This is a genomic window from Nocardia farcinica (assembly GCF_001182745.1).
Lineage (GTDB): Bacteria > Actinomycetota > Actinomycetes > Mycobacteriales > Mycobacteriaceae > Nocardia > Nocardia farcinica.
The window spans coordinates 1-54658 of record NZ_LN868938.1; the positions used below are offsets into that span (position 1 = coordinate 1).

At 70.4% G+C, this 54658-nt stretch carries 61 protein-coding genes and 1 pseudogene; 45 read left to right on the forward strand and 17 right to left on the reverse strand.

The features are described from left to right. Positions 1-126: 126 nt before the first annotated feature. Positions 127-279, forward strand: a pseudogene (locus AMO33_RS32400) (DUF4326 domain-containing protein); the annotation flags it as partial. 868 nt (positions 280-1147) lie between these two features. Here the strand turns inward: AMO33_RS32400 and AMO33_RS32910 are convergent. Next, on the reverse strand, positions 1148-1390 hold the full coding sequence (locus AMO33_RS32910; RefSeq protein WP_363187820.1) for a helix-turn-helix domain-containing protein: 243 nt from the start codon (positions 1388-1390) through the stop codon (positions 1148-1150). A gap of 290 nt (positions 1391-1680) precedes the next feature. Here AMO33_RS32910 and AMO33_RS00010 point away from each other — a divergent pair, with 290 nt between their 5' ends. The 6 genes from AMO33_RS00010 to AMO33_RS00035 all read left to right on the forward strand — a co-directional run bounded on the left by AMO33_RS00010 (position 1681) and on the right by AMO33_RS00035 (position 5999). Continuing rightward, on the forward strand, positions 1681-1932 hold the full coding sequence (locus AMO33_RS00010) for a hypothetical protein (protein WP_261307335.1): 252 nt from the start codon (positions 1681-1683) through the stop codon (positions 1930-1932). 57 nt (positions 1933-1989) lie between these two features. After that, on the forward strand, positions 1990-2505 hold the full coding sequence (locus AMO33_RS00015) for a DUF6879 family protein (protein WP_060589677.1): 516 nt from the start codon (positions 1990-1992) through the stop codon (positions 2503-2505). After that, positions 2502-3347, forward strand: coding sequence for a helix-turn-helix domain-containing protein (locus tag AMO33_RS00020; protein ID WP_060589678.1), 846 nt, complete (start codon positions 2502-2504; stop codon positions 3345-3347). The genes AMO33_RS00015 and AMO33_RS00020 overlap by 4 nt, the downstream gene beginning before the upstream one ends. 133 nt (positions 3348-3480) lie before the next feature. Further along, complete coding sequence (locus tag AMO33_RS00025) at positions 3481-3675, forward strand: helix-turn-helix transcriptional regulator (protein ID WP_060589681.1); 195 nt, start codon at positions 3481-3483, stop codon at positions 3673-3675. 25 nt (positions 3676-3700) lie between these two features. Beyond that, positions 3701-5017: a tyrosine-type recombinase/integrase gene (locus AMO33_RS00030; protein WP_082668533.1), complete on the forward strand. Its 1317-nt coding sequence runs from the start codon at positions 3701-3703 to the stop codon at positions 5015-5017. A 22-nt stretch (positions 5018-5039) separates the two neighbouring features. Next, entirely contained in the window at positions 5040-5999 is a 960-nt protein-coding gene (locus AMO33_RS00035; RefSeq protein ID WP_060589683.1) for a bifunctional riboflavin kinase/FAD synthetase, read from the forward strand. Between the two features lie 7 nt (positions 6000-6006). On the opposite strand, the gene AMO33_RS00040 is transcribed toward AMO33_RS00035, so the two are convergent. Beyond that, positions 6007-6240 carry a nuclear transport factor 2 family protein gene (locus tag AMO33_RS00040; protein ID WP_011210422.1) on the reverse strand — a complete coding sequence of 78 codons (234 nt, stop codon included), beginning with the start codon at positions 6238-6240 and terminating at the stop codon, positions 6007-6009. A 164-nt stretch (positions 6241-6404) separates the two neighbouring features. Here AMO33_RS00040 and rpsO point away from each other — a divergent pair, with 164 nt between their 5' ends. The 4 genes from rpsO to AMO33_RS00060 all read left to right on the forward strand — a co-directional run bounded on the left by rpsO (position 6405) and on the right by AMO33_RS00060 (position 11428). Further along, the gene (rpsO, locus tag AMO33_RS00045; protein WP_011210421.1) at positions 6405-6674 is read left to right on the forward strand and encodes a 30S ribosomal protein S15; all 270 of its coding nucleotides are present in this window, start codon (positions 6405-6407) and stop codon (positions 6672-6674) included. 464 nt (positions 6675-7138) lie between these two features. Continuing rightward, a complete protein-coding gene (locus AMO33_RS00050; protein WP_011210420.1) occupies positions 7139-9433 on the forward strand; it encodes a polyribonucleotide nucleotidyltransferase in 2295 nt (764 codons plus the stop codon). Positions 9434-9471: 38 nt separating this feature from the next. Continuing rightward, complete coding sequence (locus tag AMO33_RS00055; protein ID WP_220276237.1) at positions 9472-10815, forward strand: M16 family metallopeptidase; 1344 nt, start codon at positions 9472-9474, stop codon at positions 10813-10815. Between the two features lie 199 nt (positions 10816-11014). Beyond that, positions 11015-11428 (forward strand): hypothetical protein, encoded by a 414-nt coding sequence (locus AMO33_RS00060; RefSeq protein ID WP_139337558.1) that lies wholly within the window; start codon positions 11015-11017, stop codon positions 11426-11428. Here the strand turns inward: AMO33_RS00060 and AMO33_RS00065 are convergent. Further along, a complete protein-coding gene (locus tag AMO33_RS00065) occupies positions 11413-11760 on the reverse strand; it encodes an ArsR/SmtB family transcription factor (protein WP_011210417.1) in 348 nt (115 codons plus the stop codon). The genes AMO33_RS00060 and AMO33_RS00065 overlap by 16 nt on opposite strands. Before the next feature lie 89 nt (positions 11761-11849). On the opposite strand from AMO33_RS00065, the gene AMO33_RS00070 reads away from it, so the two are divergent. From AMO33_RS00070 to AMO33_RS00110, 9 genes are all read left to right on the forward strand, one after another. After that, positions 11850-13073, forward strand: a complete 1224-nt coding sequence (locus tag AMO33_RS00070) for an MFS transporter (protein WP_011210416.1) — start codon at positions 11850-11852, stop codon at positions 13071-13073. Between the two features lie 82 nt (positions 13074-13155). Next, positions 13156-14262 (forward strand): alcohol dehydrogenase catalytic domain-containing protein, encoded by a 1107-nt coding sequence (locus AMO33_RS00075; RefSeq protein WP_011210415.1) that lies wholly within the window; start codon positions 13156-13158, stop codon positions 14260-14262. 72 nt (positions 14263-14334) lie between these two features. Then, positions 14335-15081 (forward strand): 4-hydroxy-tetrahydrodipicolinate reductase, encoded by a 747-nt coding sequence (gene dapB / locus AMO33_RS00080; RefSeq protein WP_060589687.1) that lies wholly within the window; start codon positions 14335-14337, stop codon positions 15079-15081. Next, entirely contained in the window at positions 15078-15575 is a 498-nt protein-coding gene (locus AMO33_RS00085; RefSeq protein ID WP_060589689.1) for a hypothetical protein, read from the forward strand. Before dapB ends, AMO33_RS00085 begins: the two co-directional genes overlap by 4 nt. A 4-nt stretch (positions 15576-15579) precedes the next feature. Beyond that, positions 15580-16035, forward strand: a complete 456-nt coding sequence (locus tag AMO33_RS00090) for a flavodoxin family protein (RefSeq protein WP_060589691.1) — start codon at positions 15580-15582, stop codon at positions 16033-16035. 104 nt (positions 16036-16139) lie between these two features. Continuing rightward, the gene (locus AMO33_RS00095; protein WP_229434762.1) at positions 16140-16820 is read left to right on the forward strand and encodes a response regulator transcription factor; all 681 of its coding nucleotides are present in this window, start codon (positions 16140-16142) and stop codon (positions 16818-16820) included. Further along, positions 16817-18055 (forward strand): ATP-binding protein, encoded by a 1239-nt coding sequence (locus AMO33_RS00100; RefSeq protein ID WP_060589693.1) that lies wholly within the window; start codon positions 16817-16819, stop codon positions 18053-18055. The genes AMO33_RS00095 and AMO33_RS00100 overlap by 4 nt, the downstream gene beginning before the upstream one ends. Beyond that, complete coding sequence (locus tag AMO33_RS00105) at positions 18052-19062, forward strand: hypothetical protein (protein ID WP_060589695.1); 1011 nt, start codon at positions 18052-18054, stop codon at positions 19060-19062. The genes AMO33_RS00100 and AMO33_RS00105 overlap by 4 nt, the downstream gene beginning before the upstream one ends. A 123-nt stretch (positions 19063-19185) precedes the next feature. Beyond that, a complete protein-coding gene (locus tag AMO33_RS00110) occupies positions 19186-20445 on the forward strand; it encodes a winged helix-turn-helix domain-containing protein (RefSeq protein ID WP_060589696.1) in 1260 nt (419 codons plus the stop codon). Here AMO33_RS00110 and AMO33_RS00115 read toward each other — a convergent pair. After that, positions 20391-20864, reverse strand: a complete 474-nt coding sequence (locus tag AMO33_RS00115; protein WP_011210403.1) for a toxin-antitoxin system HicB family antitoxin — start codon at positions 20862-20864, stop codon at positions 20391-20393. The genes AMO33_RS00110 and AMO33_RS00115 overlap by 55 nt on opposite strands. A 148-nt stretch (positions 20865-21012) precedes the next feature. On the opposite strand from AMO33_RS00115, the gene dapA reads away from it, so the two are divergent. Both dapA and AMO33_RS00125 read left to right on the forward strand, forming a co-directional pair. Next, positions 21013-21921 (forward strand): 4-hydroxy-tetrahydrodipicolinate synthase, encoded by a 909-nt coding sequence (gene dapA, locus AMO33_RS00120; protein WP_011210402.1) that lies wholly within the window; start codon positions 21013-21015, stop codon positions 21919-21921. Next, positions 21918-23999 carry a ribonuclease J gene (locus AMO33_RS00125; RefSeq protein ID WP_011210401.1) on the forward strand — a complete coding sequence of 694 codons (2082 nt, stop codon included), beginning with the start codon at positions 21918-21920 and terminating at the stop codon, positions 23997-23999. The genes dapA and AMO33_RS00125 overlap by 4 nt, the downstream gene beginning before the upstream one ends. Positions 24000-24080: 81 nt before the next feature. On the opposite strand, the gene AMO33_RS00130 is transcribed toward AMO33_RS00125, so the two are convergent. Then, a complete protein-coding gene (locus tag AMO33_RS00130; protein WP_011210400.1) occupies positions 24081-24638 on the reverse strand; it encodes a hypothetical protein in 558 nt (185 codons plus the stop codon). Between the two features lie 71 nt (positions 24639-24709). After that, the gene (locus AMO33_RS00135; RefSeq protein WP_041560269.1) at positions 24710-25078 is read right to left on the reverse strand and encodes a DUF4189 domain-containing protein; all 369 of its coding nucleotides are present in this window, start codon (positions 25076-25078) and stop codon (positions 24710-24712) included. A 144-nt stretch (positions 25079-25222) separates the two neighbouring features. Here AMO33_RS00135 and AMO33_RS00140 point away from each other — a divergent pair, with 144 nt between their 5' ends. Continuing rightward, the gene (locus tag AMO33_RS00140) at positions 25223-25846 is read left to right on the forward strand and encodes a TIGR03085 family metal-binding protein (protein ID WP_011210398.1); all 624 of its coding nucleotides are present in this window, start codon (positions 25223-25225) and stop codon (positions 25844-25846) included. 117 nt (positions 25847-25963) lie between these two features. Then, positions 25964-28555, forward strand: coding sequence for a DNA translocase FtsK (locus tag AMO33_RS00145; protein WP_060589698.1), 2592 nt, complete (start codon positions 25964-25966; stop codon positions 28553-28555). 4 nt (positions 28556-28559) lie between these two features. Here AMO33_RS00145 and AMO33_RS00150 read toward each other — a convergent pair whose 3' ends face one another. Continuing rightward, positions 28560-29234, reverse strand: a complete 675-nt coding sequence (locus tag AMO33_RS00150; RefSeq protein WP_060593209.1) for a GAP family protein — start codon at positions 29232-29234, stop codon at positions 28560-28562. Between the two features lie 82 nt (positions 29235-29316). Further along, positions 29317-30612, reverse strand: a complete 1296-nt coding sequence (locus AMO33_RS00155; RefSeq protein WP_082668534.1) for a DUF1254 domain-containing protein — start codon at positions 30610-30612, stop codon at positions 29317-29319. Between the two features lie 45 nt (positions 30613-30657). Between AMO33_RS00155 and AMO33_RS00160 the strand changes: the two genes are divergently transcribed. Then, complete coding sequence (locus tag AMO33_RS00160; RefSeq protein ID WP_240327351.1) at positions 30658-31080, forward strand: YidH family protein; 423 nt, start codon at positions 30658-30660, stop codon at positions 31078-31080. 107 nt (positions 31081-31187) lie between these two features. Continuing rightward, positions 31188-31457: a hypothetical protein gene (locus AMO33_RS00165; RefSeq protein ID WP_240327353.1), complete on the forward strand. Its 270-nt coding sequence runs from the start codon at positions 31188-31190 to the stop codon at positions 31455-31457. Positions 31458-31463: 6 nt separating this feature from the next. Here the strand turns inward: AMO33_RS00165 and AMO33_RS00170 are convergent, their stop codons facing one another. Further along, the gene (locus AMO33_RS00170; RefSeq protein ID WP_060589703.1) at positions 31464-32504 is read right to left on the reverse strand and encodes an ABC transporter substrate-binding protein; all 1041 of its coding nucleotides are present in this window, start codon (positions 32502-32504) and stop codon (positions 31464-31466) included. 174 nt (positions 32505-32678) lie between these two features. On the opposite strand from AMO33_RS00170, the gene AMO33_RS00175 reads away from it, so the two are divergent. From AMO33_RS00175 to AMO33_RS00185, 3 genes are all read left to right on the forward strand, one after another. Continuing rightward, the gene (locus AMO33_RS00175; RefSeq protein WP_082668535.1) at positions 32679-34097 is read left to right on the forward strand and encodes a DUF1254 domain-containing protein; all 1419 of its coding nucleotides are present in this window, start codon (positions 32679-32681) and stop codon (positions 34095-34097) included. Between the two features lie 39 nt (positions 34098-34136). After that, complete coding sequence (locus AMO33_RS00180) at positions 34137-35099, forward strand: aminoglycoside phosphotransferase family protein (protein ID WP_060589706.1); 963 nt, start codon at positions 34137-34139, stop codon at positions 35097-35099. 81 nt (positions 35100-35180) lie between these two features. Further along, entirely contained in the window at positions 35181-36185 is a 1005-nt protein-coding gene (locus tag AMO33_RS00185) for a TerC family protein (RefSeq protein ID WP_011210394.1), read from the forward strand. Positions 36186-36206: 21 nt separating this feature from the next. On the opposite strand, the gene AMO33_RS00190 is transcribed toward AMO33_RS00185, so the two are convergent. Next, positions 36207-36491, reverse strand: coding sequence for a YciI family protein (locus AMO33_RS00190; RefSeq protein WP_011210393.1), 285 nt, complete (start codon positions 36489-36491; stop codon positions 36207-36209). Between the two features lie 61 nt (positions 36492-36552). Beyond that, positions 36553-37119, reverse strand: coding sequence for an amino-acid N-acetyltransferase (locus tag AMO33_RS00195; RefSeq protein WP_011210392.1), 567 nt, complete (start codon positions 37117-37119; stop codon positions 36553-36555). Between the two features lie 170 nt (positions 37120-37289). On the opposite strand from AMO33_RS00195, the gene pgsA reads away from it, so the two are divergent. The 6 genes from pgsA to AMO33_RS32020 all read left to right on the forward strand — a co-directional run bounded on the left by pgsA (position 37290) and on the right by AMO33_RS32020 (position 41301). Beyond that, positions 37290-37928 (forward strand): CDP-diacylglycerol--glycerol-3-phosphate 3-phosphatidyltransferase, encoded by a 639-nt coding sequence (gene pgsA / locus AMO33_RS00200; protein ID WP_041560267.1) that lies wholly within the window; start codon positions 37290-37292, stop codon positions 37926-37928. Between the two features lie 29 nt (positions 37929-37957). After that, complete coding sequence (locus AMO33_RS00205; RefSeq protein ID WP_041561198.1) at positions 37958-38449, forward strand: CinA family protein; 492 nt, start codon at positions 37958-37960, stop codon at positions 38447-38449. A 136-nt stretch (positions 38450-38585) separates the two neighbouring features. Beyond that, positions 38586-39023, forward strand: coding sequence for a helix-turn-helix domain-containing protein (locus AMO33_RS00210; protein WP_060589707.1), 438 nt, complete (start codon positions 38586-38588; stop codon positions 39021-39023). Between the two features lie 198 nt (positions 39024-39221). After that, positions 39222-40049 carry a PspA/IM30 family protein gene (locus AMO33_RS00215; RefSeq protein ID WP_011210388.1) on the forward strand — a complete coding sequence of 276 codons (828 nt, stop codon included), beginning with the start codon at positions 39222-39224 and terminating at the stop codon, positions 40047-40049. A 57-nt stretch (positions 40050-40106) separates the two neighbouring features. Next, entirely contained in the window at positions 40107-40964 is an 858-nt protein-coding gene (gene pspM, locus AMO33_RS00220) for a phage shock envelope stress response protein PspM (RefSeq protein WP_220276232.1), read from the forward strand. A 163-nt stretch (positions 40965-41127) separates the two neighbouring features. Further along, the gene (locus AMO33_RS32020; protein WP_011210386.1) at positions 41128-41301 is read left to right on the forward strand and encodes a hypothetical protein; all 174 of its coding nucleotides are present in this window, start codon (positions 41128-41130) and stop codon (positions 41299-41301) included. Positions 41302-41408: 107 nt separating this feature from the next. On the opposite strand, the gene AMO33_RS00225 is transcribed toward AMO33_RS32020, so the two are convergent. Then, the gene (locus AMO33_RS00225) at positions 41409-41996 is read right to left on the reverse strand and encodes a peptidylprolyl isomerase (protein WP_240327354.1); all 588 of its coding nucleotides are present in this window, start codon (positions 41994-41996) and stop codon (positions 41409-41411) included. Positions 41997-42083: 87 nt separating this feature from the next. Here AMO33_RS00225 and AMO33_RS00230 point away from each other — a divergent pair, with 87 nt between their 5' ends. Genes AMO33_RS00230 through AMO33_RS00245 form a run of 4 tightly spaced genes read left to right on the forward strand, consistent with a single transcriptional unit; the run spans position 42084 to position 45372 of the window. Further along, positions 42084-42791 (forward strand): PIG-L deacetylase family protein, encoded by a 708-nt coding sequence (locus tag AMO33_RS00230; protein ID WP_011210384.1) that lies wholly within the window; start codon positions 42084-42086, stop codon positions 42789-42791. Positions 42792-42828: 37 nt separating this feature from the next. Then, positions 42829-43992 (forward strand): glycosyltransferase, encoded by a 1164-nt coding sequence (locus AMO33_RS00235; RefSeq protein ID WP_060589711.1) that lies wholly within the window; start codon positions 42829-42831, stop codon positions 43990-43992. Between the two features lie 46 nt (positions 43993-44038). Beyond that, positions 44039-44233, forward strand: coding sequence for a DUF3046 domain-containing protein (locus AMO33_RS00240; protein ID WP_011210382.1), 195 nt, complete (start codon positions 44039-44041; stop codon positions 44231-44233). Next, positions 44230-45372 carry a phosphotransferase gene (locus AMO33_RS00245; RefSeq protein ID WP_082668536.1) on the forward strand — a complete coding sequence of 381 codons (1143 nt, stop codon included), beginning with the start codon at positions 44230-44232 and terminating at the stop codon, positions 45370-45372. Before AMO33_RS00240 ends, AMO33_RS00245 begins: the two co-directional genes overlap by 4 nt. A gap of 35 nt (positions 45373-45407) precedes the next feature. Here the strand turns inward: AMO33_RS00245 and AMO33_RS00250 are convergent, their stop codons facing one another. Next, positions 45408-45932: a CGNR zinc finger domain-containing protein gene (locus AMO33_RS00250; protein ID WP_041560266.1), complete on the reverse strand. Its 525-nt coding sequence runs from the start codon at positions 45930-45932 to the stop codon at positions 45408-45410. 155 nt (positions 45933-46087) lie between these two features. Here AMO33_RS00250 and AMO33_RS00255 point away from each other — a divergent pair, with 155 nt between their 5' ends. The 6 genes from AMO33_RS00255 to AMO33_RS00280 all read left to right on the forward strand — a co-directional run bounded on the left by AMO33_RS00255 (position 46088) and on the right by AMO33_RS00280 (position 51244). Beyond that, the gene (locus tag AMO33_RS00255) at positions 46088-46549 is read left to right on the forward strand and encodes a VOC family protein (protein ID WP_060593211.1); all 462 of its coding nucleotides are present in this window, start codon (positions 46088-46090) and stop codon (positions 46547-46549) included. 11 nt (positions 46550-46560) lie between these two features. Then, entirely contained in the window at positions 46561-47442 is an 882-nt protein-coding gene (locus AMO33_RS00260) for a pyridoxamine 5'-phosphate oxidase family protein (protein WP_060589713.1), read from the forward strand. Positions 47443-47461: 19 nt separating this feature from the next. Beyond that, on the forward strand, positions 47462-47914 hold the full coding sequence (locus AMO33_RS00265; RefSeq protein WP_060589715.1) for a nuclear transport factor 2 family protein: 453 nt from the start codon (positions 47462-47464) through the stop codon (positions 47912-47914). A 173-nt stretch (positions 47915-48087) separates the two neighbouring features. Further along, the gene (recA, locus tag AMO33_RS00270; protein WP_011210376.1) at positions 48088-49131 is read left to right on the forward strand and encodes a recombinase RecA; all 1044 of its coding nucleotides are present in this window, start codon (positions 48088-48090) and stop codon (positions 49129-49131) included. Between the two features lie 508 nt (positions 49132-49639). Continuing rightward, positions 49640-50227 (forward strand): recombination regulator RecX, encoded by a 588-nt coding sequence (gene recX / locus AMO33_RS00275; RefSeq protein ID WP_082668699.1) that lies wholly within the window; start codon positions 49640-49642, stop codon positions 50225-50227. 165 nt (positions 50228-50392) lie between these two features. Further along, positions 50393-51244 carry a 3-hydroxyacyl-CoA dehydrogenase gene (locus AMO33_RS00280; protein WP_060589717.1) on the forward strand — a complete coding sequence of 284 codons (852 nt, stop codon included), beginning with the start codon at positions 50393-50395 and terminating at the stop codon, positions 51242-51244. 19 nt (positions 51245-51263) lie between these two features. On the opposite strand, the gene AMO33_RS00285 is transcribed toward AMO33_RS00280, so the two are convergent. The 4 genes from AMO33_RS00285 to AMO33_RS00300 all read right to left on the reverse strand — a co-directional run bounded on the left by AMO33_RS00285 (position 51264) and on the right by AMO33_RS00300 (position 54549). Next, positions 51264-52163 (reverse strand): amino acid ABC transporter permease, encoded by a 900-nt coding sequence (locus tag AMO33_RS00285; protein ID WP_060589719.1) that lies wholly within the window; start codon positions 52161-52163, stop codon positions 51264-51266. Continuing rightward, entirely contained in the window at positions 52160-52831 is a 672-nt protein-coding gene (locus AMO33_RS00290; RefSeq protein WP_011210371.1) for an amino acid ABC transporter permease, read from the reverse strand. The genes AMO33_RS00285 and AMO33_RS00290 overlap by 4 nt, the downstream gene beginning before the upstream one ends. Before the next feature lie 90 nt (positions 52832-52921). Beyond that, positions 52922-53755, reverse strand: a complete 834-nt coding sequence (locus AMO33_RS00295) for a glutamate ABC transporter substrate-binding protein (protein WP_011210370.1) — start codon at positions 53753-53755, stop codon at positions 52922-52924. A gap of 65 nt (positions 53756-53820) precedes the next feature. After that, positions 53821-54549, reverse strand: coding sequence for an amino acid ABC transporter ATP-binding protein (locus tag AMO33_RS00300; RefSeq protein ID WP_041560263.1), 729 nt, complete (start codon positions 54547-54549; stop codon positions 53821-53823). Positions 54550-54658 lie beyond the last annotated feature (109 nt).

Consider the following 54658-nt stretch of genomic DNA (forward strand, 5'->3'; position numbering starts at 1 on the left):
CTGACTGGGAGTACGAAGGCCGCCTGCACAAGACAACGGGGCAGCGAACCTTCTTCTGCACCGGCACGGACGACGCCGAGATGCCTCGACCTGGAGAACCTCGGCCGCGGCGAACCGCTCGCCCATGTCCGCGCCGAGTTGGGTGGGCGTGACCTGGCCTGCTGGTGCCCGCTAGAGGACGAGCACGGCAACCGAATCCCCTGCCACGCGGACGTGCTGCTGGAGATCGCCACGCCGGGTCGCTCGTTCTGTAAGCGGATGTCGATATTGGTTGACTGATAGCTGGCGCGCGGTAGCATCTCGAACATGCGTTCGAGACCAGAGACGGGGCATGTAGAAGGGTGGGAACCGGCCGTCACCAACGACCTCTGGGGCCACCGCGAACGCCCAAACTCGTATGGGTACGCCTCGACGCCATCATGGTCCGCAACCCGGCCTACCCATCCGCAACAACACCGCCGGCATCGACATGTCCGGCGAAGTCCCCGGACTCCTCCACGGCTGGATCCCCACCGCCAAAGGCGACTGGATGGGTCTGGTCAACTTCGACGTCCACTACGCGACGGCCGCCCGCTGCGACTTCGGCAACAACTCGTCCCCTCGTACGCGCTCCGTGGCGTGCGAGCCAGAATCAAAGTGAAGCGCCGACCCTGATAGCCGCAGGGTCGGGCGCTTCACCTTGTTTTGACCGTCAGTCCTGACCGTCGTCCGCGGCGTTCGCGGGCTCGTTCCAGTTGTCGTTCGCCGAACCGTCAGGGCCGGGACAAGCACCTCTACCACTCGTTCACCCCTTCCGATCGCGTCGACCGCCAACCACCTGCAACGGATGCCGAAGCCGCTCATAAATCCGATCCGGCAGCGAACCGTCCGGCTCTCTTCATCGATCCACCCGTACTCGTCGACCACACCCACGAACATCCGCGAGCTGAATCGAGACCCCCGGCTCCTCGCTCACGACCGGACCCGCCCGAATCCGGCACCAACAGCCCCTCCTCCACGAGGAGGCGATGCGCGGCCGTCTTTGCCCGGCACTCACCCACCACGCAATCCAGGTGCACCTGCATCGCATGATGAGCAGCAGCAACACTCGTCGCCGCCCACAAGCCGTTACCGCAAGCGATCCTGTCCAAAAGCGCGGCGTCCCAACTCATGACGCAACTCCCGTCTGTATCGGCGGCACATCCAACACGGCACGGCCACGTCGGGTCTCAGCCCAGCCCCGGCCGCGGCGAGTGACCTGCCACGCCCGCGGCACCTCCGCCGGTGCGGCAGCCGTCAACCCTCGGCAGGTCAACGCCTGCACCGACCTCCGCACCGTCGATACGCTCAACCGCGTCTTCTCGGCAATCTCCCGCACACTCAATGGACCGACCGAGTGCAGGACCGCCATGACGCGCGCCTCGTTGATGTGCACGCCCACCACCTGGATTCACGTGTAGAGAACAAAGAAAGAGGGACGCCCGAGGCTGTGGAACAGCGAAAGCCGGCCCTCCACAGTGGATGCCTGACCTGCTGACCTCGGGCGCCCCACCTGCGAGGTTAGGGAGCGCGTGCACCAGCACACCAGGATCTTGCAAAAACTTGCACCACTTCGAGACAATCTAGCAAGAACTTGCGACAACCCTGGTGATGGAATAACACGGTCCGCAAACCCACCCCCACCCCTCCAGGAGAACAAACATGCTCCTCACCTTCCTCGGCAAAGGCGGCTCCTCCGACCGCGACTGCCCCACCCTCTACGCCACCGACCGCGGCACCTACCTCGTCCAAGGCTGGATCACCGACACTGCCGGTGTCGTCGAAATCCCCCACCTCCTCCCCGGGTTCGCCGAACACGACACCTACATTGGTGCGACCATGACCGACACCGGGCGCGGTACTTTCACGCTGTCCGGCCGACCGATCACCGACGCTGAGACACTGGACAGCTGACGTTGGCGGCGGACGAGACCGCGATCGAGGTGCCGAAGCTAGAGAGGACGTTCTACGGTGCTGCTGTTGACCGGAGACGAAGCCGATGACCCTTTCCGGGAATGCCGACACACGGCTTTCCATCTAGAAGTCCGCGACAGCTACACCACCCCCACCGAATCCGAAGCCTTCCGACGCTTCCTCGACGGCGACCCCGACCCAGACGACTACAGCGACCGCCCCTGGACCCGATTCATGCGCGAAACCACCAGCCGCGGCGTCCATGTCAGCCGGGTCCGGGTCGTCACCGTCCCCCACACCGACTACCACCGCTGGCTACTCTCCATCACCGGCAGCAACGTCGACGCCGGCGAAGACATCCGCTATCTCCCGCGCCACCTCGCAGGCGACATCCCACCCGACGACTGGTGGCTGTTCGACGACACCCGGGTCGGCTTCAATCTCGTCACCTCAGACGGCCGCCCCGCGGGGCTCGCGATCACCAGCGACCCGCACATCGCCGCCTACTGCCGCGGCATCCGCGACCGCCTGTGGTCTACCGCCACCCCGTACCGCGACTATCTGGGCCATTGACCACCAATCCGCACGAGGCTCGCGAGGCGCTGGGACGGCGCCTCCGTGAAATGCGGCGCCGCGCAGGACTGTCCGGCCGCGGCATGGCCGCTCTCGCCGGATGGCATGAATCCAAGGTCTCCAAGATCGAGTACGGGAAGCTGCGCCCCTCCGACGACGACATCCGCGCCTACTGCCTGCACGCTGGCGCACTCGACCAAATCGAAGACCTTCTCGCCACCCTCCACAACCTCGACGGCGCCTACATGGAGATGCGGCGCCTGCTCGCCCGCGGGCAAGGGCGTAGTCAAGCCCAGCTGGTGCGGCTGGCCGAGGAGACCAAGCACACGCGGATCTTCCAGACCCAGGTGATCCCGGGGATTCTGCAAACGTCGGAGTATGCGCGCGCGACGCTCGAATTCTCGGCCGCCCGCCACCGCCTGCCCGTCGACGACGTGGAGGAGGGCGTGGCGCGGCGGATGGAGCGCCAACAGTTCTTGTATCGGGGGGATCGCCGCTTCCACATCTTGATCGCTGAGCAGGCGTTGTGGACGACGGTGGGCAGTGTGGATGTGATGGCGGGGCAGATGGACCGGCTGGTGGCGGTGTCGAGTCTGCCGCGCTTGATCCTCGGTATCGTCCCGGCGACGGCTGAGATTCCGATGCAGACTACGAATTTCGTCATGTTCGACGACCGGCTGGTGACGGTGGAGACGATCACCGCGGAGCTGAAGGTGACGCAGCCGCGCGAGGTGGCTATGTACGCGCAGGCGTTCGAGCTGCTCGCTGAGCAGTCGGTTACGGGGGAGAAGGCTCGCGCGCTGATCGTGGGCGTGCTGGAGCGGCGCCGATCCGTCTCGTAGTGGTTCCAGGTGGCTGAGGGGGCTTGCAGGGGCATCTTTTGCTGGCGTAGTGTTGATGCGCAACTAAAGTATGTATGCGACACACCGGCGCGGATCTGTTCGACGTGTCGTCAGCACGAGCCAGGAGGTACCAATGTCCACCGAACCGCGATGGTTGACCCGACGTCAGGTCGCTGAGATCACCGGATTCTCCGTGAAGACGCTGGAGAACTGGGCTCAGATGAAGCCGCGGAAGGGGCCGAAGTGCTTCAAGGTCGCCAACCGCTATCGGTACCTGGCCACGGACGTACAGGCGTGGCAGGAGCAGCGGCAGCGCGCGGCGGCGTGAGCTTTCGGGACATCGAGGACGACACATGGCGCAAGTAGCGATGGAGCCCGGCGCGCTCCCGCCCCCGCACAAACTGAACCCTGTGAAAGTGGATGGGGTCTGGCGGTTGGACCGGGTCCGCCACCGGGCATTCAATGGCGCCTACGTCCGCACCAGTGGGTCGGGGCGCACCAAGAGGGAGTGCCTGGCCGACTGGCATCAGAACTTCGAACGTAACCGCCGCAAGGGTAGCTCGACCACTCGCGCCACCGGCAAGGAGGCGTTCAAGGCCACGGACAAGATGGCGAAGGCGTTCGACGCCTACTATGCGCGGCAGCAGAAGAAGGCCGAGGCGGGGCAGATCACTGAACAGTCCCTGTTGACCTTCCATCGCGCGATCTATGTCGGTGACGGCCCGCTGGCGAAGCCGGACGCGTTGAAGCTGATGAAGACGCTGGGGGATTTGTCGATAGGGGAGGTGGGGAAGCCGTCGTTCCTGGCCGACTATCTGGAGAGTCTGGCTGAGACCTCTCCCGGGGTGGCTGGGCATCATTGGACGGTCCTGTCGGGAGTGTTCAAGTTCCTCACGTTGAGCAGTGACCTGTTCGACTACAGCCCGATGCTGCCGGTGCCGCGGCCGGTTCAGGGTGGGGGTGGTCAGCGGGCGTTGACAGTGGAGGAGCGTGAGTTGCTGTGCCCGGTGATCGGCGAGGGTCAGAAGCGGGCGCGTTATCTGCTGCCGATGGTGCTTCTGATCTTGGGGACGGGCTTGCGGCCCGGGGAGGCGCTGGCGGTTCGCTGGTGTGATTTGCGCGGCTTGGAGGATGAATCTCTGCCGAACATCACCTTGCATGTGTGCGGCACGATGGTTGCGCGTAAGGGTGCGTACGTGCGTCAGCCGTACCGGAAGTCGGCGAAGAAGTCGAAGGTGTCGAACGACTTCTATCTGGTGTTGCCGGGCTGGTTGACGATGGTGGTGCGGGCGTGGTGGCGGATGGCGGGCGAGGTTGAGGCCGATGCGCACATCTTTGTGAGCATGCTGGGGCAGGTAGTGCGGTTGAGCACTGCTGATAGCGCGTTGTTGAGGGCTCGGCGTGGTTCGGAGTTGGAGTGGTTGCAGTTCGGGAATCTGCGGGATACGGCGGCCACGCATGTGGCGGGGGTGACGGGGGATCCGCGGAATGCGAGTGCTCAGTTGGGGCATGCCGAGGGGGTAACGGTGGCGATGCGGCACTATGTTGATGACCAGGGGTACACGCACCCGGCGGTGGACTTCTCGAAGGAGTTGGAGAGCTTGTGTCCGGCCAATCTTGGAGCAAAGTTGGAATCGGGTGTTGATCCGTTCGCTTGGAGTTGCTCGTGAGCTGCGAAGTAAGGTCTGAACTGTGCAGAGATGGCGAAGTCTCGACGATGTGCCCGCGGACTGGGGTCGGTGTGTGCTCACGATCGGTGTTTTCGACGGGGTGCACCGCGGCCACGCGCAACTGATCAGCAGAGCCGTGAAATCGGCCGCGGCACGGGGTGTTCCCGCCGTGCTGATGACCTTCGACCCGCACCCGATGGAGGTGGTGCGGCCCGGCTCCCATCCCGCGCAGCTGACCACCCTCACCCGCCGGGCCGAACTGGTCGAGGAACTGGGCATCGACGTGTTCTGCGTGATGCCGTTCACCCAGGACTTCATGAAGCTCACCCCCGCCCGCTACGTGCACGACCTGCTGGTCGAGCGGTTGCACGTGGCCGAGGTGGTCGTCGGCGACAACTTCACCTTCGGCAAGAAGGCCGCGGGCACCGTGGACACCATGCGGGAGCTGGGGGAGCGCTTCGGCTTCGAGGTCGACGGGGTCAAGCTGGTCGGCGAACACGCCGTCACGTTCTCCTCCACCTACATCCGCGCCTGCGTCGACGCCGGCGACATGCGCGCGGCCGCCGAAGCGCTGGGCCGCCCGCACCGCGTGGAGGGCGTGGTCGTGCACGGCGACGGCCGCGGCCGCGAACTCGGCTTCCCCACCGCCAACGTGGCGCCGCCGATGTATGCCGCGATTCCCGCCGACGGCGTGTACGCGGGCTGGTTCACCGTGCTCGGGCCGGGGCCGACCATCGGCACCGTGACGCCGGGGGAGCGCGCGATGGCGGCGATCTCGGTCGGCACCAACCCCACCTTCTCCGGCCGCGCCCGCACGGTGGAGGCCTACGTCATCGACGGTCAGGCCGACCTGTACGGCCAGCACGTCGCCGTCGACTTCGTCGAGCACCTGCGCGGCATGGAGAAATTCGACGGGCTGGACTCGCTGATCGCGGCGATGCGGCGCGACGTGGACAACGCCCGCCGGATCCTCACCGCCTGAGCGGCGCCTAGGGCAGCTCCCGTTCCGGCACCGTCCACCGGTAGATCTGCCCGTCGCGCAACTCCACCGCCACCGGCGGCTCGTCGGTGGGGTTGGCCGCCAGGTGCGCGAGCACCTTGGTGCGGCCGCGGATGGTCTCGCCGTTGTCGGTCCAACGCAGGTAGGGGTGCAGCATGGGGCGCAACGCGGCGTAATCACCGCGGGTGAGCGCGTCGAGCACATCCGCAACGGCCGGGTCCACGCCTTCGATTCCAGCACGCCGCGCGCCCGTGCGTACCGCGATTGGGATCGGCGGGTCCGGCTCCGGTAAAGTGGCTCCTCGGGTTTGCTGCGGTCCGCGGTGGCTGCCCGGCCGGATCACCGGAGAATTCGAGCGCGGAACTGAGAAACAGGAGTGGATGCCCCATGGCGCTGACCACCGAGCAGAAGTCGGCCATCCTGGCCGAGTACGGCCTGCACGAGAAGGACACCGGGTCCCCGGAGGCCCAGATCGCGCTGCTGTCGAAGCGGATCGCCGACATCACCGAGCACCTGAAGAAGCACAAGCACGACCACCACACCCGCCACGGCCTGATGGCGCTGATCGGTCGCCGCAAGCGGCTGTCGAAGTACCTGGCGGACAAGGACATCGAGCGCTACCGCGCGCTCATCGAGCGCCTGGGTCTCCGGCGCTGACCGAGTAGCGGCCCCGCCGCACTCGCTTTCTCCAACCGCCCGAGCCGCCGGCCCCACGCTCCCGACGGAGCGTCGCGCCGGCGGCTCGCGCGGGTTTTCCGGGGTGAATATCGCCCGTTCCGGTGAGCCGGTCGGGCCGCAGCCGACGGGGAGACGTAGAATCGGCCCCGTTGGCTATTCGTGTATGAGGGGTGGTTACCTCCCCCGGGCACGAACAACATGTGCACAGCCGTATGCACCCGCCGCGTGGCGTCGGTCTTCGGTAGTGGCCTCTCGAGTGGACATCCGCCCGTCGGGCTTCGATCGATGACCGCCTCCGCGTCGCCGTTTCCAAGGGGGATCGGCCGGGTGTGCGCGTCGTGGCCAGGAGGGCTACCGCGCGACCGTGCCGGGTACGGCTGACGACAGCCGGATCGCGTCCGACGGACGCTCGATCCGGCGAGACGAGAGGTTGAGAGAAGACAATGACGCAGACAAGTGAACGCAAGTCCTCGGCCGTGGAGGTCGAGCCGGGTGTGTTCGAATCGGTCGCGCTGATCGACAACGGCAGCTACGGCACCCGCACGGTGCGGTTCGAGACCGGCAGGCTGGCGCGCCAGGCCGCCGGGTCGGTCGTGGCCTACCTGGACGACGAGACCATGCTCCTGTCGGCCACCACCGCGGGCAAGACCCCGAAGGACCAGTTCGACTTCTTCCCGCTGACGGTCGACGTCGAGGAGCGGATGTACGCCGCGGGCCGCATCCCCGGCTCGTTCTTCCGCCGCGAGGGCCGTCCCTCCACCGACGCGATCCTGACCTGCCGCCTGATCGACCGCCCGCTGCGCCCGTCGTTCGTCGACGGCCTGCGCAACGAGGTCCAGGTCGTGGTCACCGTGCTGAGCCTGGATCCGAAGGATCTCTACGACGTGGTGGCCATCAACGCCGCCTCCGCGTCCACCCAGATCGCGGGCCTGCCGTTCTCCGGCCCGGTCGGCGGCGTGCGCGTCGCCCTGATCCCGGACCAGGGTGCGAACTCCGCTGGCGGTGGCCAGTGGGTGGCGTTCCCGACCGTGGAGCAGCTCGAGGGCGCCGTGTTCGACATGGTGGTCGCGGGCCGGGTCGTGGAATCCGGTGACGTCGCGATCATGATGGTCGAGGCCGAGGCCACCGAGAAGGTCATCGAGCTGGTCGAGGGCGGCGCGCAGGCGCCGACCGAGGCCGTGGTGGCCGAGGGACTCGAGGCGGCCAAGCCGTTCATCGCCCGGCTGTGCCGCGCCCAGCAGGACCTGGCCGAGCTGGCGGCCAAGCCGACCGAGGAGTTCCCGCTCTTCCCGCCCTACGGCCCCGACGTGTACGAGGCCGTCGAAGGCGCGGCCGAGGCCGAGCTGGGCGAGGCGCTGAGCATCGCGGGCAAGCAGGAGCGCGAGGAGAAGATCGACGAGATCAAGCTCGCCGTGCTCGACCGGCTGGCCGAGCAGTTCGCCGGCCGGGAGAAGGAGCTGGGCGCGGCGTTCCGCTCGGTCACCAAGAAGCTGGTCCGTCAGCGCATCCTCACCGACGGTTTCCGCATCGACGGCCGCGGTCTGGCCGACATCCGCGCGCTCTCGGCCGAGGTGGCCGTGGTGCCGCGCGCGCACGGCTCGGCGCTGTTCGAGCGCGGTGAGACCCAGATCCTGGGCGTCACCACGCTGGACATGGTGAAGATGGCGCAGCAGGTCGACTCGCTCGGCCCGGAGACCAGCAAGCGCTACATGCACCACTACAACTTCCCGCCGTTCTCCACCGGTGAGACCGGCCGGGTCGGTTCGCCCAAGCGGCGCGAGATCGGCCACGGCGCGCTGGCCGAGCGGGCGCTGATCCCGGTGCTGCCCAGCCAGGAGGATTTCCCGTACGCGATCCGTCAGGTCTCCGAGGCGCTGGGCTCCAACGGCTCGACCTCGATGGGTTCGGTGTGTGCCTCCACCCTGTCGCTGCTCAACGCCGGTGTGCCGCTCAAGGCGCCGGTCGCGGGCATCGCGATGGGCCTGGTGTCGGACACCGTCACCAACGACAAGGGTGAGCAGGAGGTCCGCTACGTCGCGCTGACCGACATCCTCGGCGCCGAGGACGCCTTCGGCGACATGGACTTCAAGGTCGCAGGCACCCGCGAGTTCGTCACCGCGCTGCAGCTGGACACCAAGCTCGACGGCATCCCCTCGCAGGTGCTCGCCGGTGCGCTGAGCCAGGCGCACGACGCCCGCACCACCATCCTGGACGTGATGGCCGAGGCCATCGCCACCCCGGATGAGATGAGCCCGTACGCTCCGCGCGTCACCGCGATCAAGATCCCGGTCGACAAGATCGGCGAGGTGATCGGGCCCAAGGGCAAGGTCATCAACCAGATCACCGAGGACACCGGCGCCAACATCTCCATCGAGGACGACGGCACCGTGTTCGTCGGCGCGACCGACGGCCCCTCGGCCCAGGCCGCGATCGACGCGATCAACGCCATCGCCAACCCGCAGCTGCCCAAGGTGGGCGAGCGCTTCCTCGGCACGGTCGTCAAGACCACCGCCTTCGGCGCGTTCGTCTCGCTGCTGCCGGGTCGCGACGGTCTGGTGCACATCTCCAAGCTGGGCAACGGCAAGCGCGTCGCCAAGGTCGAGGACGTGGTGAACGTCGGCGACAAGCTGCGCGTGGAGATCGCCGACATCGACAACCGGGGCAAGATCTCGCTGGTCCCGGTCGACGAGAACGCCGACGAGCCCGCGGCGGATGCCGTCGACGCCGGAACCGAGTAGTACTGGTCGGTGTGAGCAAGAAGAAGACGACGACCCCCCTGATCCCGAGCGGGCAGGGGGGTCCGTCACTACGGCAGCGGGTCGACGAGGCGGTGGACTCCGGCGTGCGGCGCACCGTGCTGCCCGGCGGCCTGCGGGTGGTGACCGAGCATGTCCCCGGGGTCCGATCGGCCTCGATCGGGGTGTGGGTCGGCGTCGGCTCCCGCGACGAGGGCCGCACCGTGGCCGGTGCCGCGCATTTCCTCGAGCATCTGCTGTTCAAGGCGACGCCGACCCGGTCGGCGCTCGACATCGCGCAGGCGATGGACGCCGTCGGCGGTGAACTGAACGCCTTCACCGCCAAGGAGCAGACCTGCTACTACGCGCATGTGCTCGACGAGGACCTGCCGCTGGCGGTGGACATGGTCTCCGACGTGGTGCTCAACGGGCTGTGCCGCTCGGCCGACGTGGACGTCGAACGGCAGGTGGTGCTCGAGGAGATCGCCATGCGCGACGACGACCCCGAGGATCTGGTCGGCGACGCCTTCCTCACCGCGCTGTTCGGCGATCATCCGATCGGCCGGCCGGTGATCGGCTCGGTGGAATCCATCGAATCGATGACCGCCGCCCAGCTGCGTGGCTTCCATCAGCGCCGCTACCGTCCGGACCGGATGGTGGTGGCGGTGGCGGGCAATGTCGAGCACGAGCACACCGTCGAACTGGTGCACCGCGCCTTCGAGAACCGGCTCGATCCGGCGGCGCAGCCCGCGCCGCGGCGGGAGGGCAGGTTCCGTCCGCACGGCGCGCCGGAGTTGCAGTGGAGTTTCCGCGACAGCGAGCAGGCGCATCTGGTGTTCGGCGTGCGCGCGTTCGGACGGCACGAGGGGGAGCGGCGCTGGCCGCTGTCGGTGCTGAACACAGTGGTCGGCGGCGGGTTGAGTTCGCGGCTGTTCCAGCGCATCCGGGAGGAGCGCGGGCTGGCCTATTCGGTGTACTCGAGTGTGGACACCTTCGCCGACACCGGCGCGTTCTCGGTGTACATCGGCTGCCAGCCGGAGAACCTGGGCGAGGTGGCGCGGCTGGCGAAGGGCGTGCTCGAGGAGGTCGCCGAACACGGCGTGACCGACGCCGAATGCGCCCGCGCCAAGGGGTCGCTGCGCGGCGGGCTGGTGCTGGGTCTGGAGGATTCGGCTTCCCGGATGAACCGGATCGGCCGCAGCGAACTGAGCTACGGCAACCACCGCAGCGTCTCGGAGACGCTGGCTCGCATCGATGCCGTCACCACCGAGGAGGTGGCCGCCATCGCGCGCACGCTGCTGTCGCGGCCGTTCGGGGTCTCGGTCGCCGGGCCGTACCGGCGCACCCGCGACCTGCCCGCCGCGGTCCGGCGCCTGGTCGCCTGAACCGGGCGGCCGGGCTCCGGGTGCGAAGCTCGCTCGCGTGAGATTCCCGGCGTGACCTCTGGGCCGCGTGGTGGTTGCCACCCGGGGCGCGCCGGACTCGCCACAGGAGCGGCGCGTCCGGCGCGATACGGTGGCGCGCGGTATCGGGCGCGGCGAATGATCGTGGCGCGCCCGGAGTTCGGCAGACGAGGAGGCGAAGATGATCGGACGTGGGGGCCGGGCCGTGGGTGCGCTCGCGGCGGTGGCCGTGCTGGCCGGCTGCGGCGGGGCGGACGCGGACAACGCCGCCGCGCAGGGCCCGACCGAGGAGTCGCTGCGCACGGCCGCCGAGCAGATGACCGAGGCGCTGGCCGCGGGCGACTACCCGGGCGCCTATCAGTTCCGGTCCGCGCGGTGCCGGCTCACCCTCGGCCAGGACGCCTACGTCGAGGAGATGACGCAGCGGTACGCGGGCCGGGACCTGAAGGCCGCCGAGCCGGAGATCACCGTCACGGTGACCGGCACGACCGGCCGGGTCACCGTCCGCCACACCGATACCCGCGCGAGCGAGGACGGGTCGGCGCCGGCCACCTGGACCTTTGTCGACGGCAGCTGGCGCTACGACACCTGCTGAGCGGGTGCCCGCCGGTCGTGCGCGCGGTTGGCGGCCGCCACCACCGAGGACAGCAGACCGGGCAGGGCGTCCTCGACCGCTTCGGCGCGCAGGCGCTGACAGGTCTGCCCGTCCACGACGAGCCGTTCGATCAGGCCCGCCTCCCGCAGGATCTTGAAGTGATGGGTGGCGGTCGACTTGTTGATCACGTCGTAGAGCGCGCCGCAGCGCACCGCGCTGCCCGCGTTGCTCAGCCGGCGCACCATCTCCAGGCGCACCGGATCCTGGAGCGCGCCGAGGACGGCGGGCAAGGGCGCGACGGGTGGGTGTGATGCGTCGTCCGCGTCGGTCATGAGCTACCTCACCGATGGGTTTGACAACCATCGAACCGGTTGTAGTGTCGTGTTCGATCAACATCAAACTTACCTGATGGGGAGCATCGATGACAGCGACGACGGTGACGGTCGGCGAAGGCCGGTCCGTCCAGCGGTGGGCGTACGCACTGGTGCTGGCCGCCAGCGGGGTGGCGCTCGGGGTGTCCGGCGTGCCCGCCCCGCTGTACGGGATCTACGAGCAGCAATGGCAGCTGTCGCCGTTCACCACGACCGTGGTGTTCGCGGTGTACGCGGTGGCGGCCTTGGCGGCGGTGCTGGTGTCGGGCCGCATCTCCGATGTGGTGGGACGCAAGCCGGTGCTGCTGGGCGCCTTCGGCATCATGATCGCCGGGCTGGTGGTCTTCGTACTGGCCGATTCGGTGCCGATGTTGTTGCTGGCCAGGGCATTACACGGTCTCGCGGTCGGCTCGACGGTGGTCGCGGGTGCGGCGGCGCTGCTGGATCTGCGCCCGCACCGCGGCGCGCGGTCCGGGCAGTTGAGCGGTGTCGCCTTCAACGTCGGGATGGCGGTGGCGATCCTGGGTTCGGCGGTGCTGGCCCAATACGCCCCGCATCCGCTGCGCACCCCCTATGTCGCCATCACCGTGGTGTGCCTCGCGGTCGCGGCCGGGGTCCTGGTGCTGCGGGAGCCGCACGGCCAGCGGGTCGCCGGTCGTATCCGGATCGCGAGACCCGCGGTGCCGCAGGAGATCCGCGCCGACTTCTGGTTCTCGGCGATCGGCGTGATGGCGGCCTGGTCGGTGCTCGGCGTGCTGCTGTCGCTGTACCCGTCGCTGGCCGCCCAGCAGACCGGCATCCACAATCTGGTCTTCGGCGGCGCGGTGGTCGCCACCACCGCGCTGTCCGGTGCGACGGCGCAGCTGTTCGCCACCGGCATCCCGGCCCGGCGCGCGGCCATCGTCGGCGACACCGGCATGGCGATCGCGCTGCTGCTCACGGTGCCCGCGCTGGCCACCCACAACTGGGTCGCGGTGCTCGGGGCGGGCCTGGCGCTGGGCGCGACGTTCGGGCTCGGATTCGGCGGGTCGCTGCGGCACCTGTCGGAGGTGGTGCCGCAACACAAGCGCGGGGAGACCATGTCGGCCTACTACCTGCTCGCCTATTCGGCGATGGCGTTGCCGACGGTCGCGGCCGGGTGGGCGGCGACCACCTGGGGGCTCGGCACGGTGTTCCCGTGGTTCGTCGGACTGGTCGCGGTGGCGTGCCTGGTCGCGGCCGGACTGGGAGTGCGGCGCAACCGGATCGATCGGGAACGCCTCGACGTGGCCTGAGCACACCCGGTGGTGTCCGGCCGCGGGACCGATTCGGCGGGGGCGATGCCCGCCCGCCGGGCCGGGCGGTAGCGTCGGGGGAATGAGGATTCGTGGGGCGGTCCTGGAGCGGATCGCGGCGCCGGCCCCGTTCGCCGAGTCGGCGCCGATCAACGTGTGTGAGCTCGAGCTGGGCGAGCCCGGGCCCGGTGAGTTGCTGGTCCGTATCGAAGCGGCCGGGCTGTGTCATTCGGACCTGTCGGTGGTGGACGGCAACCGGGTGCGGCCGGTGCCGATGCTGCTCGGGCACGAGGCCGCGGGCCGGGTCGAGGCGGTGGGTCCGGGGGACAGCGATGTCGCGGTCGGGCAGCGCGTGGTGATGACGTTCCTGCCGCGCTGCGGTGAGTGCGCGGGCTGTGCCAGCCAGGGCCGGATGCCGTGTGTGCCGGGCAGTGTCGCCAACAACGCCGGGGAGCTGCTTGGTGGCGGTCGCCGGCTGATCCGCGACGGTGCGCCGGTGCATCACCACCTGGGTGTGTCGGCGTTCGCCACGCATGCGGTGGTGGACCGGCGGTCGGTGGTGCCGGTGCCCGACGACGTGCCGCCCGAGGTCGCCGCGGTGTTGGGGTGCGCGGTGCTCACCGGTGGTGGCGCGCTGTTGAATTCGGCGAAGCCGGGTCCGGCGGACCGGATCATGGTGGTCGGGCTGGGCGGTGTCGGCATGGCGGCGGTGCTGGTCGCGGTGTCGTTGGGTGCACCGGAGGTCATCGCGGTGGACACCGTGCCCGAGAAACTGGCGCTGGCACGGGAATTGGGGGCGAGCGCGGCCTACACCCCGGCCGAGGTGGCCGAGCGGGGGATCGTGGCGGAAGTGGTCGTCGAGGCCGCGGGCAATGTGCGCGCCTTCGAGACCGCCGTCGCGGCCACGGCGGCGGGCGGTACCACGGTGACGGTGGGTCTGCCCGCACCCGACGCGCGTGCCAGCATCGCCCCGCTGGGTCTGGTCGCACAGGGCCGGTCCATCGTCGGCAGCTACCTGGGTTCGGCGGTGCCCGCCCGCGACATTCCCGAGTACGTGCGGATGTGGCGCGCGGGCACACTGCCGGTGGAGCGGCTCGTCTCCGCGCACATCGGGCTCGACGAGATCAACCGGGCGATGGACGAACTCGCCGCCGGCCACGCGCTGCGCCAGGTGATCGTCTTCGACTGAGGACGGGGCCGCGCCGGCCCGCGGGCGCCGCTCGATAGGCTTGCCACCACATCGGCGAGACGAGGAGGTGCGGTGACCATTCGGGTCGGAGTGCTGGGAGCACGCGGGAAAGTCGGCCAGGCGATCTGCGCGGCGGCGCGGGCCGCGGACGACCTGGAGCTGGTCGCCGAGGTCGACAAGGGCGACGCCCTGGAGACCTTCACCGAGACGGGCACCGAGGTCGTCGTCGACTTCACCCACCCCGACGTGGTGATGGGCAACCTGAAGTTCCTGGTCGAGCACGGCATCCACGCCGTCGTCGGCACCACCGGCTTCGACGCCGCGCGGCTGGACGAGGTGCGCGGCTGGTTGGCGGCGAGCCCCGCGACCGGTGTGCTGATCGCGCCGAACTTCGCCATCGGCGCGGTGCTGTCGATGCGGTTCGCCGAGCAGGCCGCCCGGTTCTTCGAGTCGGTCGAGGTCATCGAACTGCATCACCCGAACAAGGCCGACGCCCCCTCCGGCACCGCCTACCGCACCGCCGGGCTCATCGCCGAGGCCAGGAACCGCGCCGGAGTCGGCCGCAGCCCCGACGCCACCAGCACCGAACTCGACGGCGCCCGCGGCGCCGACGTCGACGGGGTGCGGGTGCACTCGGTGCGGCTGGCCGGGCTGGTCGCCCACCAGGAGGTGCTGTTCGGCACCCAGGGGGAGACGCTGACCATCCGCCACGACTCCATCGACCGGTCCTCCTTCGCGCCCGGCGTGCTGCTCGGCGTGCGCGAGATCGGCAAGCGGCCCGGGCTCACCGTCGGACTCGACCCGTTCCTGGACCTGTGAGCACCGCGGCCGGACCCGGCGACGGCCGCGCGGTGGCCCGCATCGTCGTGTTCATCGCGGCGCTGGTGCTGGTGCTCGGCTTCTACTTCCTGTGGCTCGGGCGCATCGCGATCGGCCTGCTCACCTCCGGAAAGGGCGCGGGCATCGCCATCGGGATCGGGGTCCTGCTGTTGCCCATCGTCGGCCTGTGGGTGGTCGTCGCCTCGGTGCGCGCCGCGCTGGCACACCAGCACCTGGCCCGCCGCATCCACGAGGAAGGCATGGAACTCGACGTCTCCGAGCTGCCGCGCCGCCCCTCCGGCCGCATCGAACGCGCCGCCGCCGACGAACTGTTCCTGCGGGTGCAGCAGGAATGGGAAGCCGACCCCGACAACTGGCGCGTCTCCTACCGCCTGGCCAGGGCCTACGACTACGCGGGCGACCGCACCCGCGCCCGCGAGACGATGCGGCGCGCGGTCGCCCTGGAACGTCTGGAACGCGAACAGAAGGGCTGACCCGATGGCGCGGCTGCTGATCGTCCACCACACCCCGTCCCCGCACTGCCAGGCCATGTTCGAGGCCGTGGTGTCCGGCGCCACCGACCCGGAGATCGAGGGCGTGGAAGTGGTCCGCCGCCCCGCCCTGTCGGTGTCCCCGACCGACGTGCTGGAAGCCGACGGATACGTGCTCGGCACCCCCGCCAACCTCGGCTACATGAGCGGCGCCCTCAAACACGCCTTCGACACCGTCTACTACCCGTGCCTCGACGCGACCCGCGGCCGTCCGTTCGGGCTGTACCTGCACGGCAACGAGGGCACCGAGGGCGCGGAGAAAGGTGTCACCTCGATCACCACCGGGCTCGGGTGGGTGAAGGCAGCCGAGTACGTGGTGGTCTCGGGCAAGCCGTCCAAGGACGATCTCGAAGCGTGCTGGGAACTCGGCGCGACGCTGGCGGCGCAGCTCATGGGGGAGTAGGTCGACGCATCACCTCCTCGCTGAACAGATTCGTTCGTGAACGGTCATACTGCAACACGACGCCGGTTTCGATCGATGTCGCTCAGTGTGGTGACGATGGGAGTGTGTCGGTGAATGCTGGTGAGGTGACGCGGCGGCGGATCGCGTTGGTCGAGGATCACGAGTCGGTGGCGATCGGGTTGGCGGCGATGCTGGCCGCGGAGCCGGATCTGGAGTTGGTGCACACCGCGCGCACCGTGGCCGAACTGCTCGACGCCGTCGGCCCGTCGCCCGATCTGGATCTGTGCGTGCTGGACCTGCGGCTGGCGGATTCCTCGCTGCCCGAGGACAACGTGCGCGCGCTGCGCGAGCGCGGGGTGGAGGTGCTGGTGTTCACCGGCGCCGAGAACGCCTATCTGGTCCGATCGGCCGCCCGCGCGGGCGTGCTCGGGGTGTTGCGCAAATCCGAGAGCGTGGCGACCGTCGTGGCGGCGGTGCGCCGGGCCGCGTCGGGGGAGCAGGTGGTGACCACCGACTGGGCGGCCGCCATCGACGGTGATCCGGAGTTGTCCGGCGTCGGGCTCAGCCCGCGGCAGGAGGAAGTGCTCACGCTGTACGCCTCGGGGGAGAAGGCGTCCAGGGTGGCGCGGCTGACCGGCCTGTCCGAGCAGACGGTGAACGACTACCTCGGGCGCATCCGCCAGAAATACGCCGACGCGGGCAGGCCTGCGCCCACCAAGACGGACCTCTACAAGCGCGCGGTCGAGGACGGCTGGCTGCCGGTGCCCGAACGCGCGCGCGGATGATCGCCACCGTCGCGGATCGCGTCCCGGCGCGGCCCGCCGGCCCGCCCCGGACCGGCGAGGCCGCCGCGGACCGGATCACGCGGCGGCTGGCCCTGGCCGTCGGCTTGGCGGGCACCATCGCCGCGGTACTGGACTTCCCGGAACTGCTCGAACATCGGGAGGTCGCACCGGACTGGACGGCGGCGGCCGCGGTGCTGGCCTTCGTGCTGTTCCCGGTGCTGGCCGCGGTCTCGATCGGCACGAACGTGCGGGTGGTGCGGCAGGTCGCCGGTGCACTGGCGACCTGCTACCTGGTGGCCGCGGCGGCGGTGTCGTTCGCCTACGTCGAGCCGGAGCCCGAGCACACCGCCAGCTGGATGTTCCGGGTGTTCTCGCTGGGCGTGCTCGCGGCTTCGCTGGCCTGGCGGCCGCCGGTGTCGATCGCCTATCTGCTCGGCGGCAACGTGCTGCTCGCGGTGGGCAACCTCGCGGTGGTCGGGGACATGTCCGCGCTGTGGTATCTCGGGCTGCTGGCCCGCTCGACGGGCCTGTGCTCGCTGTTCCTGTGGTGCTCGATCTACGCGCAGGCCGGTGCGGCCCGGGTCGACCGGGAGACCGCCGAGGCGAGCGCGCGTGCCGCCCGGGCGGCGGGGGCGGCGGCCCGCGACCGGGAACGTGCCCGGTTCGCCGCGTTGATCCACGACGCCGTGCTCTCGACCCTGCTGGACGCTTCCCGCGCGGGCACGAGTTCGCCGGTGCTGCGCGAGCAGGCCGCCCGCACCCTCGCCCAGCTCGACGAGTTGCGGGTCGGCAGTGGCGGTTCCGAGCGCTTCGACGCCGATGCCGTCGCGGGTTTCCTGACCACGGCGGTGCGGGAGGTCGATCCGGGCATCGGGGTGCTCGTGCGCAGGCCACCCGGCAGCGCAGCGCTGCGCATGCCCGTGGACGCGGCGGGCACGATGGCCGCCGCGGCCGCCGAGGCGGTGCGCAACAGCGTGCGGCACGCCGGGGCCGGGGATCGGCCGGTGCACCGCGGGGTCACCGTGGAACTCGGCCCGGCCGCGGCCCGGCTGGTCCTGCGGGACGACGGCGCGGGCTTCGACCCCGCCAAGGTGCCCGCCGACCGGCTCGGCGTCGCGGTGAGCATCCTGGGCCGGATGCGCAGCCTGCCCGGCGGAGACGCCGAGCTGGCCTCGCGCCCCGGCCAGGGAACGACGGTGACGCTGTCCTGGCACGACCCGGAGCAGACGCGATGAACGCGGGCGCGGACACGGGACTGCGGGAACTGCTCGGCCTGCACGGCCGCAGCGCCTGGTACTTCCTGGCCATCCTGCAGGCCACGCTGGGGCTGTACAGCGTGCACAACTTCGGCACCGTCCGTCCGCTGCCCACGCTGGTCGCATTGGTGCTCATCGCCGCGGCGGGCGCCGTCGTGGTCCTGGTCGAGGACGAGCCGCTGCCGTGGCGCGCGACCTGGTTCGTGCTGGTCGCCGCGATCGCCGCGACCACGCTGACCCGGCTGTTCCCACGCCCGGACCGCGAGGTCACTCCCGCGACCGTGTTCGCCGCCTCCTATGTGCTGGCCATGCTGGTGCTGCGCGGTCGCCTCGGTGCGGCGTGGGGCGGGGTGGCGGGCCTGGCGCTGGCGGTCGCGGCCGCCGATCTCGCCGGGGTCGAGAGCGTGTTCTCCGCGGCCGACGTGCCGACGCTGACGGTGGCCGCGGTGACGGTCGGGGTGGCGGTGATGCGCCCCACCCAGCGTTCGCTGCGGGTGCTGCGCGAGGAGGCGACCATGCGCGCCGCCGCGGAGGCCACCATGGCCGCCGAGAACGCCGAGCGCGACCGTCAGCTCGCCGAACTGGACGAGAAAGCCCGTCCGATGCTCGAGCGCATCGCCGCGGGCGCCGACCTGGACGCCGCCGAGCGCGAGCAGTGCCGACTGCTCGAAGCCGGGTTGCGCGACCGGTTGCGGGCACCGCAATTGGTCACCGAGGAGCTGTCGGCCGCGGCCTGGCAGGCGCGGGCGCGGGGCGCCGACGTGGTGCTGCTCGACGACGGCGGTTTCACCGGCGTCCCGGCGACCGTCCGCGACCAGGTGATCCGGACGGCGGTCGAGGAACTGAACACGGTCGACGCCGCCGCCGTGACCGTCCGCGTGCTGCCGCCGGGCCGCCGCGCCCTGGCGACGATCCTGGTGGACGGCCCCACGGCCAGCAGGCGCACCGAGATCGACCCGACCGGCAGGATCACGGTCACCGCCTGAGCGGGTCAGCGGCCGGAGGCGTGCGGAGCGTGGCCGTGGAGGCCGCCGCGCTCAGGCGAATTCGGACTGAGCCTGAGCGGGTCGGCGGCCGGTGGTGTCGGTGCCGCATGGCACAGTGCGGGTATGCGGAGGATGAGTGCGGCCGCGGCCCGGCGCACGGCGTTGGCGGCGCAGGGGTTCGGCAGGCGGCGGGGTGGCACGCCGACGCGGCGCACGGTGCTCGATGTCCTCGGCAGAACTCAACTGCTGCAATTGGATTCGGTGTCGGCGGTGGTGCGGGCCCATTACGCGCCGGTGTTCAGCCGGATCGGCGGCTACGACCGGGGGTTGCTCGACGAGGCCGCGTGGAGTCATTCGGCGCGCAAGCCGCGGCGGCTGGTCGAGTACTGGGCGCACGAGGCGGCGCTGATCCCGGTCGCGGACTGGCCGCTGATGCGGTGGCGGATGGAGAAGTACCGGCACGGCCGCTGGGCGGGCATGCGGCGGGCGCTCGAACGCAACCCCACCCTCGGCAACGACATCCTCGACGTGATCCGCGAGGCGGGCGCCTGCACCGCGGGCGAGGTGGAGCGCCATCTGGAGCTGGATCGTCCGCGCCCCAAGGGGTCCTGGTGGAATCTCAGCGACACCAAGCTCGTCTGCGAGCAGCTCTTCGCCGCCGGTGAGCTGTCCGTCGACCGCCGCGTCGGCTTCAGCCGGTACTACGACCTCGCCGAACGGGTGGTACCGCCGGAGGTGTCGGCTCGCTCGGTGCCGCAGGACGAGGCCGTGCGGGAGCTGATTCTCCGGTCCGCGACCGCCCTCGGCGTCGCCACCGAGACCGACCTGCGCGACTACTACCGGCTGCACCGCTCGCAGAGCGCACCGGCGATCGCGGATCTGGTGGACGCGGGTGAGCTCGAGCCGGTGACGGTGACCGGCTGGGACAAGCCCGCCTATCTGCGCGCCGGTGCGGTGACGCCGCGGAAGGTCGAGGGCGCCGCCCTGCTGTGTCCGTTCGACCCGCTGATCTTCTTCCGGCCGCGCACCGAGCGGGTCTTCGACTTCCATTACCGCATCGAGATCTACACGCCCGAACCCCAACGGGTGTACGGCTATTACGTTTTCCCGTTCCTGCTGGACGATCAGCTCGTGGGCCGGGTCGATCTGCGCGCCGAGCGGGCGGCGGGCCGGTTGCTGGTGCCCGGCGCGTTCGTGGAGCCCGGCCACGACCCGGTGCGGGTGGCCGCCGCGCTGGCCGGATCGTTGCGCGAAATGGCGGACTGGCTGGAACTCGACGACGTGGTGATCGGCGAGCGCGGCGATCTCGCCGCCGAGCTCGCCGCGGCTCAGCCTTCCCGCTCGGGGTTGTCGCGGCCCGGGGTGTCGCGCCTGGTGCCGTAGCTGCGCATCTGCTCGCGGAGCGCGCCGTCCACGGCGCGGGAGAGCCAGGAGTTCAGCGAGACGCCGCTGGCGGCGGCGGCCTCCTCGGCCTTGGCCTTCATCTGCTCGACCAGGCGCAGGGTGACCCGGCTGATGTCGCCGGTCATCTCCTCGAAGGTCGGGGGTTCGTCGGCGGCCGGATCCTTGCGCACATCGACGACGGCGTCGGTGCCGCTCATCGAGACGTGGACGGTACGGTCGCCCAGCGTCGTGCTGACCTCGGCGGCGAGGTCGGACAGCGCCGCGAGCAGCACCAGCCGGGCCGAGTTCTCGGTGGCCGCGGCCAGCGCGGCGGCGGTGGCCTGGGTCTTCTCGTCACCCAGGGCGGCCGCCGCGATCAGGTTCTCGCGCAGCTGGGCGGTGTACTTCTCCAGATTCATGACATCAGTCTGGTGTCATCGGTGACATCACACAAGGGTATTGATGATGTCATTTCGATGTCGGTCTGTCGCCGAGCGGCTCGGCGTCCGGCGTGTAGGGCGGTCACGGTGTCGAGGGCGCGCAGGGGACCGGGTAGCCTTTCTGACCATGACGAACGGTGAATCGACGCCAACGGAGCTGCGTGCGTCCGGCACGGTAGGTGTCGCGATGGTGACCCCCTTCAGTGCCGACGGCAAGCTGGATGTCGACGCCGGGGTATCGCTGGCCGCCCATCTCGTCGACCGCGGCGTCGACCTGCTCGCCATCTCCGGCACCACCGGCGAGTCGCCGACCACCACCGAGTCGGAGAAGTTCGATCTGCTGCACGCCGTCGTCGACGCCGTCGGCGACCGCGCCACCGTCATCGCGGGCGCGGGCACCTATGACACCGCCCACTCCATCGAGCTGGCCCGCAACGCCGAGCGCGCGGGCGCGCACGGCCTGCTCGTCGTCACCCCGTACTACTCCCGGCCGAGCCAGGACGGCCTCTACGCGCACTTCACCGCCGTCGCCGATGCGACCGATCTGCCGGTGACGCTCTACGACATTCCACCCAGATCGATCATTCCGATCGGCCCCGAAACCCTGCGCAGGCTCGCCGACCACCCGCGCATCGTCGCGGTGAAGGACGCCAAGGGCGACCTCAACTCCGGCGCGGACATCATCGCGCACACCAGCCTGGACTACTACTCCGGCGACGACTGCCTCAACCTGCCGTGGCTGTCCATCGGCGCGGTGGGCTTCATCAGCGTGATCGGTCACCTGGTCCCCGAGCGGCTCCGGGAGATGTACGACGCCTTCGTCGCCGGTGACGTGGTGCGCGCCCGCGAGATCAACGCGAGCCTGGTGCCCTTGAACGCCGCGATGGCCCGCCTCGGCGGCGTGTCCATGACCAAGGCCGGTTTGCGCCTGCTCGGCATCGACGTGGGCGAGCCCCGGCTGCCGCAGCTCATGCCCAACACCGCCCAACTCGATCAGCTGTCCGCGGATCTGCGGACAGCGGGGGTTCTCGTATGACCACACCGCGCCGTCCCCGCCGCACGGCGAGCCGCCCCGCGGGCGCGCCCGACCCGGCCGAACAACGCCGCGCCGCCGAAGCCGCCGCCGAGCGTGCGGAGTCGGCACGGCCCGCGGAACCGGCCGCCGAACCCGCCGCGGAACCGGCCGCCGACCGGCCCGGCGGGAGCGCCGGTGAGCCCACCGCTCCGGCGGGCACCGACCAGCCCACCGCCCCGGCCAAGGCCGAGCGGCCGGCCCGTGGCGACCGGGGCGACGCCCGTACCCAGCGTCAGGACAAGCCCGCCCGCGGCGACTCCGGTGAGGGCCGCTCCGCGGGTGGCCGCCGCTCCGGCCGTGGCGGCAGGCAGGGCCGCGGCCGCGCCGAGCAGTTGCCCGCGCAGCCGCCGGTGGTCGCGGCACAGGATCGGCTCGGCGCCCCGCCGAAGCTGCCCAAGAACGGCCTGCGGGTGTTCGCACTCGGCGGTATCGGCGAAATCGGCCGCAACATGACGGTTTTCGAGTACGGCGGCAAGCTGCTGATCGTCGACTGTGGCGTGTTGTTCCCCGAGGACCAGCAGCCCGGTGTGGACCTGATCCTGCCCGACTTCCGGCCCATCGAGGACCGGATGGACGACATCGTCGCGATCGTGCTCACCCACGGCCACGAAGACCACATCGGCGCGGTGCCGTTCCTGCTGCGCAACCGCTCCGACATTCCGGTGCTCGGCGCGAAGTTCACTCTCGCGTTGGTCGCGGCCAAGTGCCGCGAACACCGGCTGCACCCGAAGCTGATCGAGGTGACCGAGGGCGAGACCACCTCGCACGGCCCCTTCGAATGCGAGTACTTCGCCGTCAACCACTCCATCCCGGACGCGCTGGCCGTCGCCATCCGCACCCCGGCGGGCGTCGCGCTGCACACCGGTGACATCAAGCTCGACCAGCTGCCGCTGGACGGGCGCCTCACCGATCTGGCCGGGTTCTCCCGCCTGGGCGACGAAGGCGTCGACCTGTTCCTGGTCGACTCCACCAACGCCGAGGTGCCGGGCTTCGTCACCCCCGAACGCGAGATCGGCGGCGTCCTGGACACGGTGATCGGCAAGGCCCGTGGCCGGGTGATCGTGGCGTCGTTCGCCAGCCATGTGCACCGCATCCAGCAGGTCGTGGACGTGGCTCAGAAGTACGGGCGCCGGGTGTGTTTCGTGGGCCGCTCGATGGTGCGCAACATGCAGATCGCCCAGGATCTCGGGTACTTGACGGTGCCCGACGGCGTGGTCGTCGACCTCGATGTCGCCGCGACCCTGCCCGGCGACCGCCTGGTGCTGATCTCGACCGGGTCCCAGGGGGAGCCGCTGTCGGCGCTGTCGCGGATGGCGCGCGGCGACCACCGCCAGATCAACATCCGCCCCGACGACCTGGTGGTGCTGGCGTCCTCGCTGATCCCGGGCAACGAGAACTCGGTGTTCGCGGTCGTCAACGGGCTGGCACGGCTCGGCGCCTCGGTCATCACCCAGCAGAACGCCAAGGTGCACGTCTCCGGGCACGCCTCGGCGGGCGAGCTGCTCTACCTGTACAACGCGGTGCGGCCGACGAACGCGATGCCGGTGCACGGCGAGTGGCGGCACCTGCGGGCCAACGCGGCGCTGGCCGTCGCGACCGGGGTGCCCGAGGAGCGGGTGGTGCTCGCCGAGGACGGGGTGGTCGTCGACCTGGTGGACGGGATCGCCTCGATCGTGGGCCGCGTGCCGGTCGGCCACGTCTACGTCGACGGGCTCTCGGTGGGCGATGTCGGCGAGTCGACGCTGTCCGACCGCCTCGTGCTGGGCGAGGGCGGTTTCATCTCGATCACCGTCGCCATCGACGAGACGACCGGAAAGGCCGTCAGCGCACCGGAATTGAGTGGTCGCGGGTTCTCCGACGACCCGACCGCACTGGCCGAGGCCGCCGAACTCGTGGAGGCCGAACTGCTGCGTTTGGCCGGGGAAGGCATCACCGACACCCACCGCATCGCCCAGGGTGTGCGCCGCGTGGTCGGGCGCTGGGTGGCCGACACCTACCGGCGCCGTCCGATGATCGTGCCCACCGTCATCGGGGTCTGAGTCCGTTCACGCGAAGGGCCGGGAGGCAATGCCGCCCGGCCCTTCGTCACGGCCTCCCGGCCCTCTGTCACGGCTGCGGGCTCACTGGGCCTGGCAGGCCGCCGAATCGAGCTGCGCCGAACGCACGATGTTGCAGGTGAACTGGTGCGAGACCTTCCACTGGTCGTCTTCGGCGACGAACTCCACGTAGGCGTTCTCCACCGGGCGCCCGTCGATGGTGACCTCGGCGTCGGCCTTCAGCGTGCCGTTCTGCGGCTCGCCGACGTTGGTGATCTCGACGGTCACGTTGTTGCGCTTGGCGGCGTCGACCAGCTTGTCCACCAGCTGCGGGTCGCGCTCGGCGTCCTGGATCCAGCCGATCTTCTCCTCGGCCGGGACCGAGGAGTCGAAGGCGCGGGTCAGGCGGTCGTTGAGCTCGGCGGCCGTCGGCTTGGGCAGGTTCGGCGGCGTGGTCGAGGTGGGGGCCTGGCCCTCCACCGGAGCATCCTCGTTGGTGCCTGCCTCGAACTGTCCGGCCGCGGAGGTGGTCGCGGTGGTCGAGGCGGCGGTGGTGTCGCTCTCGGAGCCGCATGCTCCGAGGGTCAGGGCGAGGGCGGTCACGGCGAGGGCCAGCGACGCCCGAAAAGTACGGTTCTTCACGTGTTTCCCCTGGATGAAGTCTGTCGCGGGCCGCGGTCGCGGCCCGCGGTCGGTGAATGCGGCGGGCGGACCTACAGCGAGTAGCCCGCGGTGCACCGCCAGTCGACGACCCAGCCGCCGGACAGCCGCGACAGCGCCGCCGAGCGGGCCGCGGTGTAGCTCGATCGGGCGGCGGCGCTCCACTGCGTGTTGGAGCTGGCGAGCACGCCGCAGCCGTTCGACCAGGACACCAGCACGCGGCAGCCGGCGCCGCAGGCGTCGACGGCGGCTTGTTCGGCGTCGGAGAAGCTGCCGTAGTTGTTGGCGATGCCGTAGGCGCCGCTGCGCGAGGTGGCGATGGCGCCGTAGTAGCCGTAGGCGGCCTGCGCGGGCGCCGCAGCCCCCAGCATCGACGCGACAGCCGCCACCATCACCGCCGTGGCGGCGAAGAACTTCTTCAAGACGAATCCCCTTCGATGAATGGTCCACGACCCGATGGACGCCCTGACAAGCTACCCACCAGCACCCCAGGAAATCCAGCGCCGCGCCGGATCGCCCGGCCTCGGGGGTGTTCCCGCCGGGTCCGGATCGGCTATGTTCGGCGCGTGAGTATGGCGCAGCGCGAACGGCGGGCACTGGTCGAGGCGATGGCCGCGGCGGGGCCGGACGCGCCCACCCTGTGCGGTGCCTGGACGGTGCGGGATCTGGCCGCGCACTTGATCGTTCGCGAGCGCAGGCCGGACGCGGCGCCCGGCATCCTGCTGCGGCCCTTCGCCGGGCATCTGCGGTCGGTGCAGGAGAAGGTCGCGGCCAGGCCGTTCCCGGACCTGCTCGAGCAGATCCGCACCGGTCCGCCCTGGTGGTCCCCGCTCAAGCCGGTGGACGCGCTGGCCAATACGAGCGAGATGTTCGTCCATCACGAGGACGTGCGCCGGGCCGCGCCGGGCTGGGAGCCGCGCGAACTGCCCGCCGCCGACGAGGACCGGCTGTGGACGCTGCTGCGCCGGATGGCCCGGATGTCGTATCGCAAGGCGCCGGTACCGGTCACGCTGGCAACCCCGGACGGCCGCAGTGTCACCGTCGGTTCCGGCGCCGCCCCGGCGGTGACGCTCACGGGCACGCCCGCCGAACTGCTGCTGCACGCCTTCGGTCGCGACCAGGTGCGGCTGGAGACCGCGGGTGATCCGGCGGCGGTCCGCGCCGTCCTCGAGACCGACCGATCGGTCTGATCAGCGCCCGGACGGCGCGTTCTCCACCCGGCCGTCCCGTGATGTTCATCCCGATGAGGTGGGCGGTACTGGTGTTGCGGATGGTCTCGATGGGGCGATTGCGGCTAGCCTGGGGGCATGGCAGGTAAGTCCCGCAGCACCACGACCAGTCGGGCGCGGGCGGGATCGGCCCGGGGGCGGACGACGGCGGCACGGTCTCGCACGCCGCGCGCGAGCGGTACCCCGCGTGCGGGCGCGGCGCCCCGAGCCCGCGCCACACCGGCGCGCAAGCCCGCCCGTCGCCGGTCCGACACCGCGCCGTTGGCGGTGCTCGGCCGCGGCATCAGCGGCGGCTGGACGATGCTGGCGCGTGGTATCGGCGCCACCACCCGGACACTGAGCCGGGCCGGCGAGATCGAACACGGTCACCGCCGCGACGGCATCGCGCTGGCCCTGCTCGGCCTGAGCGGGGTGATCGCCGCGGCCGTCTGGCTCTCGGCGGGCGGGCCCATCGGACGCTGGGTGGAGGGCGTCATCCGGGCGATCTCCGGTTCCGCCTCGGCCGCACTGCCTTTCGTCGCCACCGGCATCGCGATCGTGTTGATGCGCACCGAGCCGCGCCCGGAGATCCGGCCGCGCCTGGTGCTCGGCGGCCTGCTGATCGGCTTGCCCGCCCTGGGCGTCTGGCATCTGGCCGCGGGCGCGCCGACCGATGCCGCGGGCCGCGCGCACGCGGCGGGATTCGTGGGCTACGTGCTCGGCGGCCCACTGGCCGACGGGCTCACCGCCTGGCTGGCGGTGCCGATCCTGGTGCTGGCCATCGTCTTCGGCGTCCTGCTCGTCACCGGTACCACCGTTCGCGAGGTCCCCGCCCGGCTGCGCGAGATCTTCGGCACGGCCAGCGGTGGCGACGAATACGGCGACTACGACGGCGGTTTCGACCCCATCGGCTACGACGCCGACGGTTTCCCGCTGCACCACGGCCGGTCCCGCCGCCGCGGGCGCACCCCGGAGGAGAACTACCCGCCCGACGAGTTCGCCGGGTCCGACGCCGTCACCGAGGTACTCGGCGACACGCTGCCCGGTGAGCCGCCGCTGCGCGATCCGAAGCCGATCGCCGCGAGCCCGCCCGCCGAGCCGCCCAAGCCGAAGAAGCGCCCGGCGCCGCCGGTGGCCGACCAGACCCCGCCGCCGCCCCCGGAACCGGAGTTCGTGGCCGACCGGGTGATCGAGGGCGACTACACGTTGCCGCCGATGAACCTGCTCACCGACGGCGACCCACCCAAGAAGCGCAGCGCCGCCAACGAATCTATGATCGAGGCGATCACCGAGGTGCTGGTGCAGTTCAAGATCGACGCGGCGGTCACCGGCTTCGTGCGCGGCCCGACGGTCACCCGCTACGAGGTGGAGCTCGGTCCCGGCGTGAAGGTGGAGAAGATCACCGCGCTGGCCCGCAACATCGCCTATGCGGTGGCCACCGAGAACGTGCGGTTGCTCGCGCCGATCCCCGGCAAGTCCGCGGTGGGCATCGAGGTGCCCAACGCCGATCGCGAGCTGGTGCGCCTGGCCGACGTGCTCAAGGCGCCCTCGACCCGCAACGATCACCATCCGCTGGTGATCGGCCTCGGCAAGAACATCGAGGGCGAGTTCGTCTCGGCGAACCTGGCCAAGATGCCGCACCTGCTGGTCGCCGGTTCCACCGGCTCCGGCAAGTCGAGTTTCGTGAACTCGATGCTGGTCTCGCTGCTGCAGCGGGCCACCCCCGACGAGGTGCGGATGATCCTCATCGACCCGAAGATGGTCGAGCTCACCCCCTACGAGGGCATTCCGCACCTGATCACGCCCATCATCACCCAGCCGAAGAAGGCGGCCGCCGCGCTGGCCTGGCTGGTGGAGGAGATGGAGCAGCGCTACCAGGACATGCAGGCCAACAAGGTCCGCCACATCGACGACTTCAACAAGAAGGTCAAGTCCGGCGCGATCACGGCGCCGCTGGGCAGCGAGCGCGTGTACCGGCCCTACCCCTACATTCTCGCCATCGTGGACGAGCTGGCGGACCTGATGATGACCGCGCCCCGTGACGTCGAGGACGCGATCGTGCGCATCACCCAGAAGGCGCGCGCGGCGGGCATCCACCTGGTGCTGGCCACCCAGCGCCCCTCGGTGGACGTGGTGACCGGCCTCATCAAGACGAACGTGCCCTCCCGGCTGGCGTTCGCGACCTCCTCGCTCACCGACTCGCGCGTCATCCTGGATCAGCCCGGCGCGGAGAAGCTGATCGGCATGGGCGACGGCCTGTTCCTGCCGATGGGCGCGAGCAAGCCCACCCGTCTGCAGGGCGCCTTCATCAGCGACGAGGAGATCCACGCCGTCGTCGAGTTCACCAAGAACCAGGCCGAGCCCGAGTACCAGGAGGGCGTCACCGCGGCCAAGGCGGGGGAGAAGAAGGACGTCGACCCCGACATCGGCGACGACCTCGACCTGCTGCTCCAGGCCGTGGAATTGGTGGTCACCTCGCAGTTCGGTTCCACCTCGATGCTGCAACGCAAACTGCGGGTGGGCTTCGCCAAGGCCGGCCGGCTCATGGACCTCATGGAGACCCGCGGCGTGGTCGGGCCCAGCGAGGGCTCCAAGGCGCGCGACGTGCTGGTCAAGCCGGACGAACTCGACGGGCTGCTCTACTCCATCCGCGGCGGCGGCCCCGCCGAGGGCGGCGCGGACGGCGAATAGTCGCTCACCACAGGTCCCCCGGGTGGGCCAGCGCGTCCAGCACCAGGGCGGCCCCCGCCACGGCGAACAGGACGCGCACCGACGGTGGCCCGAACCGGGTGATGCCGCGCACGATCGCGCGATACGCGCGGCGCGCGCCCACGGTGCGGCGCGTGGCCAGCACCAGGACGAGCACCGGCGGCAGCAGCGCGATCACGCCGTAGACCGGCAGGATCACCGGCCACAGCGCGGTGCCGTGCGCGGAGAGCATCGCCAGGCCCGCCAGATACGGCACCGAGGTGGCCGACTGGACGATGCCGATCGCCAGTCCCGTGGCGGCGAGAACCGCTGGGCGGCCGCGTAATTCGACCGCCCAGCGGGGCGGCGTGCGCTCGCCGGTCGACGGCAGCGCCGCCAGCACCAGCAGAATCGTCCCCGCGGCCAGCTCACCCCGGTAGCGGATGGCAGGGGTGAGCCGGAAGTCGACCAGGTCGGTGAGCCAGCCGATGCCGAGCACCGTGCAGACCCCGAACGCCACCGTCGTCACGAAAACCCCGGCGAGGAAACTCGCCCCGCCCGGCACCGGCGAGCGCCTGCGCAACCGGCTGTCGTACACCACCGCCGCCGTCACACCGACCAGCAGCAGGTCCAGCGAATCGAGAAAGGCGAACCCCGCCAGCGCGGGCAACAGCGTCAACATGGCCTGTCCGAACATACCGGTGGCGGGCGGGCGAGCTGCTGCGCCACCGATGTCCCATGTCATCGCACGGCCGTCGTGGTGGTCAGTCGCACTGTTTACGACGGACCATCGGCGGACTCCAGGTCGGGTCGAGAACTCCGTAGAGACGCATCATCAACCGGAAATCGCCGGGCGGGCAGGGGAGCCAATTCGCGTCGGGGTCGGTCGGGCGAGCGGTTTGCAGGTGGATGGTCAATGATCCGTCGGGATTCGGTCGCAGTCCCGCGGTTCGATCGCTGATGGCATAGCGGTCGATCTCGTTGTCGTAGAGCAGGCCCTTGATGTGGTAGACGGTGAGGGACCAGAAGAATGCGACGGGCGGAAACCGGTCGGCCGCGAAGGTGAGACGGTATTCGCGAGAGCCGTTGAGCTGCTCGTTTCGATCGTCCATCTCACAGATCGGGTACAGGGCTTCTTCGGCAGGGTTGATGTAGACCTGTGAATACGCGACCGCCGCGCGAAGTAGGTGGTCATCGCCGAAATCCGTACCGCGGGTGTTGATCGCCCAGCCGTTCACCGTTCGGCCGAGGGCTTTGACGTGGTGCTCGATCGCGTCGAGCCCGTCCCGGAGGCCGTGTGCGATGGCAGGCAGGAGCGTTGCATCGTCGAGCACCGCACGCAGGTCGTGTCGTGCCCGCCGGACCCAGGCGGGGATGTCGGTGTCGGGCAGGCCGGCGCAAGCGTGCTCCAGCGAGTCGAGGAAGGCGGCAGGCCGGTGCAGTTCGTCCGCGCGGTTTCGTGCCGCCACAGACTGTGGTGTCGCGGGATCGGGCCGGTGCGACCCGGTCACTTCGATGCGATCCTGCAGCCCGACGACGGTGCGCAGGTCGTGTTCGTCGCCGGGGTCGACGAGGATCCGAACCGCCACCATCACGAAGCGCGACCGGCAGGCGACGACGAGGGCGCCGGCCGGTGCGGGTGAGGGCCGGTTGTCGCGACGAATGAGGATCTCGGGTACCCGCGGCCCGTGCGTACGTCGGCCGAGCACCGCCGCAGTGGACGAATCGGCCTCGCCGATCTGGACGCTGTAGTAGCGAGTACCGAAATCCGGCAACCGCACGGTGAACGGCTCTCCGTCGAGGTCGAGGAAAGCGAGGGAGTAGAGAGTGTCCACGTTCGGAGCCACGCCGCTGCTCGAGGTCGGGTCGGCCAGTCGGCGTTGATGGCCCATCGTGTTGATAGGCGCCCCGGCCGACGTCGGCGGTCGCGGGGCGTTCGGGGTGAATGGCTGGGTGAATCGGAACCGCAGGCGCTGGGCGAAGATGCGGGGAAAACCCCAGATCTGCAGGTCGGCGGCGGTGGCACGAAGACATTGTGCACGTGTATCACCCGGTGACATCGGGCCTCCGATCCGTTGTTGAAATGAACTCAATTAGAATTGCTGGTGACGATCCGTCTGCCAGGCCATACCAGCAAGGAGGTTGCCGTGGTGGCGAACGCCCAGCCGTCGAACTCGCGCCGGTTCCCCCGTCGCGTATACAGCAGGGGCACGGAACCCGACGCGCGCTTCAGTCTGGCGAACGAGCGAACCTACCTCGCGTGGATCCGGACATCGTTGGCGCTGATGGCGGCGGGGGTGGCGCTGTACGTCTTCGATGTCGGGCGGGGATCGACGGCCGGTGCCGTGGCCGCCGCGCTCCTCGTCGGTTGCTCGGTCGTGCTGCCGATCCAGGCATGGGCCGCGTGGGCGCGCACCGAACGCAGCCTGCGCGAAGGCGCGCCCCTGCCCGCACCACACCTGGCGGCCCCGCTGGCCGTCGCCGTCGTCGCCGCGAGCGGCATGGTCCTGTGGTCGATGCTGGCATGAGGCGGCCGGCGAACTCCGCCGAGCCGGCCCCCGCTGTCGCGCTGTCCGACGGTGGCCTACAGGTCGAACGGACGGCCTTGGCTTGGCGGCGCACCGGATGCTCCCTGGTGATCTTCGTTCTGATCGGAATCCGGGTGACCGCGGCAAGAGGTGGCGCGTACGTCGCGCTGTCGCTCATCGCGCTGGGCGCGGCCACGGCCGCGATCGTCCTCGTCGGCCTGCTCCGTCCAGCGTCGCTACACCAGCGGCTGGCGGTGACCGACGACGGAGTGATCCACCTGCGCTCGGCCACCGCGGGACGCGCATTGCTCATGTCGGTGTCGGTTTCGCTACTCGGACTCGCAGCCATCGCCCTCGTCGTCGACGGCGCACCGTGATTCGGCTCAGCGCGCGAACAGTTGTTGCCACTTCTGGGCGGACTCGTTCACGTATTCGGTGGTCAGCCTCTGGGGATCGGGCGTCTGCACCTCGTGGGCGTCGGCGGTGGCGCCGGGGATGTCGGGCAGCGCGGTCGCGACGCCGATGGCCTGCGCGGTCTGTCCTTCACGGCTGACCATGAAGTCGGCCAGGAGTTGTGCCGCGTTCGGGTGCGGCGCGGTCGAGGTGATGTGGCCGTAGAACGGCGTCCCCCACGACGGCTGTGGCAGCGCCCAGTCGACGGGCGCGCCCTTCTCCTTCTCGCGGACCAGCGGTTGCACCATCGGTGAGACCGCGACCTCGCCCGAAGACAGCGCCTGGGCGACACCCAGCGCACTGGGGTAGATGCGCGGGTTGAGGTCGGCGAGACGGTCGACGTAGTCGTCGCCGAAATTCTCGCGATAGTAGTCGTAGAGATCGACGAAGGAGGCGATCCCGACGGGATTCACGATGCCGATCTTTCCGGCGAATTTCGGATCGAGGACCTCACGCGGGTCCCGCAATCCGCCCGGAACGGCGTCGGTGTTCCAGCCCATACCGAATGTCGCGGCGGTGTTCAGGAAGAACCTGTCGTGTTCGACACTTCGCTCCGGCTGATACGCCGGATCTCGGAAGCTCGGTCCGAGTAGCTGCTGGGAGTATTCTCCCGACTCGGCCGCGGCGGCGATCCAAGGGGCGTCCGTCACGACATGGACGTCTGCGATGCCGCGCCCGGTGCGGCTCTCCGCCTCGACGCGGGGGATCATGTCCACGTCGGTGCCGCGGACGAATTCCAGCGTGATCGTCGGGTATTTCGCCTGCCACGCGGCTTTCAAGCTCTCCAGGATCGCGGGATTCTGGCTGGAATACAGCAGCACGGATCCTTCTTCTTTCGCGGCGGCGATCACGTCGTCCCAACCGCCCTCCACCGGTGCGGTGGTACCGGCCGCGCCACCGCAGGCCGCGGTCGTCGCGCCGAGGATCAGGGCTGTACTCACCGCAGCCACGAATCTCCCGAACCCAGCCATGAGAATTCCTCCGTTCGCTGTACTTGAACTGATGTCAGTTCACCAGTAGCGTGGCGTGATGTCAATCACCATGCGCCTGTCCGCCGGGAGGATCGGCGGGCAGGACGGCCCGCCGAGGTGCCGGGTGGTCCTCGACGTGTGCCGCACCGGCGGATCGATCGAAAGGACACAGGAATGAGAACCACGCCGACCGGTGATCGGTCGGAAAGCGAAAGGGGATCCGCGGTGGATGTCTACGATCCGGCATCAGCCGAGCAACTGACGGCGTCGCAGCGATTCGATGTCGTCCCGTCGCAGGCCCGAGCGCGGGAGAAGCTCGCCCGGGCGCTGACCATGCAGGCCGTTGTCTACGGTTTGCCCAGCGTCTACCAATACGCGAGCATGTGTGCGCAGTGCGCACCGGCCGAGAATGGAAGTAATTGGAAACTAGGCGAATTCGCACACGGCCGGGCAATCGCCGGTCCCGGGTACCAAGCCTTTCGGGTTCCCAACGTGGACACCCTGTACTCCAATGCCTGGCTCGATCTCACCGACGGCCCCGTATGCATCGAACTCCCCGACTTCGGCGGTCGCTATTACACCCTCAACTTCCTCGACGCCTACAGCAATGCCAGCAACATCAGCGCGCGCACGCATCCGGGACTCCGCCGATTCCTGGTGGCCACGCCCGGCTGGAACGGGCCCGTTCCCGCGGGGTTCACGCTCTTTCGGGTCGCCACCCCGCTGATGTGGATACTGATGCGGATCCAGGTGTTCGACGCCGATGATCTGCCCGAGGTCCATCGGCTGCAGGATTCCGTCACGCTTCACAGGCCAGGTGACACCCGCCGCCCATGGCCTGTCGTGACGCAGGAACAGGTGGAGGTCTCCGCAGAGGCTTTCCTCACCGCCCTCGACACGTCCCTGCGGGTCAACGGCGTGCCGATCCGCGACGCCGCCTACGTCGGGCAATTCCGCACTCTGGGCGTCGGCTCGCATCGGGGCGGTCCGGTGCGCTCGGACGCGGCGATCCGGCGGGGAGCCGAGGCCGGGTTTCGCGACGCGATGGAGCTGCTGGCGCAATCTCGTCCACTCCTCGGCCGACCGATCGGCACCGGCTGGACGCAAGTGCTGGACAAAGGCGCCCACGGCGACAATTTTCTCGCCCGCGCCGTCATGAACTTCGTGGGTCTGGGAGCCAACGTCGTCGAGGAGAACTGCTCCTACAACACCTATGTCGACGCCCACGGTGCGGCTTTGGATGGATCCGCCGGTGCCACGTATCGCATCGAGATGTCCGTCCCGCCACCGGCCGAAGCGTTCTGGAGCATCACTGTCTACGAAGCCGACACCGGCTGGCTCCACGACGCGCCCGGCGCCCGGCACTCGGTCGGGACTGCGACGAACATCGCGCATCGACGCGACGATCCGTGGTTCATCACGATCGGTGCCTCCGCGCCGGCGAACTCGGATGTCTGGCTGCCGTGTCCACCGAAGCGCTTCTTCCTCGTCCTGCGCATCTACCAGCCCGGCGTCGACGCACTGACCGGTCGATGGACCCCGCCGCCTGTCCTGCCCTCCGTGGGGCCGACTTTCGCACAACGAGATCGGTGACGACGGGATGCCCGGGGCCGGACGCGGCTAGGCTGTACCGTGCGCATTTCACTCCCCACCGACGTCGCCGCCACCATCGATCGTGTCTTCGGCGCGCGCGGGGCGGCCTGGCTCGCCGGGCTCGACGACGTCGTGGCCGAGCGCTGTGCCGAATGGGAGCTGACCGTGACCGGGCCCGGGTTCGGTGGGGGGACGCACTCCTATGTGGCGCCGGTGCGGCGGGCGGACGGGTCCGACGCGGTGCTGAAGGTGCCCGTGGTGGACGAGGAGAACGTCGGTGAACCGACCGGGTTGGCTTGCTACGACGGCGACGGCGCGGTCCGGTTGTACGCCTTCGATCCCGGCACCGGTGCCATGCTGCTCGAACGGGCGCGGCCCGGCACCGAACTGCTGACCCAGCCGGGCTTCCCGAGCCTGGAGGGCAGGCCGGAGCACCGGGATCGGATCGAGCTGGCGTGCCGGCTGTACCGTCGCCTGCGCCGTCCGCCCGCCGAACTGCCCGCCGGATTCCCGCCGCTGCCCGCGGCACTCGACATGGTCGCCGGGTGGACCGCGGCGTTGCGCAGGCCGGCGGCCGGTTTCGCCGAGGTGCTCGGACCGCGGCTGCGCGCCGACGCGCTGGACTGGTGTGCGCGCCTGGCCGAACCGGACGGGCCGCTGCTGGTGGTCAACCGCGACACCCACCTGGGCAACATCGTGGCGGCCGAGCGGGAGCCGTGGCTGCTCATCGACCCGAAGTCCTACCTCGGCGAGGCCGCCTTCGACGCAGGCTTCCTGATCATGATCCAGGTGCAGAGCGCGCCCGAGCCCGCGCACGCCGCCGCGGTCGTCGCGCGCACGGCGGACTGGCTCGGCATCGATCCCGAGCGGGCCCGGGGCTGGGCCTTCCTGCGGGCGGTCGAGGAGATCGCGTGGGCGATCGAGGACGACGAGCCGGACCTGCTGCGGCTGCACCGGGCGGTGGCGCAGGCGCTGTCCGGGGGCGGCCGCGCCGCTGTGTAATCATGGCAACACACCCGCAAAGCCGACAGAACCAGACAAATCCGGCATGATGGCTGACATGACCGTCGAACGGAGTTCCGCATGCAGGTGAGCGCGCTCGAGTGGGTGGTCACCATCGCGGTGATTATCGGGCTCTTCGTCTTCGACTTCTACGCCCACGTGCGCACCCCCCACGAACCCACCTTCCGGGAGTCCGGCTTCTGGTCGGCGGTGTACATCGGCCTGGCACTCGCCTTCGGCGGCTACGTGTGGTGGCGGTGGGGCTCGACCTACGGCGGGGAGTACTATGCCGGTTTCGTCACCGAGAAGGCGCTCTCGGTGGACAACCTGTTCGTCTTCCTCATCATCATGAGCACCTTCGCCGTGCCGCGGATCTACCAGCAGAAGGTGCTGTTGATCGGCATCGTGCTCGCCCTGGTGATGCGCGGTGCGTTCATCGCCGTCGGTGCCGCCGCGATCAGCGCCTTCAGCTGGGTGTTCTACCTGTTCGGCGCCTTCCTCATCTACACCGCGATCAAGTTGATGCGCGAGAGCGGCCACGAGGTGGAGGCCGAGGAGAAACGCGACAGCCGCATCGTCACCCTCGTCAAGAAGGTGGTGCCCACCACCCAGGAGTACGACGGCGACCGGCTCGTCACCCGGGTGGACGGCACACGCGCGCTCACCCCGCTGGCCCTGGCGCTGCTGGCCATCGGCTTCGCCGACCTGCTCTTCGCGCTGGACTCGATCCCCGCGATCTACGGCCTCACCGAGCAGCCGTACCTGGTGTTCACCGCCAACGCCTTCGCGCTGATGGGCCTGCGCCAGCTCTACTTCCTGATCGGCGGCCTGCTCGACCGGCTGGTGTACCTGTCCTACGGCCTGGCCGCGATCCTGGCCTTCATCGGCGTGAAGCTGGTGCTGCACGCGCTGCACGAGAACACCCTGCCGTTCGTCAACGGCGGCGAGCACGTGAGCGTGCCGGAGATCTCCACGCCGCTCTCGCTGAGTGTCATCCTCGGCGTGCTGGTCGTGGCCACGGTGGCCAGCTTGATCAAGACACGCGGCCAGTCGGCGGTGCGCTCGCGCGTCGGCGAGGACCGGTGACCGAGGCCGGTCGCCGCTCGCTCAGTCGGTGAACGCGCCGAGTACCGGCAGCCATTCGTCGATCCGCACCGCGTCGATGAGCTGCTCGCGGGCGAAGGGGTCGTCGGCGAGCAGGGCGCGCAGCTCCTCGGCGCTCTCGGCGCGGAACAGCAGCAGCGCGCCCGATCCGTCGGTGTAGGGGCCGCTGGTGACCAGCGCGCCCGCGGTCAGCTGGTCGGCCAGCCAGGCGCGATGGCGCGGGCGATGGGTGTCGCGGCCCGGCACGGTGGCCTCGGAGTAGGTGTAGTGGACGGCGAAGAACGGCACGGGCTGGTCACTCCTGGCTGTGATCGAGCGGGGTCTGATCGAACGGGCGAGCGCTGGGCGCTCAGAGGGTCAGCAACATCCTGGTGTTGCCGAGCGTGTTGGGTTTCACATAACTGAGGTCGAGGAACTCGGCCACGCCGGTGTCGTAGGACCGGCACATCTCCGCGTACACCTCGGCGGTCACCGGCGTCCCGTCGATCTCCACGAACCCGTGCCTGGCGAAGAACTCCACCTCGAAGGTCAGCACGAACAGCCTGCGCAGCTCCAGTTCCCTGGCCACCTCGATCAGGCGCTGCACGATCAGCCTGCCCACCCCGCGGCCCTTGACGTCGGGATGCACGGCCACGGTGCGCACCTCGCCCAGATCGGCCCACAGCACGTGCAGGGCGCCGCAGCCGACCACCCGGCCGTCCAGCTCCGCCACCCAGAACTCCTGGACCGCCTCGTAAAGGGTGACCAGGCTCTTCTCCAGCAGGATGCGACCGGCGTACACGTCCACCAGGCGCTTGATCTCGGGCACGTCCGAGGTACGGGCGCGTCGCACGAGCGGGACGGAGCCGGGCGCGGCCGGGGCCGCGCCGGTGGGCGCGTCGCTGGTCGAACCACCTAGTGGTCCCCGAGAGGTCATGGGGTGCACAGTAGTCGGCCGGGTTACCGATAGTCTGAACGTGTGCCGCACATCCTGTCGTTCCGCTCACCGCATCGCGCCGGGGCAGCGCAACCGCAGGCTGTGACGTCGCGGGCGTCGCGCGGGAGCGAGGTTCCCGCGTGATCGAGGGCCGTCACGCCGATACGGCGATGTCGCGCCCCGGCCCGGATCAGGTGCCGGGGCGCCCCGGTTTCGTCGCGGCTCCCTCGGAAGCGGCGGTGCCCGTCCTCAACGTCGCGAACGTGCTGACGATGGCCCGCATCGCGATCGTTCCGGTGTTCGTGCTCGCGCTGTTCGCCGGTGGCGGGCACGACACGGGCTGGCGGATCGGTGCCGCCGCGCTGTTCGGCCTGGCCGCCATCACCGACCGCTTCGATGGGCAACTGGCCCGCAAATACGGGCTGGTCACCGACTTCGGCAAGCTCGCCGACCCCATCGCGGACAAGGCCCTCATCGGCGCGTCGCTGATCGGCCTGTCGGCGCTCGGTGACCTGCCGTGGTGGATCACGCTGGTGATCATCGCCCGAGAACTCGGGGTCACGCTGCTACGGCTGGTGGTGGTGCGGCGCGGGGTGATCCCGGCCGGCCGCGGCGGCAAACTGAAGACGCTGGTGCAGTCGGTCGCCATCGCCGTGCTGCTGCTGCCCCTCGCGGGCGGATTCGCGACGGCGGGAATGATCCTGATGTACGTGGCGCTGGTGCTGACGGTGGTGACCGGACTCGACTACGTGGGCCAGGCGGCGCGGGTGTGGTTCGCCGGTGGCACGCATCGGACCCGCGGCGCATGAGCGGGGCGGATGTGTCCGAACCGGCGGCCGTGCCCGACCCGCTCGCGGGGGACGCCCCGGTCGCCGAGCTGGTACGGGCCTTGCGGGCCGCGGGCCAGACGGTCGCCACGGCCGAGTCGCTCACCGCGGGCCTGCTCAGCGCCACCCTGGCGGGCGTGCCGGGTGCCAGCGCCGTACTGCGCGGTGGCCTGGTGGTGTACGCCACCGACCTCAAGCACACCCTGGCCGGGGTGAGCGCGGAGTTGCTCGCGACGGAGGGGCCGGTCGCGGCCAGCACCGCCGAACAGCTCGCCGTCGGTGCCCGCGCCCGCTGCGGGTCGGACTGGGGCGTCGGCCTCACCGGCGTCGCCGGACCCGACACCCAGGGCGGGCACCCGGTGGGGACGGTGTTCCTCGGGCTGTCCGGGCCGTGGCACACCGAGGTCATGCGGTTGCGGCTGGCCGGACAGCGGTGGACCATCAGACACACCGCGGCCCAGCGCGCGGTGGCGGAGCTGCTGCGGTGCGTCCGGAGCGGTTGAGAACGCTCGGGACGCTCCGCCGGAGTTCGCCGGGCGGGAACCACCGCGCGCCGCGGGACGTTGTGCCAGAAAGAGCGGTGCGCGCCAGGCGAGGCTGCCGGAGCGGGCACGGTGATCGGGAGCGAAGGAGATCGAGATGACGCTGCTGCGAGAGGCGATCGGCGACAGTCTGCGGCGTGCACGTCTCGCCCAGCACCGGACCCTGCGTGAGGTCTCCACCTCGGCGCGCGTGAGCCTGGGGTATCTGTCGGAGGTCGAACGGGGTCGCAAGGAGGCGTCGAGCGAATTGCTCGCCGCCATCTGCGACGCGCTGGACGTGCCGCTGTCGCGGGTGCTGTGGGACGTGAGCACGATCATGGCCGGGACGGACGCGGTGCCGGTCGAGGAACCGGCCGCGACCGAACCCACCCCGCACGAGGAGGCCGCGACCGCCGAACAGGACGCCCCCGTCGGCGAACCCGCCGGCGCGACCATGTCGGCCGCGGGCGCCGTCCGCCCGCAGATCGACGAGGACACCCGCATCGTGATTCCCGCCCCCACGGCGGACATGCTGGTGCTGGTGAAGAGCAACTGAGCCCGCGCAACCGGTGACCCGGCCGTCGTCTTCACTGGGGGCGGACGCCGAAAGCGGCTAGATTCTGTAGTAAGCGTCGGTTGGGCCGGCCGGTCCGGTCCAGGTGCCGCATCGTGGAGGATAAGGACAACCGGGTGCGCGAGGGTCGCGTGCCCTGGCCGCGTCAAGCGGTACATCAGATGGAGGCGGGATCAATCGATGGCTAATCCGTTCGTCAAGGCCTGGAAGTACCTGATGGCCCTCTTCGACTCCAAGATCGAGGAGCACGCGGATCCGAAGGTGCAGATCCAGCAGGCTATCGAGGAAGCCCAGCGCCAGCACCAGGCCCTCTCGCAGCAGGCCGCGTCGGTCATCGGCAACCAGCGCCAGCTGGAGATGAAGCTGAACCGGCAGCTCGACGAGGTCGAGAAGCTCAACGCCAACGCCCGCCAGGCCGTCATGCTCGCCGACCAGGCCAGCGCCGCGGGCGACACCGAGAAGGCGATCCAGTACACCAACGCCGCCGAGGCGTTCGCCGCGCAGCTGGTCACCGCCGAGCAGGCCGTCGAGGACCTCAAGGTGCTGCACGACCAGTCGCTGCAGGCCGCCGCCCAGGCCAAGAAGGCGGTGGAGCAGAACGCGATGCTGCTGCAGCAGAAGGTCGCCGAGCGCACCAAGCTGCTCAGCCAGCTCGAGCAGGCCAAGATGCAGGAGCAGGTCTCGGCCTCGCTGCAGCAGATGGACTCCACGCTGTCGGCGCCCGGCAGCACGCCCAGCCTGGACGCGGTCCGCGAGAAGATCGAGCGCCGCTACGCCAATGCCCTCGGCGCCGCCGAGCTGGCCCAGAACTCGGTGCAGGGCCGGATGATGGAGGTCCAGCAGGCCAGCGTGCAGATGGCCGGCCACAGCAGGCTCGAGCAGATCCGCGCCTCCATGCGTGGCGAGTCGCTGCCCGCCGGTGGCGCCAACCCCGCGATCAATCCCGCCCAGGCCGACCCGGCGCAGGCCCAGCCCCAGATGAACAAGGGCCAGACCGCCCAGCAGTGAGACCCGCGATCCGGTGAGCCGTCGGTGCCCTCGGTCGCGACAGGTGTGAGGAAACAGATGAGCCGCAAGCGAATTCCCGCCGCGTCCGCGCCCGCACCGTACGGCACGCCGCAGGCGGGGACCCTGCCCGAAACGCTGCGCGACATGGGCGAGTACGCCCTCGTCGCGGTCCGCCGCTGGGCCGACCCGCGCGAGCGCGAACTGCGCAGGCGCAGGCGTGCCCGCAGGCGCAGTGTCCAGCTGGGCACGGTCTCCGGCCTGACGACGGTGGGCACCCTCGGCCTGGTCGTCGTCTCCGCGCCGGTGTGGGCGGTACTCGCCCTGGGCGGCGGTGCGATCGCCGCGGTCACCGGCGCCGCTGTCAGCACCCGCCGGTACCTGCGCATGCGCGGCGCCCCGCTGCCGCAGCCGCGCTTCCAGCCCCGCCGCCAGCCGCCGCTGCGTTCGGCCGCCCGCGCGCCCATCGCCCGCCTGGTCCGGGCGGAGCGGGCGATGCACGGCGTCACCACCCAGATCGCCGCAGGTCGTCGACTCCCGCCCGACGAACTGGTCGAGATGGTGGAGACCGCCGCCTCCGGCGCCGCGGCACTGCACGCGCTGGCCGCCGACATCGTGCAGATGGAACAGGCGCTCGACGTGATCGGCCGGGGCAACCCGCAGGCGGCGGCGGCGCTGGCCGAGTCCACCCGCGGCGCGCTGGCCCGCCTCGAGGCCGGTGTGGGCGAATACGAGCAGGTGCTCGCCGCCGCCGGACATGTGCTGGCGGTACCCGAGAGTTCGGTGGTCACCTATCAATTCGAGGGCATCGTGGCCGACCTGCGCCACGCCGCCGACCGGCTGGACGGCTGGGCGCAAGCGCTCACCGAGATCGCCGACCGTCCCGTCCTGGACACCGCGCGGTCGCGGGTCCGCTGACCCCCGGGCCCGCCACCCACCGCGTCCCCCCGCGGCTCGGGGTGAACCCTGATTTCCACCCGGATATCGCCGTTGACCTGCTGATTTCCCGCCTTCGGGCTGCCAGGCTGGACGTATCGGGTCGCCGGACGGGCGATCGGAGGAGACATCCAGGAGGCTGGAAATGCTGTGGAAGATCATCGGTGTCGTGGCGGTCGTCTGGATCGCACTGGCCGTCATCGGTGCGCTGATCAAGGGGCTGTTCCCGATCCTGGTGATCAGCGCCCTCGTCTTCGGCGCGTACCTGCTGTACAAGGCGATCTCCGGTGCCGACCGCTCGACCGTCGACAAGTTGTAGCGCGAACGAGCCGTAGCGCGACGAGCCGTGGCGCGACGAGCCGTGGCGTCGAAAAACCAACGGGCCGTTCACCTTCCGGTGAACGGCCCGTCGTCGTCGGATCGCCGTCAGAGCTGCCCGCTGTCGGCGACGACCACCGGCTGCGTGGTCGCGCCGGTGTCGCTGCCCGTGGCCGCCACGGCCTGCACCACGTCCATGCCCTCGACCACCGTGCCGAACACGACGTGCTTGCCGTCCAGCCACGGCGTCGCGTCCAGGGTGATGAAGAACTGCGAGCCGTTGGTGCCCGGCCCCCGGTTGGCCATGCTGACCACGCCCGGCCCCGCGTGCGGCAGCTGGAAGTTCTCGTCGGCGAAGACGGGGCCGTAGATGCTGTGCCCGCCGGTGCCGTCACCGTGGGTGAAATCGCCGCCCTGGGCCATGAATCCGGGAATCACCCGGTGCAGGGTCGACCTGCGGTAGCCGAAGCCCTGCTCGCCGGTGGCCAGTGCGCGGAAGTTCTCGGCGGTGCGCGGCACCACGTCCGAGCGCAGCTCGATCACCACCCGGCCCGCGGGCGCGCCGCCGATGGTCAGATCCAGATACACCCGCGGCAGCGCGTCGGCATGCGCCTGCGGGGCGGTCAGCGGCCCGGGCGCGAGGAAGGTGAGCAGCGCCAGCGCGAGCACCGCCGCTGCGCGTGTGAGCTTCGTCATGGGCATGTGTCTACCGCATCGATCGCCCTCCCGCGCGCCCGGCCGCCGTTCTCGCCGCCGGGTGGGCGCCGATGTTTGAATGGGCGCATGGAGCAGGTTCCCGAGGACTGGCAACGCGGCCTGGTGATCGTGGCCCATCCCGACGACATCGAATACGGCGCGGCCGCCGCGGTGGCGCGATGGACCGAGCAGGGCAAGGACATTCGCTACGTGCTGGCGACCAGCGGCGAGGCCGGGATCGCCGGTCTGCCGCCCGCGGAATCGGGTCCGCTGCGCGAGGCCGAGGAGATCGCGGCCGCGGCCACGGTGGGCGTGCGCGAGGTCGAGTTCCTCGGTCACCCCGACGGGCGGCTGGAATACGGGCTGCCGTTGCGTCGCGATCTGGCCGCCGCGATCCGCCGGCATCGGCCGGAGATGGTGATCCTGCTGCATTTCGGCGACACCTGGGGTCCCGGCTATCTCAACAGCGCCGACCACCGCGCGGTCGGGCGGGCCGGTCTGGACGCGGTGGCCGACGCGGGCAACGAGTGGATCTTCCCCGAACTGGCCGACCTGGCGCCGTGGACCGCCCGCTGGGCGGCCGTCACGGGACCGGGCCCCACCCACGCGGTCGACGTCACCGACACGATCGACCGGGCGATCGCCTCGCTGTCCGAACACCGGCGCTACCTCGCCGCGCTCAGCGACGAGCCGGTGGCGGACCAGGTGCGCGCGATCGTCGAGATGGGCACCGGACCGATCGAGGGGTTCCCGGCCGAGCGCGCGGTGGGGTTCCGGCTCTACTACTTCCGGTGAGCGCGACCCGGCGACGACGGTGTGGCAGGCTGAGCCGATGCGTGTTGCCGTTGTAGCGGGCCCGGACCCCGGCCATGCGTTCCCGGCGCTCGCGCTGTGCGCGCGATTCCTGGCGGCGGGTGACGAGCCGGTGCTGTTCACCGGTCCGCGCTGGTTCGACATGGCCAAGACGGCCGGTATTCCGGTGCGCCGCCTGAAAGGCTTGGCGCCCAGGGCGATCGACGACGACCGCGACGCCGGCCGGCGGATCCACGAGCGCGCCGCGCACATCTCCACCGAGATCCTGCCCGACCTGGGCGCGATGCTGCCGGAACTGGTGGTCTCCGACGTGCTCACCGCGGGTGGCGGAATGGCGGCCGAACGGCTCGGGGTGCCGTGGGTGGAACTCGCCCCGCATCCGCTGTATCTGCCGTCGAAGGGGTTGCCGCCCATCGGCAGCGGCCTCGCGGTGGGGGAGGGCCTGCGCGGCAGACTGCGTGACGCCGTGCTGCGGGCGATGACCGCGCGCGCGATACGCACGGGCGAGCAGCAGCGCGCCCGCGCGCGGGAGAGCGTCGGGTTGCCCGCCGCCGATCCCGGCCCGTCGGCCCGATTGCTGGCGACCCTGCCCGCCTTGGAGGTGCCGCGGCCGGACTGGCCGGACAACGCCCACCTGGTCGGTCCGCTGCTGTGGGAGCCGACCGCCGACGTGCTGGCTCTGCCCCCGGGTGACGGCCCGCTGGTGGTGGTGGCGCCGTCGACCGCGCACACCGGCGTCATCGGCCTGGTCGACACCGTGCTGCGGGCCCTCGACGGCGCGGGCGTCCGGGTGGCGATCTCCATGCTGGACGAGCCACCCGCCGACCTGCCCGCCTGGGCCACCGCGGGCCTGGGCCGCCAGGACGAGTTGCTGAAACACGCCGCGGTGGTCGTCGGCGGTGGCGGGCACGGGCTGCTCGCCAAGTCGTTGCTGGCCGGGGTGCCCATCGTCACCGTGCCCGGCGGCGGCGACCAGTGGGAGCTGGCCAATCGGGCGGCGCGGCAGGGCAGTTCGATCGTGGTGCGCCCGCTGACGGCCGAGGCGGTGCGGGCCGCGGTGCTGGCCGTGCTCGACCATCCGCGCTACACCGCCGCGGCCGAGGCCGCCGCCATGACGGTGGCGCAGGTCGAGGACCCGGTCGAGGTGTGTCACCGGGTGCTCGACCGCGTGCGGGCCCGCTGACCCGCCACGGTGGGGCGGTCCGGCGCGGGCGGGTATCTTCGGGACGGTGCGGTTGACGGAGTTCCAGGAGCTGTTGCACACCGAGTTCGGCGTGGCCCGCGGCGACGCGCTGCTCGCCGATCACGTCATCCTGTCGCTCGGCGGCCGGACCGGCGCCGAGGCGATCGAAGCGGGCATCGATCCGCGTGAGGTGTGGCGGGCGCTGTGCGCGGAATTCGACGTGCCGAAGGCACGCTGGTGACCGGCCCCGAGGCGGTGACGACCGCGCCGGGTGAGTTCCGGACCTTCCGCCGGGCGGGGGTGGACCTGATGGTGCGCGGCCGGTACGGCGAGGCGCTCGACCGGCTCGACCGCGCCCTGGAACTGGCCCGCACCGAGTCCGACCGGATCGCGGTGTGGATCGAGCTCGCCGACGTCTACCGCTACCGGGGTGACCTCGGCACCGCCGAGACCCTCTACCGGCGCGCGTATCTCGCCGCCGGCGCGGATCCGGCGGCGTTCTCCTTCGCCGCCCATCATCTCGGACTGACCTTGGCCGCACGCGGCGAGCGGGATGCGGCGCGGGAGGTGCTCACCGAGGCGCTGCGGGTGCGGCTGGCCGAGGGCGATCCGGAGCTGATCGAATCGACCCGCACCGCCCTGGACACCCTCGACGAGCTGCGCGAGCCGCTGCCGGAGCCCGTGGCGGCGGTTCTCGGGCCGCGCCCGCGGTGGTCGGACGAGCACGAGGGCCGCAGCGGCGGCGTGGTCCGCGCGGGCGGGCACTGGGTCAAACGCGGCCCGCACGCGGTGGCGGAGTACGAACGACTGGAATGGTTGCGGCACAACGGTATCCGCGTGCCCGAGGTGGTGGTGTGCGCCGGTGGCGTGCTGGTGCTCGCCGACGCGGGGGTGCCCAGTCTGGCCACCCTGGCCGACACCGAGGGCGTCCCGATCGGCGCGACGATGGGCGCGCTGCTGCGGCGCCTGCACGCGTTGCCCGTCGCCGACTGCCCGTTCGACGGCCACCTGGACGGTGTGCTGGCCCAGGCGCGCCGCAACGTGATCGAAGGGCTGGTCGACGCCGACGACTTCGACGACGACAACGCCGACCATACGCCCGAATCGGTGCTGGCCGAGCTGCTGGACCGGCGGCCGCCCGAGGCGGATCTTGTGGTCGCCCACGGCGACTACACCCCGCCCAACGTGCTCGACGGCGACCTGCTGATCGACGTCGGCGCACTCGGGGTCGCCGATCGCTACCGCGACCTGGCGCTGGCCGAACGTGATCTGCGCGAGTACGGTCCCGCGGAGGTGACGGCCTTCTTCGACGCCTACGGCCTGCCCGAGCCGGATCGCGCGCGGCTGGAGTACTACCGCCTGCTCGACGAACTGTTCTGAGTCGGGACTGCTCGGCGGTCATGGCTTCTCGGCGGTCAGGATTTCTTGGCGTAGTGCCGGGCGGCCTTGGCGCGATTGCCGCAGGTGGCCATCGAATGCCACCGGCGGGTGCCGTTCTTGGACGTGTCGTAGAAGAACAGCACACACTCCTCGTGCGCGCACTGGCGGATCCGGTCGGGCGCGGCGGCCAGCAGGTCGAGCAGATTCGCCGCGGCCAGCCAGGCCGGTAACCACGCCGGATCGGCGACCTCGGGCTCGGCGGCCGGGCCGGACTCGGTCAGCGTGCGCCGGATCCGGCCGTGGGCGAGCACCGCGTTCAGAGCCGCGCGGGCGCGCGGGTCGTCGGTGCGGACCACGTCGTGGATGGCGTCCCGGGCGGCCAGGACCGCGGCGCGGGTGGCCTCGTCGGCGGTCGCCCGCCCGGCCAGCCCCGCCGAGGTCAGCCAGATGTCCAGGCCGGTGGTGTCGGTGAGCAGATCCTGGGGGCCGTCGCTGTTCCAGCGCGTGTTCAACAGGTCCAGGGCCAGCGGTTCCCCGAGGTGCGGACGTGGATCGGGCATGCCCGAGGGTATCGAGTGCGGAGGCCCACGCATGGGCGTCACCACCTTTCTAACCGCTTAAATCATTTCAATGGGTTGACTCTGTTGTGCCCCTCCGGCTACCGTTCTAACCACTGAAACCGTAAAAGACGGTTAATGATTCCAGGAGGATGTCCATGACCGCGGCGACCGCTCCGGTGCTCACCACCGGGCACATCGGGCTGAACGTCTCAGATCTCGACCGCTCGGCCGAGTTCTATTGCCGTGCCTTGGGTTTCGAGCAGATCACGGCCGGGGGAGAGGGTGACACCCGCTTCGCCTTCCTCGGGCGGGACGGTGCGCTGGTGCTGACCCTCTGGGCCCAGTCCGACGGCACGTTCTCCGCGCGCACGCCCGGCCTGCACCACCTGTCGTTCCAGGTCGAGGACATGGACCGGGTGCGCGCGATCGAACACACGCTGCGAGAACTGGGAGTCGCGTTGGTGCACGACGGGGTGGTGGCGCACGGCGAGGGCACGGCCTCGGGCGGCATCTTCTTCACCGATCCCGACGGCATCCGGCTCGAGGTGTACGCACCCAGCGGCGCCGAGAGCGCGCCCGCGCCCAGCGGTGCGGCGCCCACCTGCGGCTTCTTCTGAGGCTGCGCATCATGACGCCCTTCCATCCCGGCGAACTCGCCGTACAGCGGCGGCTGGGGCAGGACGGCATCGCGGCGAAGGTCGGGCGGACCATCCGCGCCGACATCCCGCCGGTGGCCGCGGAGTTCCTGGCCGCCCAGCCGATGGTGGTGGTGGCCGCCGCCGATGCCGGGGGCAGGCTGTGGGCGAGCGGGCTGGTGGGCGAACCGGGTTTCGTGCGGGTGATCGACGACTCCTCGATGACCCTCGCGGCCCGCCCCGCCGACGGCGATCCGCTCGCCGGCCCGCTCGCCCGGCCGGCGAGTATCGGCATGATCGCCCTGCAACCCTCCCGGCGCAGGCGGATGCGCGTGAACGGGCGGTCGGCGCCGCACGGTGCCGAGCTGGCGATCACCGTCGACCAGGTCTACGCCAACTGCCCGAAGTACATCTCGCGTCGCGCGGTCGTCGGCCACCGGCGCGACGGCGTGACGACGCCGCGCCGGGGCAGCGCCCTGGACGTGGCCCAGCAGGCGATGATCGCGGCGGCCGACACCTTCTTCGTCGCCAGCGCCGACCCGGACGGCCACGTCGACGCCTCGCATCGCGGCGGCAATCCCGGCTTCCTGCGGGTGCTCTCGCCGACGCGATTGCGCTGGCCGGACTACCGGGGCAACTCGATGTTCATGACGCTGGGCAATCTCGCCGCGTACCCGCGCTGCGGACTGCTCGTCCCGGACTGGACCACCGGCGGTGCGCTGCAACTCACCGGAACGGCCGCATTGAACTGGGACGCATCGACCTTCGCGCCCGGCTCGCAGTGCTCGATCGACTTCACCGTCGACGAGGTCGTCGCGTGGCCGCACGGCCCGCTGCGCTGGGGGCCCGCCGAACTGTCCCCCGTCAACCCCTGACCCACCCGGAAGGAACCCCGTGCGACCACCGTTGCCGCCCTTCGACCGCACCGCCGCCCTGGCCAAGGTGCGCGCCGCCGAACACGCCTGGAACACCCGCGACCCCGAACTCGTCGCCGCCGCGTACACCGCCGATTCGGTGTGGCGCAACCGCGCCGAGTACTTCACCGGCCGCGCCGCCATCGTCGACTTCCTCACCCGCAAATGGCGCATCGAGAACGGCTACGCGCTGCGCAAGGAGCTGTGGGCGCACGACGGCAACCGCATCGCCGTGCGCTTCCAGTACGAATGGTACGACGAGGCGGGCCGCTGGTGGCGCAGTTACGGCAACGAGCAGTGGGAGTTCGCCCCGGACGGGTTGATGTCACGGCGGGAGGCCGGCATCGACGACGTGCCGATCACCGAGGCCGAGCGTCGTATCCGCGGCCCGCGCGGTGCGGACGAGGAGGACACGCCCCTGCCGCTGTGGTAGGCCCCACGGACGGGTAGCGCGCGGATTGCCGGGGTGGGGCGATCCGCGCGGCGAGTCGCTTGGAGTCGAACACCTGTTCGTCTAGGCTCGGGGTCAGAACTTGTCGGTGCCGCCCTCTACTGTGGGCGCCAACCAGGACAACAGGACCTACCCGTCGAAAAGGGGATCAGGACATGGCACCACAGGCCTACGACCGCGACAAGGCCCTCGAGCTCGCGCTCGCCCAGGTCGAGAAGAGCTTCGGCAAGGGCGCGGTGATGCGGCTCGGCGAGGAGGCCCGCCAGCCCATCTCGGTGATCCCGACGGGCTCCATCGCGCTGGACGTGGCGCTGGGCATCGGCGGCCTGCCCCGCGGCCGCATCGTCGAGATCTACGGTCCGGAATCCTCCGGTAAGACCACCGTCGCCCTGCACGCGGTCGCCAACGCGCAGGCCGCGGGCGGTGTGGCCGCCTTCATCGACGCCGAGCACGCGCTCGACCCCGACTATGCGCGCAAGCTCGGCGTCGACACCGACGCCCTGCTGGTCTCCCAGCCCGACACCGGTGAGCAGGCGCTCGAGATCGCCGACATGCTGGTCCGCTCCGGCGCCATCGACATCATCGTCATCGACTCGGTGGCCGCGCTGGTGCCCCGCGCCGAGATCGAGGGCGAGATGGGCGACAGCCACGTCGGCCTGCAGGCCCGGCTGATGAGCCAGGCGCTGCGCAAGATGACCAGCGCGCTCAACAACTCCGGTACCACCGCCATCTTCATCAACCAGCTGCGCGAGAAGATCGGCGTCATGTTCGGCTCGCCCGAGACCACCACCGGCGGCAAGGCGCTGAAGTTCTACGCCTCGGTGCGCCTGGACGTGCGCCGCATCGAGACCCTCAAGGACGGCAGCGACGCGGTCGGCAACCGCACCCGCGTCAAGGTCGTCAAGAACAAGGTCTCCCCGCCGTTCAAGCAGGCCGAGTTCGACATCCTCTACGGCCAGGGCATCTCCAAGGAGGGCTCGCTGATCGACATGGGTGTGGAGCAGGGTTTCATCCGCAAGTCCGGCTCCTGGTACACCTACGAGGGCGACCAGCTGGGCCAGGGCAAGGAGAACGCCCGCAAGTTCCTGCTGGAGAACACCGACGTCCGCGACGAGATCGAGAAGAAGATCAAGGAAAAGCTCGGCATCGGCGCCGACCTGACCGCCGAGGACGCGGCCGAGGTGCCCGCCGATTTCTGAGCCGGACTCCGGCCGGCGCACCGTCGCGGACCGGGCTGCCGAGCAGCGGCCCGATCCGGTCGACGACATGAGCCGCCGGTTGCACGAACTCCTCGCCGGCGCAGGCGTTTCCGGACGCGATCACCCCGCGTCGGCGAGGCATGAACCCGTCCCGCGGGCCGATGGTGGTTCGGCCCGCGCGGACCGCCCGGGAACCCGGTCGAGCGAGCCCGATCCGCAGCGGGCGCGCTCGACCGGGTCCACCCACCCCCGCCGGAACCACCCCGAGCCGGAGCGGAGCCGCGGCGCTCGCGACCTCGCCGCGGCCGAGAGCCCCATCGCCGAGGGTGCGCGGGGCGTCGTCGAACCCTCGGATCGCGGCGGCTCCCAGGACGTCGACCCGGGGCGGAGCTCCGGTCGAGGTCGCCGCGGAGCGGCGGATCCCGGCCGAGGTGACGAGAGGCGACGGCGGGGCAAGAACTCCCGGTCGGCGGGCGCGGGTGGTCGCGCCGCGCGCCGGGCGGATCCGGTGGCGGCCGGATCCGAGTGGGAGGCGCAGGAGGCGGAGGCGGGCACGAGCCGGTCGACGTCGGAGCGCACCCCGCACGGCGGGACGGTCGAGCAGGCGAAGGAGGCGTGCTTGCGTCTGCTCGCCGTCCGCGCCCGCAGTCGCGCCGAACTCGCGCAGCGGCTGGCCGCCAAGGGCTACTCCGCCGAGGTCGCCGACGCGGCGCTGGCACGGCTCGCCGAGGTCGGGCTGATCGACGACGCCGCCTTCGCCGAGCAGTGGGTCGCCTCGCGACACACCTACTCCGGCAAGGGCAGGCAGGCGCTGGCGCAGGAGCTGCGCCGCAAGGGCGTCGCCGCCGCCGATGTCGACGCGGCCCTGGCCGCGGTGAGCGACGACGACGAACAGGCGCGGGCGGCCGAGCTGGTCCGGCGCAAGCTGCGCACCATGCCGCGAAACCTGGAGCGCGACAAGGTTCTTCGGCGGCTGGTCGGCATGCTCGCCCGGCGCGGGTACCCCCAGTCCACGGCCTTCGCCGTGGTGAAGGCCGAGCTGGGCGCCGCCGAGGACCTCGGCGCCGCGGGCATGGACGCCGGGCCGGCGGACTGACCGCCCCGGCGCCCCGGTCTGGATTGCCCGTATTTTGCGGAATCGTTATCGCCGTTGCCCGGTTTGCCCGTTCTCGCGCTGCCTGTCGGCGGCGGCGCCCCCCGCGGCCGGGCCATGATGGGTGGCGTGCCGAGGCGACCGCCGTCTCGCGGAGAGGAGAACAGCATGGCCGTCGACATCAAGAAGGTGACCGTTCTCGGGACCGGGGTGCTCGGCTCGCAGATCGCGTTCCAGACCGCCTTCCACGGGTTCGACGTCACCGCCTACGACATCAGCGAGCAGGCGCTCGATGCCGCGCGGGAGCGTTTCGCCAAGCTCGCCGCCGCCTACCGGCAGGACGTGCCGGGGGCCACCGAGGACAAGACCGAGGCCACCCGCTCGGGCATCACCCTCACCGCCGATCTCGCCGCCGCCGCCGAGGCCGACCTGGTGATCGAGGCGGTCCCCGAGGTGCTCGACATCAAGCGCGACACCTACCGGCGCCTGGGCGAACTCGCCCCCGCCCGAACGATTTTCGCGACCAACTCCTCCACGCTGCTGCCCAGCGACATCAAGGACTTCACCGGCCGCCCGGACCGATTCCTGGCCCTGCACTTCGCCAACCAGGTGTGGAAGTTCAACACCGCCGAGGTGATGGGCACCCCCGACACCGACCCCGCGGTCTACCGAACGGTGGTCGAGTTCGCCGAGGCCATCGGCATGGTGCCGATCGAACTGCACAAGGAGAAGTCGGGGTACGTGCTGAACTCGCTGCTCGTGCCGTTCCTCAACGCGGGGATGGCACTGGCCGCGGGCGGGTACGCCGAGCCCGAGGCCGTCGACAAGACCTGGCGCATCGCCACCGGCGCCCCGATGGGCCCGTTCCAGATCCTCGACGTCATCGGTCTCACCACCCCCTACAACATCCTCGCCCACGGCGATGCCGACACCCAGAAGCTGGCGACCTGGTTGAAGGAGAACTACATCGACAAGGGCAAGCTCGGCATCGCCACCGGCGAGGGCTTCTACAAGTACTAGCTCACGGACAGATACCGGCTCACTTCTTCTCCAGGTCCATGCCCGGTGCGGCGTCGGTGATGATCGAGTCCGCGGCCAGCACGGCGCCACCGCCCTTGGCCCGGCGCCCGGCGCGCAGGCGTCGCTCCAGCCGGGTGGCGACCACGGTCAGGGTGCTGTTCAGGGCGATCATCACCACGGCGACCACGATCAGCGCCGGAATGGTGTTGCTCTCCGAGGCGCCGAGCTGCTGACCCGACCGCACGATCTCGACGTAGGTGATCTGGTACCCCAGGGCCGTGTCCTTGAGCGCGACCACCATCTGCGAGATCAGCGCGGGCAGCATGGCGGTGATGGCCTGCGGCAGCAGGATCAGCCGCATCAGCTGGTTCTTGCGCAACCCGAGCGCCATCGCGGCCTCGGTCTGCCCGCGCGGCAGCGACCGGATGCCCGCGCGCACGATCTCGGCGATGACCGAGCCGTTGTAGACGGTGAGCGCGGTGACCACGGCGGCCAGCGCCAGATCGTCGGACTTGAACAGGTCGTATTCGCTGTAGAGGGCGAACAGGAAGATCATCAGGATCAGCACCGGGATGGCCCGGGCGAACTCGACGATCGCGCCGGCGACGATGCGCACCCAGCGGTGATCGGACAGCCGGAGGATGCCGAAGATCATGCCGATCACCATCGCGAACACGATCGACAGCAGCGCGGCGACGATCGTGCCGCGCAGGCCGGGCAGCAGGTAGGTCTCCCAGACCTCGCCCTCCAGGAACGGCTTCCACTTGTCGGCCTCGAACTGGCCCTTCTCCTCGAACGCGCGGAAGAACAGGTAGCCGACCACCAGGATCGCGGCGGCGACGAGCACGGAGAAGACGTGGTTGCGCACCCGTGCCCGGGGGCCGGGCGCGTCGAACAGGACCGAAGCGCCTGCACTCATCGGGCCACCTCGTATCGTTTCGCGAGCCAACCGAACAGCAGGCCGGTCGGCAGGGTGATCAGGACGAAGCCGAAGGCGAAGATCGCGCCGATGGCCAGCAGCGCGGCCTCGGTCTCGATCATCTCGGCCATCAGGTGCGCGGCCTCGGCGACGCCGATGGCGGCGGCGATGGTGGAGTTCTTCGTCAACGCGATCAGCACGCTGCCCAGCGGCGCGATCACCGACCGGAACGCCTGCGGCAGCACCACCAGCCGCAGGTTCTGGCTGAAGCTGAAGCCGAGCGAGCGGCCCGCCTCGGACTGGCCGAGCGGCACCGTGTTGATGCCCGAGCGCAGCGATTCGCAGACGAACGCGGCGGTGTAGACGCTGAGGCCGACGATCGCCCAGCGGTAGTTGTTGTCGGCGATGGAGTCACCGGCCAGCTTCCACCCCAGCGCCGAATACAGGCCCAGCGAGCAGAACACGATGATCAGCGTGAGCGGGGTGTTGCGGAAGATCGTGACGTAGGCGGTACCCAGCCAGCGGGCCACCGGGATCGGGGACACGCGCATCGCGGCGACGATCGTGCCGAGAATCAGCGCGCCGACCGCCGAGAACAGGGTCAGCTTGATCGTCACCCAGAAGGCTTGCAGGATCTGGCTGTCGTACTCCGAGATCAGGTCGAACACGGCCGGCGCGTCCCTCCCATCGGTGTGTGGTGGTCGATCGGTGGTGAGATGGGCGGGTGGCCCGCGCGCGGCGGGCCACCCGGGTGGGAATCAGTAGCGGTCCACCTGCGGCGGGGCCGACGGGGTGAAGCCGGAGGCACCGACGTTCTCCTGCAGCGCCTTGGCCCAGGAGCCGTCGGCGATCATCGCCTCGATCGCGTCGTTGATCTTGTCGCGGGTCTCCTGGTCGCCCTTCTTCAGGCCGATGCCGTAGTTCTCGGTGGTGAACGGCTGCCCGACCACCTTCAGCTGGCCGGGGGACTGGGCGGCGAAACCGGCCAGGATGATGTCGTCGGTGGTCACCGCGTCGACCGAGCCGTTGCGCAGCGCCTCCACGCACAGCGAGTAGGTGTCGAACTCCTGCAGCTGGACGTCCTGGGCGTACTTGTCCTTGACGTTCTGCGCGGGCGTGGAACCCTTCACCGAGCACAGCTTCTTGTTGCCGTTGAGGGATTCGACCCCGGTGATGTCGGTGTTGTCGGCCTTCACCAGCAGCGACTGCCCCGCGATGTAGTAGGGCCCGGCGAAATCGACCTTCTCCTTGCGCTTGTCGGTGATCGAGTAGGTCGCCACGACGAAGTCGACCTGCCCGTTCTCGATCAGCGTCTCGCGCTGCGCCGAGGGGGCCTCCTTGAAGGTGATGCCGTCGGGCTGCACGCCGAGCTTGCCCGCCACGTACTGGGCGACCGCGACGTCGAAGCCGGTGTAGGCGCCGTCCTTGGTGCGCAGGCCGAGGCCGGGCTGGTCGTACTTGATGCCGATGGTGAGCTTGCCCTCCTGGGCGTGCTCGAGGGCGCTGCCCTCGTCACCGCCGCCGCAGGCGGTCGCGGCCAGGGCCAGGGCGAGCGCCCCGACGCCGAAACGAAGTGCACGGGTGATCCTCATCGAGTTCCTAACTCCTTGTGTGGTTGTCGCTACCGGTGTCCGGAGGCTTCGACGGGCCGAGAGGGTCAATGGCTGAGAATCTTGCCCAGGAAGTCCTTGGCCCGTTCGGATTTCGGTGCGGTGAAGAAGGTCTCGGGATCGGTGTCCTCGACGATGGCGCCGTCGGCCATGAACAGCACCCGGTTCGCCGCGCGGCGGGCGAAGCCCATTTCGTGGGTGACCACGAGCATCGTCATGCCGTCCTTGGCCAGCGAGACCATCACGTCGAGCACCTCGTTGACCATCTCCGGGTCGAGGGCGGAGGTCGGCTCGTCGAACAACATCACCTTCGGGTTCATCGCCAGCGCCCGGGCGATGGCGACGCGCTGCTGCTGACCGCCGGACAGCTGCGCCGGGTACTTGTCGGCCTGGTCGGCGATGCCGACCCGTTCGAGCAGTTCCACCGCCCTGGCGCGGGCCTGCTCCTTCTTGACCCCGCGAACCTTGACCGGGGCCAGCATCACGTTCTCGAGAATCGTCTTGTGCGCGAACAGGTTGAACGACTGGAACACCATGCCGACCTCGGCGCGCAGCGCGGCCAGCGCCTTGCCCTCGGCGGGCAGCGGCACGCCGTCGACGGCGATGTCGCCGGAATCGATCGGCTCGAGGCGGTTGATGGTGCGGCACAACGTGGATTTGCCCGAACCCGAAGGGCCGAGCACGATCACGACCTGTCCGCGCGGCACCTCCAGGTTGATGTCGCGCAGTACGTGCAGCTTGCCGAAGTGCTTGTTCACCGCGCGCATCGAAACCATCGGCGGCGCAGAACTCGCGGGGCCCTTGTCCAAGCTCGGGGTGTCGCCGGTCGTGCCGGGCGTGGCGGCGGCATCACTCATGGTCCAAGACCTTAAGGGGAAATCCGCG

Excerpts from the sequence above, each read along its gene's own strand:
- AMO33_RS32910 (WP_363187820.1), bottom strand. The coding sequence starts at position 1,390 with ATGGCGGTCCTGCACTCGGTCGGTCCATTGAGTGTGCGGGAGATTGCC.
- AMO33_RS00010 (WP_261307335.1), top strand. The coding sequence starts at position 1,681 with ATGCTCCTCACCTTCCTCGGCAAAGGCGGCTCCTCCGACCGCGACTGC.
- AMO33_RS00025 (WP_060589681.1), top strand. The coding sequence starts at position 3,481 with ATGTCCACCGAACCGCGATGGTTGACCCGACGTCAGGTCGCTGAGATC.
- AMO33_RS00030 (WP_082668533.1), top strand. The coding sequence starts at position 3,701 with ATGGCGCAAGTAGCGATGGAGCCCGGCGCGCTCCCGCCCCCGCACAAA.
- rpsO (WP_011210421.1), top strand. The coding sequence starts at position 6,405 with ATGGCGCTGACCACCGAGCAGAAGTCGGCCATCCTGGCCGAGTACGGC.
- AMO33_RS00050 (WP_011210420.1), top strand. The coding sequence starts at position 7,139 with ATGACGCAGACAAGTGAACGCAAGTCCTCGGCCGTGGAGGTCGAGCCG.
- AMO33_RS00060 (WP_139337558.1), top strand. The coding sequence starts at position 11,015 with ATGATCGGACGTGGGGGCCGGGCCGTGGGTGCGCTCGCGGCGGTGGCC.
- AMO33_RS00065 (WP_011210417.1), bottom strand. The coding sequence starts at position 11,760 with ATGACCGACGCGGACGACGCATCACACCCACCCGTCGCGCCCTTGCCC.
- AMO33_RS00070 (WP_011210416.1), top strand. The coding sequence starts at position 11,850 with ATGACAGCGACGACGGTGACGGTCGGCGAAGGCCGGTCCGTCCAGCGG.
- AMO33_RS00075 (WP_011210415.1), top strand. The coding sequence starts at position 13,156 with ATGAGGATTCGTGGGGCGGTCCTGGAGCGGATCGCGGCGCCGGCCCCG.
- AMO33_RS00090 (WP_060589691.1), top strand. The coding sequence starts at position 15,580 with ATGGCGCGGCTGCTGATCGTCCACCACACCCCGTCCCCGCACTGCCAG.
- AMO33_RS00100 (WP_060589693.1), top strand. The coding sequence starts at position 16,817 with ATGATCGCCACCGTCGCGGATCGCGTCCCGGCGCGGCCCGCCGGCCCG.
- AMO33_RS00105 (WP_060589695.1), top strand. The coding sequence starts at position 18,052 with ATGAACGCGGGCGCGGACACGGGACTGCGGGAACTGCTCGGCCTGCAC.
- AMO33_RS00110 (WP_060589696.1), top strand. The coding sequence starts at position 19,186 with ATGCGGAGGATGAGTGCGGCCGCGGCCCGGCGCACGGCGTTGGCGGCG.
- AMO33_RS00115 (WP_011210403.1), bottom strand. The coding sequence starts at position 20,864 with ATGAATCTGGAGAAGTACACCGCCCAGCTGCGCGAGAACCTGATCGCG.
- dapA (WP_011210402.1), top strand. The coding sequence starts at position 21,013 with ATGACGAACGGTGAATCGACGCCAACGGAGCTGCGTGCGTCCGGCACG.
- AMO33_RS00125 (WP_011210401.1), top strand. The coding sequence starts at position 21,918 with ATGACCACACCGCGCCGTCCCCGCCGCACGGCGAGCCGCCCCGCGGGC.
- AMO33_RS00145 (WP_060589698.1), top strand. The coding sequence starts at position 25,964 with ATGGCAGGTAAGTCCCGCAGCACCACGACCAGTCGGGCGCGGGCGGGA.
- AMO33_RS00150 (WP_060593209.1), bottom strand. The coding sequence starts at position 29,234 with ATGTTGACGCTGTTGCCCGCGCTGGCGGGGTTCGCCTTTCTCGATTCG.
- AMO33_RS00155 (WP_082668534.1), bottom strand. The coding sequence starts at position 30,612 with ATGTCACCGGGTGATACACGTGCACAATGTCTTCGTGCCACCGCCGCC.
- AMO33_RS00170 (WP_060589703.1), bottom strand. The coding sequence starts at position 32,504 with ATGGCTGGGTTCGGGAGATTCGTGGCTGCGGTGAGTACAGCCCTGATC.
- AMO33_RS00175 (WP_082668535.1), top strand. The coding sequence starts at position 32,679 with ATGAGAACCACGCCGACCGGTGATCGGTCGGAAAGCGAAAGGGGATCC.
- AMO33_RS00185 (WP_011210394.1), top strand. The coding sequence starts at position 35,181 with ATGCAGGTGAGCGCGCTCGAGTGGGTGGTCACCATCGCGGTGATTATC.
- AMO33_RS00195 (WP_011210392.1), bottom strand. The coding sequence starts at position 37,119 with ATGACCTCTCGGGGACCACTAGGTGGTTCGACCAGCGACGCGCCCACC.
- pgsA (WP_041560267.1), top strand. The coding sequence starts at position 37,290 with ATGTCGCGCCCCGGCCCGGATCAGGTGCCGGGGCGCCCCGGTTTCGTC.
- AMO33_RS00210 (WP_060589707.1), top strand. The coding sequence starts at position 38,586 with ATGACGCTGCTGCGAGAGGCGATCGGCGACAGTCTGCGGCGTGCACGT.
- AMO33_RS00215 (WP_011210388.1), top strand. The coding sequence starts at position 39,222 with ATGGCTAATCCGTTCGTCAAGGCCTGGAAGTACCTGATGGCCCTCTTC.
- pspM (WP_220276232.1), top strand. The coding sequence starts at position 40,107 with ATGAGCCGCAAGCGAATTCCCGCCGCGTCCGCGCCCGCACCGTACGGC.
- AMO33_RS32020 (WP_011210386.1), top strand. The coding sequence starts at position 41,128 with ATGCTGTGGAAGATCATCGGTGTCGTGGCGGTCGTCTGGATCGCACTG.
- AMO33_RS00225 (WP_240327354.1), bottom strand. The coding sequence starts at position 41,996 with ATGACGAAGCTCACACGCGCAGCGGCGGTGCTCGCGCTGGCGCTGCTC.
- AMO33_RS00230 (WP_011210384.1), top strand. The coding sequence starts at position 42,084 with ATGGAGCAGGTTCCCGAGGACTGGCAACGCGGCCTGGTGATCGTGGCC.
- AMO33_RS00235 (WP_060589711.1), top strand. The coding sequence starts at position 42,829 with ATGCGTGTTGCCGTTGTAGCGGGCCCGGACCCCGGCCATGCGTTCCCG.
- AMO33_RS00250 (WP_041560266.1), bottom strand. The coding sequence starts at position 45,932 with ATGCCCGATCCACGTCCGCACCTCGGGGAACCGCTGGCCCTGGACCTG.
- AMO33_RS00255 (WP_060593211.1), top strand. The coding sequence starts at position 46,088 with ATGACCGCGGCGACCGCTCCGGTGCTCACCACCGGGCACATCGGGCTG.
- AMO33_RS00260 (WP_060589713.1), top strand. The coding sequence starts at position 46,561 with ATGACGCCCTTCCATCCCGGCGAACTCGCCGTACAGCGGCGGCTGGGG.
- recA (WP_011210376.1), top strand. The coding sequence starts at position 48,088 with ATGGCACCACAGGCCTACGACCGCGACAAGGCCCTCGAGCTCGCGCTC.
- AMO33_RS00280 (WP_060589717.1), top strand. The coding sequence starts at position 50,393 with ATGGCCGTCGACATCAAGAAGGTGACCGTTCTCGGGACCGGGGTGCTC.
- AMO33_RS00285 (WP_060589719.1), bottom strand. The coding sequence starts at position 52,163 with ATGAGTGCAGGCGCTTCGGTCCTGTTCGACGCGCCCGGCCCCCGGGCA.
- AMO33_RS00295 (WP_011210370.1), bottom strand. The coding sequence starts at position 53,755 with ATGAGGATCACCCGTGCACTTCGTTTCGGCGTCGGGGCGCTCGCCCTG.
- AMO33_RS00300 (WP_041560263.1), bottom strand. The coding sequence starts at position 54,549 with ATGGTTTCGATGCGCGCGGTGAACAAGCACTTCGGCAAGCTGCACGTA.